The sequence below is a fragment of the Microbacterium sp. JC 701 genome (assembly GCF_021026215.1).
Lineage (GTDB): Bacteria > Actinomycetota > Actinomycetes > Actinomycetales > Microbacteriaceae > Microbacterium > Microbacterium algihabitans.
Genome location: NZ_JAJNCV010000001.1, coordinates 1,129,252 through 1,186,922 on the forward strand (window position 1 = coordinate 1,129,252; position 57,671 = coordinate 1,186,922).

The 57,671-nt window shown below is 71.3% G+C and carries 51 protein-coding genes (1 of these 51 running past the window's edge); 35 read left to right on the plus strand and 16 right to left on the minus strand.

The genetic code is table 11. The annotated features are described in order from the left end of the window. Positions 1-242 precede the first annotated feature (242 nt). Together LPW41_RS05390 and LPW41_RS05395 are read right to left on the minus strand one after the other, a co-directional pair. Positions 243-2,009, minus strand: a complete 1,767-nt coding sequence (locus LPW41_RS05390) for a biotin carboxylase N-terminal domain-containing protein (RefSeq protein ID WP_230704296.1) — start codon at positions 2,007-2,009, stop codon at positions 243-245. Between the two features lie 77 nt (positions 2,010-2,086). Then, positions 2,087-2,734 (minus strand): nucleoside triphosphate pyrophosphatase, encoded by a 648-nt coding sequence (locus LPW41_RS05395; protein ID WP_230704297.1) that lies wholly within the window; start codon positions 2,732-2,734, stop codon positions 2,087-2,089. A 423-nt stretch (positions 2,735-3,157) separates the two neighbouring features. Between LPW41_RS05395 and LPW41_RS05400 the strand changes: the two genes are divergently transcribed. The 4 genes from LPW41_RS05400 to LPW41_RS05415 are packed head-to-tail and all read left to right on the plus strand — an operon-like array spanning position 3,158 to position 7,421. Continuing rightward, positions 3,158-4,414: a class I SAM-dependent RNA methyltransferase gene (locus LPW41_RS05400; RefSeq protein ID WP_230704298.1), complete on the plus strand. Its 1,257-nt coding sequence runs from the start codon at positions 3,158-3,160 to the stop codon at positions 4,412-4,414. A 58-nt stretch (positions 4,415-4,472) separates the two neighbouring features. Further along, positions 4,473-5,141: a response regulator transcription factor gene (locus LPW41_RS05405; protein WP_144828952.1), complete on the plus strand. Its 669-nt coding sequence runs from the start codon at positions 4,473-4,475 to the stop codon at positions 5,139-5,141. Continuing rightward, a complete protein-coding gene (locus LPW41_RS05410; protein ID WP_230704299.1) occupies positions 5,134-6,390 on the plus strand; it encodes an ATP-binding protein in 1,257 nt (418 codons plus the stop codon). The genes LPW41_RS05405 and LPW41_RS05410 overlap by 8 nt, the downstream gene beginning before the upstream one ends. Further along, on the plus strand, positions 6,387-7,421 hold the full coding sequence (locus tag LPW41_RS05415; RefSeq protein ID WP_154096047.1) for a hypothetical protein: 1,035 nt from the start codon (positions 6,387-6,389) through the stop codon (positions 7,419-7,421). Before LPW41_RS05410 ends, LPW41_RS05415 begins: the two co-directional genes overlap by 4 nt. Positions 7,422-7,763: 342 nt before the next feature. Here the strand turns inward: LPW41_RS05415 and LPW41_RS05420 are convergent, their stop codons facing one another. Beyond that, a complete protein-coding gene (locus tag LPW41_RS05420) occupies positions 7,764-8,000 on the minus strand; it encodes an acyl-CoA carboxylase epsilon subunit (RefSeq protein WP_144828946.1) in 237 nt (78 codons plus the stop codon). Next, entirely contained in the window at positions 7,997-9,613 is a 1,617-nt protein-coding gene (locus LPW41_RS05425; RefSeq protein WP_144828943.1) for an acyl-CoA carboxylase subunit beta, read from the minus strand. The genes LPW41_RS05420 and LPW41_RS05425 overlap by 4 nt, the downstream gene beginning before the upstream one ends. Positions 9,614-9,761: 148 nt before the next feature. Between LPW41_RS05425 and LPW41_RS05430 the strand changes: the two genes are divergently transcribed. From LPW41_RS05430 to LPW41_RS05465, 8 genes are all read left to right on the plus strand, one after another. Further along, the gene (locus tag LPW41_RS05430; protein WP_144828940.1) at positions 9,762-10,544 is read left to right on the plus strand and encodes a biotin--[acetyl-CoA-carboxylase] ligase; all 783 of its coding nucleotides are present in this window, start codon (positions 9,762-9,764) and stop codon (positions 10,542-10,544) included. 50 nt (positions 10,545-10,594) lie between these two features. Further along, the gene (locus LPW41_RS05435; protein ID WP_154096045.1) at positions 10,595-11,146 is read left to right on the plus strand and encodes an RNA polymerase sigma factor; all 552 of its coding nucleotides are present in this window, start codon (positions 10,595-10,597) and stop codon (positions 11,144-11,146) included. Beyond that, complete coding sequence (locus tag LPW41_RS05440; RefSeq protein ID WP_230704300.1) at positions 11,143-11,904, plus strand: hypothetical protein; 762 nt, start codon at positions 11,143-11,145, stop codon at positions 11,902-11,904. The genes LPW41_RS05435 and LPW41_RS05440 overlap by 4 nt, the downstream gene beginning before the upstream one ends. Positions 11,905-11,954: 50 nt before the next feature. After that, positions 11,955-12,509 (plus strand): PH domain-containing protein, encoded by a 555-nt coding sequence (locus LPW41_RS05445; RefSeq protein ID WP_144828930.1) that lies wholly within the window; start codon positions 11,955-11,957, stop codon positions 12,507-12,509. A gap of 481 nt (positions 12,510-12,990) precedes the next feature. Next, a complete protein-coding gene (locus LPW41_RS05450; protein ID WP_154096043.1) occupies positions 12,991-14,124 on the plus strand; it encodes a 5-(carboxyamino)imidazole ribonucleotide synthase in 1,134 nt (377 codons plus the stop codon). 94 nt (positions 14,125-14,218) lie between these two features. Then, positions 14,219-14,686, plus strand: coding sequence for a 5-(carboxyamino)imidazole ribonucleotide mutase (gene purE, locus LPW41_RS05455; RefSeq protein ID WP_154096300.1), 468 nt, complete (start codon positions 14,219-14,221; stop codon positions 14,684-14,686). Continuing rightward, positions 14,683-16,146, plus strand: coding sequence for an LCP family protein (locus tag LPW41_RS05460; RefSeq protein WP_230704301.1), 1,464 nt, complete (start codon positions 14,683-14,685; stop codon positions 16,144-16,146). Before purE ends, LPW41_RS05460 begins: the two co-directional genes overlap by 4 nt. Further along, positions 16,143-17,246 (plus strand): glycosyltransferase, encoded by a 1,104-nt coding sequence (locus LPW41_RS05465; RefSeq protein WP_154096042.1) that lies wholly within the window; start codon positions 16,143-16,145, stop codon positions 17,244-17,246. The genes LPW41_RS05460 and LPW41_RS05465 overlap by 4 nt, the downstream gene beginning before the upstream one ends. A gap of 80 nt (positions 17,247-17,326) precedes the next feature. On the opposite strand, the gene LPW41_RS05470 is transcribed toward LPW41_RS05465, so the two are convergent. Together LPW41_RS05470 and LPW41_RS05475 are read right to left on the minus strand one after the other, a co-directional pair. Further along, a complete protein-coding gene (locus LPW41_RS05470) occupies positions 17,327-18,049 on the minus strand; it encodes an ABC transporter ATP-binding protein (protein ID WP_154096041.1) in 723 nt (240 codons plus the stop codon). Between the two features lie 7 nt (positions 18,050-18,056). Then, entirely contained in the window at positions 18,057-18,923 is an 867-nt protein-coding gene (locus LPW41_RS05475) for an ABC transporter permease (RefSeq protein WP_144828917.1), read from the minus strand. A gap of 160 nt (positions 18,924-19,083) precedes the next feature. Between LPW41_RS05475 and LPW41_RS17025 the strand changes: the two genes are divergently transcribed. From LPW41_RS17025 to LPW41_RS05510, 7 genes are read left to right on the plus strand one after another with little or no spacing between them, the layout of a single operon-like run. Then, the gene (locus LPW41_RS17025) at positions 19,084-20,772 is read left to right on the plus strand and encodes a glycosyltransferase (RefSeq protein WP_144828914.1); all 1,689 of its coding nucleotides are present in this window, start codon (positions 19,084-19,086) and stop codon (positions 20,770-20,772) included. Continuing rightward, positions 20,766-21,695, plus strand: a complete 930-nt coding sequence (locus LPW41_RS05485) for a glycosyltransferase family 2 protein (protein WP_230704302.1) — start codon at positions 20,766-20,768, stop codon at positions 21,693-21,695. Before LPW41_RS17025 ends, LPW41_RS05485 begins: the two co-directional genes overlap by 7 nt. Further along, on the plus strand, positions 21,692-23,638 hold the full coding sequence (locus LPW41_RS05490; RefSeq protein ID WP_230704303.1) for a DUF6541 family protein: 1,947 nt from the start codon (positions 21,692-21,694) through the stop codon (positions 23,636-23,638). The genes LPW41_RS05485 and LPW41_RS05490 overlap by 4 nt, the downstream gene beginning before the upstream one ends. Then, entirely contained in the window at positions 23,628-24,542 is a 915-nt protein-coding gene (locus LPW41_RS05495; RefSeq protein WP_230704304.1) for a glycosyltransferase family 2 protein, read from the plus strand. The genes LPW41_RS05490 and LPW41_RS05495 overlap by 11 nt, the downstream gene beginning before the upstream one ends. A 41-nt stretch (positions 24,543-24,583) precedes the next feature. Further along, on the plus strand, positions 24,584-25,720 hold the full coding sequence (locus LPW41_RS05500; RefSeq protein ID WP_144828905.1) for an NAD(P)-dependent oxidoreductase: 1,137 nt from the start codon (positions 24,584-24,586) through the stop codon (positions 25,718-25,720). After that, entirely contained in the window at positions 25,717-26,817 is a 1,101-nt protein-coding gene (locus LPW41_RS05505; RefSeq protein ID WP_144828902.1) for an acyltransferase, read from the plus strand. Before LPW41_RS05500 ends, LPW41_RS05505 begins: the two co-directional genes overlap by 4 nt. A gap of 16 nt (positions 26,818-26,833) precedes the next feature. Continuing rightward, entirely contained in the window at positions 26,834-27,934 is a 1,101-nt protein-coding gene (locus tag LPW41_RS05510) for a glycosyltransferase family 1 protein (protein ID WP_144828899.1), read from the plus strand. Here the strand turns inward: LPW41_RS05510 and LPW41_RS05515 are convergent. Genes LPW41_RS05515 through LPW41_RS05530 form a run of 4 tightly spaced genes read right to left on the minus strand, consistent with a single transcriptional unit; the run spans position 27,924 to position 33,081 of the window. Continuing rightward, entirely contained in the window at positions 27,924-29,165 is a 1,242-nt protein-coding gene (locus LPW41_RS05515; protein ID WP_230704305.1) for a hypothetical protein, read from the minus strand. The genes LPW41_RS05510 and LPW41_RS05515 overlap by 11 nt on opposite strands. Then, a complete protein-coding gene (locus tag LPW41_RS05520) occupies positions 29,158-29,589 on the minus strand; it encodes a DUF2304 domain-containing protein (protein WP_144828893.1) in 432 nt (143 codons plus the stop codon). The genes LPW41_RS05515 and LPW41_RS05520 overlap by 8 nt, the downstream gene beginning before the upstream one ends. After that, the gene (locus tag LPW41_RS05525; RefSeq protein ID WP_144828890.1) at positions 29,586-30,317 is read right to left on the minus strand and encodes a glycosyltransferase family 2 protein; all 732 of its coding nucleotides are present in this window, start codon (positions 30,315-30,317) and stop codon (positions 29,586-29,588) included. The genes LPW41_RS05520 and LPW41_RS05525 overlap by 4 nt, the downstream gene beginning before the upstream one ends. 40 nt (positions 30,318-30,357) lie before the next feature. Then, a complete protein-coding gene (locus tag LPW41_RS05530) occupies positions 30,358-33,081 on the minus strand; it encodes an LGFP repeat-containing protein (protein WP_230704306.1) in 2,724 nt (907 codons plus the stop codon). 131 nt (positions 33,082-33,212) lie between these two features. Between LPW41_RS05530 and rfbA the strand changes: the two genes are divergently transcribed. From rfbA to LPW41_RS05575, 9 genes are read left to right on the plus strand one after another with little or no spacing between them, the layout of a single operon-like run. Then, entirely contained in the window at positions 33,213-34,082 is an 870-nt protein-coding gene (gene rfbA / locus LPW41_RS05535; RefSeq protein WP_144828884.1) for a glucose-1-phosphate thymidylyltransferase RfbA, read from the plus strand. Further along, a complete protein-coding gene (gene rfbB / locus LPW41_RS05540; protein ID WP_230704307.1) occupies positions 34,082-35,080 on the plus strand; it encodes a dTDP-glucose 4,6-dehydratase in 999 nt (332 codons plus the stop codon). The genes rfbA and rfbB overlap by 1 nt, the downstream gene beginning before the upstream one ends. A gap of 2 nt (positions 35,081-35,082) precedes the next feature. Beyond that, positions 35,083-36,507 (plus strand): bifunctional dTDP-4-dehydrorhamnose 3,5-epimerase family protein/NAD(P)-dependent oxidoreductase, encoded by a 1,425-nt coding sequence (locus tag LPW41_RS05545; RefSeq protein WP_230704524.1) that lies wholly within the window; start codon positions 35,083-35,085, stop codon positions 36,505-36,507. A 1-nt stretch (position 36,508) separates the two neighbouring features. Further along, positions 36,509-38,638, plus strand: coding sequence for an acyltransferase family protein (locus LPW41_RS05550; RefSeq protein ID WP_230704308.1), 2,130 nt, complete (start codon positions 36,509-36,511; stop codon positions 38,636-38,638). Between the two features lie 56 nt (positions 38,639-38,694). Beyond that, a complete protein-coding gene (glf, locus tag LPW41_RS05555) occupies positions 38,695-39,831 on the plus strand; it encodes a UDP-galactopyranose mutase (protein ID WP_154096032.1) in 1,137 nt (378 codons plus the stop codon). 32 nt (positions 39,832-39,863) lie between these two features. Next, positions 39,864-40,490 carry an SGNH/GDSL hydrolase family protein gene (locus tag LPW41_RS05560; RefSeq protein WP_230704309.1) on the plus strand — a complete coding sequence of 209 codons (627 nt, stop codon included), beginning with the start codon at positions 39,864-39,866 and terminating at the stop codon, positions 40,488-40,490. Further along, on the plus strand, positions 40,487-42,511 hold the full coding sequence (locus LPW41_RS17030; protein ID WP_230704310.1) for an acyltransferase family protein: 2,025 nt from the start codon (positions 40,487-40,489) through the stop codon (positions 42,509-42,511). The genes LPW41_RS05560 and LPW41_RS17030 overlap by 4 nt, the downstream gene beginning before the upstream one ends. 26 nt (positions 42,512-42,537) lie before the next feature. Beyond that, positions 42,538-43,329 (plus strand): ABC transporter permease, encoded by a 792-nt coding sequence (locus tag LPW41_RS05570; RefSeq protein WP_144828871.1) that lies wholly within the window; start codon positions 42,538-42,540, stop codon positions 43,327-43,329. Continuing rightward, positions 43,329-44,069 (plus strand): ABC transporter ATP-binding protein, encoded by a 741-nt coding sequence (locus tag LPW41_RS05575; RefSeq protein WP_144828869.1) that lies wholly within the window; start codon positions 43,329-43,331, stop codon positions 44,067-44,069. Before LPW41_RS05570 ends, LPW41_RS05575 begins: the two co-directional genes overlap by 1 nt. On the opposite strand, the gene LPW41_RS05580 is transcribed toward LPW41_RS05575, so the two are convergent. Genes LPW41_RS05580 through LPW41_RS05590 form a run of 3 tightly spaced genes read right to left on the minus strand, consistent with a single transcriptional unit; the run spans position 44,054 to position 47,774 of the window. Then, complete coding sequence (locus LPW41_RS05580; protein ID WP_230704311.1) at positions 44,054-45,067, minus strand: glycosyltransferase family 2 protein; 1,014 nt, start codon at positions 45,065-45,067, stop codon at positions 44,054-44,056. The genes LPW41_RS05575 and LPW41_RS05580 overlap by 16 nt on opposite strands. Next, positions 45,064-46,377, minus strand: a complete 1,314-nt coding sequence (locus LPW41_RS05585; protein WP_230704312.1) for an O-antigen ligase — start codon at positions 46,375-46,377, stop codon at positions 45,064-45,066. Before LPW41_RS05585 ends, LPW41_RS05580 begins: the two co-directional genes overlap by 4 nt. Further along, on the minus strand, positions 46,374-47,774 hold the full coding sequence (locus LPW41_RS05590) for an O-antigen ligase (protein ID WP_230704313.1): 1,401 nt from the start codon (positions 47,772-47,774) through the stop codon (positions 46,374-46,376). Before LPW41_RS05590 ends, LPW41_RS05585 begins: the two co-directional genes overlap by 4 nt. 62 nt (positions 47,775-47,836) lie before the next feature. Between LPW41_RS05590 and manA the strand changes: the two genes are divergently transcribed. The 4 genes from manA to LPW41_RS05610 all read left to right on the plus strand — a co-directional run bounded on the left by manA (position 47,837) and on the right by LPW41_RS05610 (position 53,794). After that, a complete protein-coding gene (manA, locus tag LPW41_RS05595) occupies positions 47,837-48,997 on the plus strand; it encodes a mannose-6-phosphate isomerase, class I (RefSeq protein ID WP_230704314.1) in 1,161 nt (386 codons plus the stop codon). 155 nt (positions 48,998-49,152) lie between these two features. Beyond that, entirely contained in the window at positions 49,153-49,476 is a 324-nt protein-coding gene (locus LPW41_RS05600; protein ID WP_144828863.1) for a WhiB family transcriptional regulator, read from the plus strand. Between the two features lie 86 nt (positions 49,477-49,562). Then, entirely contained in the window at positions 49,563-52,406 is a 2,844-nt protein-coding gene (locus LPW41_RS05605) for a glycosyltransferase (protein WP_230704315.1), read from the plus strand. Beyond that, a complete protein-coding gene (locus tag LPW41_RS05610) occupies positions 52,403-53,794 on the plus strand; it encodes a DUF5719 family protein (protein ID WP_154096026.1) in 1,392 nt (463 codons plus the stop codon). The genes LPW41_RS05605 and LPW41_RS05610 overlap by 4 nt, the downstream gene beginning before the upstream one ends. 15 nt (positions 53,795-53,809) lie before the next feature. Here LPW41_RS05610 and LPW41_RS05615 read toward each other — a convergent pair whose 3' ends face one another. Beyond that, a complete protein-coding gene (locus LPW41_RS05615; protein WP_230704316.1) occupies positions 53,810-54,244 on the minus strand; it encodes a hypothetical protein in 435 nt (144 codons plus the stop codon). A 105-nt stretch (positions 54,245-54,349) separates the two neighbouring features. After that, complete coding sequence (locus LPW41_RS05620) at positions 54,350-55,279, minus strand: NADP-dependent oxidoreductase (protein ID WP_230704317.1); 930 nt, start codon at positions 55,277-55,279, stop codon at positions 54,350-54,352. Between the two features lie 87 nt (positions 55,280-55,366). On the opposite strand from LPW41_RS05620, the gene LPW41_RS05625 reads away from it, so the two are divergent. Both LPW41_RS05625 and LPW41_RS05630 read left to right on the plus strand, forming a co-directional pair. Then, positions 55,367-55,864: a MarR family winged helix-turn-helix transcriptional regulator gene (locus LPW41_RS05625; protein WP_154096025.1), complete on the plus strand. Its 498-nt coding sequence runs from the start codon at positions 55,367-55,369 to the stop codon at positions 55,862-55,864. 64 nt (positions 55,865-55,928) lie between these two features. Continuing rightward, positions 55,929-56,135 (plus strand): DUF3499 family protein, encoded by a 207-nt coding sequence (locus LPW41_RS05630; protein WP_136587001.1) that lies wholly within the window; start codon positions 55,929-55,931, stop codon positions 56,133-56,135. 71 nt (positions 56,136-56,206) lie between these two features. On the opposite strand, the gene LPW41_RS05635 is transcribed toward LPW41_RS05630, so the two are convergent. Continuing rightward, a complete protein-coding gene (locus LPW41_RS05635) occupies positions 56,207-57,037 on the minus strand; it encodes an RDD family protein (RefSeq protein WP_230704318.1) in 831 nt (276 codons plus the stop codon). Positions 57,038-57,053: 16 nt separating this feature from the next. On the opposite strand from LPW41_RS05635, the gene LPW41_RS05640 reads away from it, so the two are divergent. Next, positions 57,054-57,671 carry the 5' portion of a stage II sporulation protein M gene (locus LPW41_RS05640; protein ID WP_154096023.1) on the plus strand. The gene runs 378 nt beyond the window's last position, so only the first 618 of its 996 coding nucleotides appear in the window; its start codon is at positions 57,054-57,056; the stop codon falls past the right edge of the window.

Below are 57,671 nucleotides of genomic sequence, written 5' to 3' on the forward strand. Positions count from 1 at the left end.
GCGGTGGCTTCGACAGGCTCAGCCACCTGTGTGGCGCAGGTCCCTGAGCTTGTCGAAGGGTCCGGTCTTCGCGGCGGGTTGCGGTGGCTTCGACAGGCTCAGCCACCTGTGTGGCGCAGGTCCCTGAGCTTGTCGAAGGGTCCGGTCTTCGTCGCGGGTTGCGGTGGCTTCGACAGGCTCAGCCACCTGTGACGGCGCCGCGCCCCCGAGGGAGCGCGGCGCCGTGCGAATGAAAGGGCCCGTCAGCTGATCAGCAGCAGCTGGTGGCCCGCGGCGACCGTGGTGCCGGCCGAGGCGTCGATGCCGGCGACCGTGCCGTCTTTGTGGGCCTGGATGGGCTGCTCCATCTTCATCGCCTCGAGCACGACGACCAGGTCGCCCTTGACGACCTGCTGGCCCTCTTCGACGGCGACCTTGACGACGGTGGCCTGCATCGGCGACTTCACCGCGTCGCCGGTGGCGCCGGCCGTGGGAGAGGCGGCGTGCGCGCGGCGGGACGGGGGAGCGGCCGCGGGTCGACCGACCTGCGGTGCCGCCGCGGTGATGCGGTCGGGCAGGCTCACCTCGAGGCGCTTGCCGCCGACCTCGACGACCACCGTGTGGCGGCCGGGGGCCGCGGCGGGGGCTTCGAGCTCGCCGTCCCACGCGGGGATGTCGTTGACGAACTCCGTCTCGATCCAGCGCGTGAAGACGCCGAACTCGCCGTTCTCGGCGGTGAAGGCGGGGTCGCGCACGACCTTGCGGTGGAAGGGGATGACGGTCGGCATGCCCGCGACCTCGAACTCGTCGAGGGCGCGGCGCGAACGCTCGAGCGCCTCGGCGCGGTCGCGGCCGGTCACGATGATCTTCGCGAGCAGCGAGTCGAAGGCGCCCGAGACGCTGTCGCCCGCGGTCACGCCGGAGTCGAGGCGGATGCCGGGGCCACCGAACGTCTTGAAGACGTGGATCGGGCCGGGCTGGGGGAGGAACCCGCGACCGGGGTCCTCTCCGTTGATGCGGAACTCGATCGAGTGGCCGGTGGGCGCGGGGTCGTCGTAGCCGAGTTCCTCGCCCTCGGCGACGCGGAACTGCTCGCGCACCAGGTCGATGCCGGTGACCTCTTCGGAGACCGGGTGCTCCACCTGCAGACGGGTGTTCACCTCGAGGAACGAGATCGTGCCGTCGGCGCCGATGAGGAACTCGCAGGTGCCGGCACCGACGTAGCCGACCTCTCTGAGGATGGCCTTCGACGCCGAGTACAGGATGGCGTTCTGCTCGTCGGTCAGGAACGGCGCGGGCGCCTCTTCGACGAGCTTCTGGTGGCGGCGCTGCAGCGAGCAGTCGCGCGTGGAGACGACCACGACGTTGCCGGCCGAGTCGGCGAGGCACTGCGTCTCGACGTGGCGCGGCTTGTCGAGGTATTTCTCGACGAAGCACTCGCCGCGACCGAACGCGGCGACGGCCTCGCGCGTGGCCGACTCGAACATCTCGGCGACTTCGTCGAGCTCGCGCGCGACCTTCAGGCCGCGTCCACCGCCGCCGTACGCGGCCTTGATGGCGATCGGCAGGCCGACCTCGTTCGCGAAGGCGATGACCTCGTCGGCGCCCGAGACGGGGCCGGGGGTTCCGGGGGCCAGCGGCGCCCCGACCTTCTCGGCGACGTGGCGCGCGGTGACCTTGTCGCCGAGCGCCTCGATGGCGTCGGGCGAGGGACCGATCCAGATGAGGCCGGCGCCGATGACGGCGCGGGCGAAGTCGGCGTTCTCGGCGAGGAAGCCGTAGCCGGGGTGCACGGCGTCGGCGCCGGAGCGGCGGGCGACCGAGAGGATCTTCTCGATCGAGAGGTAGGAGTCAGCGCTGGTCGCGCCGTCGAGGGCGTAGGCCTCGTCGGCGAGGCGGGTGTGCAGGGCGTCGCGGTCCTGATCGGCGTAGACCGCGACGGAGGCCTTCCCCGAATCACGGGCGGCGCGGATGACTCGGACGGCGATCTCGCCGCGGTTGGCGACAAGGACCTTGGCGATCTTCGGCATCCTCCCAGCCTAGCGAGGGGGCACCCCGGCCTTTTGACCCTCCTCGATAAGAAACGCCGAAAAACGTGTGAGGGAGTCTACGAACGGTTCCACAGGTCGGTCCACGAGCCGCCCAGTTCGCGCACCAGACGTCGGACCGTCGAGAGCGACATGCCCACCACCGTCGACGGGTCTCCGTCGACGCGCTCGATGAACGCCCCGCCGAGGCTGTCGACGGTGAAGGCCCCCGCCACGAGCAGCGGCTCACCGGTGGCGACGTAGGCGGCGATCTCGTCGTCGTCGACGTCGGCGGCGAAGGTCACCGAGGCCTCGGCGACGGCGTGGGCCTCCTGCGGCTCCGCGCCGGGGGAGAGGCGGAAGACACTGTGTCCGGAGTGCAGCACCCCGGTGCGGCCCCTCATCCCGCGCCAGCGGGCGGTCGCGGCATCCGGGGTGTACGGCTTTCCGAGGATTTCGTCGCCCAGGGCGAACATCGAGTCGCCGCCGATGACGAAACCGTCGAAGTCGGGCTCCTCCGCGCGCAGGCGGTGCGCGACGTCGGCCGCCTTGCGGCGCGCGAGGAGCAGCACGTGCTCGGGGGCGGGCAGGCGCCGCGCCTCGGCCGCCTCGACCTCCGCGATGACCGCCTCCTCGTCGACCCGGGGCGACCGCGCCTCGGGCTCAATGCCCGCCTGACGCAGCAGCATGAGACGAGCGGGGGAAGTGGATGCCAAGCACACGCGCATGCGCCCACGCTACCCACGCTCCGGAGGCGTCCGGACCCTTCGACAGGCTCAGGGACCCCCTTCGACGGGCTCAGGGACCGCCCTTCGACGGGCTCAGGGACCTCGGATCGCGAGGTGGCTGAGCTTGTCGAAGCCACCGGCCGTGCGCGGGTCCCGGACCCTTCGACAGGCTCAGGGACCTCGGATCGCGAGGTGGCTGAGCTTGTCGAAGCCACCGGCCGTGCGCGGGTCCCGGACCCTTCGACGGGCTCAGGGATCTCCCTTCGACGGGCTCAGGGACCCCCTTCGACGGGCTCAGGGACCTCGGATCGCGAGGTGGCTGAGCTTGTCGAAGCCACCGGCCGTGCGCGGGTCCCGGACCCTTCGACAGGCTCAGGGACCCCGGCCCGGCGCTCTCCCGGCCGCGTGTGACAGGCTCGGAGGATGCACGACGGCGACCTCATCGAACTCGACATCACCGGCATCGCCCATGGCGGTGTCTTCGTCGGACGGCACGAGGGGCGCGTCGTCTTCGTGGCGGACACGCTGCCGGGCGAGCGCATCCGCGCCCGCCTCACCGACACGCGCAAGAAGTCGTTCTGGCGCGCCGACGCCGTGGAGGTGCTCGACGCCGCTCCCGAGCGCCGGCCGCACGTGTGGAGCGCCGCGGGTATCGACGTCGACCCGTCCGACCGGGTGGGCGGTGCGGAGTTCGGCCACATCGAGCTCGCCCACCAGCGGGCCCTCAAGCAGCGCGTCATCCGCGAGGCCGTCGAGCGCGTCGGCAAGCTCGAGCTGCCGGTCGACGTCCGCGCCGCGGGAGACGCCGAGCACCCCGAATCGGCTGACGGCACGGGCTGGCGCACGCGCGTGAGCCTGCACGTCGACGAGGCGGGCCGCGTCGGCGCCTACGCCGCCCGGTCGCACCACGTGGTGGAGACCCCCGATCTCCCCTTGGCGACGGATGCCGTGGCCCGCGCGGCCGCCGAAGTCCGGCACGCGGCGGCTCCGGGGCGTATCGACCTCGTCCAGCCGTCCGACGGTCGCGTGCGGGTCCTGCCGCGTCCCGAGGGCACGCGGGCGCACCCGGCACCGGAGGTCGTCGAGGAGCGCGTGGGCGACCGGGTATTCCGCGTCGACGCGGGCGGCTTCTGGCAGGTGCACCGCCTCGCGGCGCACACCCTCACCTCCCTCGTCGCGGCGGAACTGGCCGAACAGGTCGGCGATCTCGATCCGGATGCCACCCACCTCGACCTCTACGGGGGTGTGGGCCTGTTCGCGGCGACCCTGGCCGAGGCGGGCGGCCCCGCCACCCGCGTGATGAGCATCGAGTCGGACGCCCGGGCCACCGAGCACGCCGGCGAGAACCTCGCGGAGTGGATCGGCGCCCGCGCCGAGACCGCGCGGGTCGACCGCTTCGTCACCGCGCTCGCCGCCGACGCCTCCGCACGCGAGCGCGAGCGCCTGTCGCGCGGAGTGGTGCTGCTCGACCCCCCGCGCGCCGGGGCTGGACGACCGGCCGTCGAGGGGATCGCGGCTCTGTCGCCGGCCGCCGTCGTCTACGTCGCCTGCGATCCGGTGGCCCTGGCCCGCGACCTCGCGATCTTCGGCGAGCACGGGTACCGGACCGACGGCATCCGGGGCGTCGACCTGTTCCCGAACTCGCACCATGTCGAGGCCGTGACGGTGCTGCGCCGCTGACGCGCCCGCCGCGGGAGCGCTTCTGCGCGGCGAGGGTCCGCGCCGATACGATGTGGGGATGACGCGCGTCGCCCTCATCGATGACCACGAGTCGGTCCGGCTCGGGCTGGAGGCCGCCCTCGCGCGCACCGAAGCGACCGAGGTGGTCTTCTCGGGCGCCAACGTCGCCGCGTACCTCGACTGGCGCCGCGCCACCGTCACCACTCCGGCCGACGTCGTGGTGCTCGATCTCACGCTCGGCGACGGCACCACGGTGTCGGAGAACGTCGACCGCGTCGTACGCGACGGCTCGAGCGTCATCATCCACAGCGTTGCCGACCGCGCCGCCGCGGTACGCGAAGCGCTCGCCGCCGGCGCCGCCGGCATCGTCAGCAAGTCCTCTCCCACCCACGAGGTGCTCGGCGCCATCCGCACCGTCGCCCGTGGCGAGCTGCTCGACAACGTCGAGTGGGCCAGCGCCGTCGAGGGCGACCGCGCCTTCGCCGATGCGCAACTGTCGACGCGCGAGCGCGAGGTGCTGCGGCTGTACGCCGCGGGCCTTCCGCTCAAGGCGGTCGCCGACCGGCTGGGCGTGGCCTACTCGACGGCCAAAGAGAACATCACCCGCGTCCGTGTGAAATACGTCGAGGTGGGGCGCCCGGCCCCCACCAAGGTCGACCTCCTGCGTCGGGCCATGGAAGACGGCATCCTGCATGACGCGCCCGATGACGCTCCCACCCATGGCTGAAACCGATCGATCCGTGCTCGACGACGCGTGGGGGCGCATCCCCCACACCCGAGAGGGGCAGGCGGAGCAGGGATCGTTCACGCAGACGCGCATCGAACGCGTCATCACCCTCATCGTCGGCCCGGGTTCGCTCGTGCTCGGCGCCCAGGCCTTCGCCGCGGCCTTCGGCCCCGGAGACGAGGCCGAGGGGTGGCACGTGCCGCTGGTGCTGGCGGTGTTCCTGCCGCTGCTCGCCATGATCGTCGCGTGCACGATCGGGCGTTTCGCGCGCGTGTTCTCGGGCATCTTCGCCGTGGTCTTCGTGCTCGCCCTCGCCCTGTGGCCGATCGCGACGGCGGGTGGACCGCCGCCCGCGCCCACCGAGAATCCCTGGATCTTCTACCTCATCAACGTCGCGACGGTGGCCACGGTGGTGGCCTTCCCGATCTCGCTGCAGATCACCTGGACGGTGGCGGCCCCTCTGCTGTTCGGCGTGGTGCGTCTCGTGCAGGCGGGCGGGCGCAGCGAGTTCATCCTGCCGATCGCGCTCGATGTGACCTTCGCCCTCATCCTCGGCAGCGTGCTGCTGACGCTGGGCTGGATGTACCGCTCGATCGCCGCCAACGTGGACCAGGCCCGCGCCTCCGCGGTGTCGAGCTACGCGTCGGCGGCGGCCACGGCTGCCACCGAGCACGAGCGCGTGGCGGTCGCCGCCCTCATGCACGACAGCGTGCTGGGTGCACTGCTGGCCGCGGAGCGCGCTTCGACCCCCCGCGAACGCACGCTCGCGGTGAGCATGGCGCGCGAGGCGCTGACCCGCCTCGCCAACGCCGAGAAGGACCCCCTCGAGGGCAGCGACGAGCCCGTCGCCGCGCTGCGGTTGGCCGACGACATCGAGGCGGCTGCCCGCGAGCTGGGCGTCGAGCTGACCGTCGCCCGCGCCGTCGAGGAGGGCACCCCGCGCGTGCCCGGCCGCGTCGCCCGCGCCCTGGTGCTGGCCGCGCTGCAGGCCGTCGCGAACGCCGTGCAGCACGCCGACGCGCAGGGGCTCACCGTGTTGTTGACCGGCTCCACGACCCCGGGCGGAGTGGCGGTGCGCGTCCGCGACACCGGACCCGGTTTCGACGTCGCGGCGATCCCGGCCGATCGTCTCGGCATCCGCGGCTCGATCGACGCCCGCCTCGCCGCGGTCGGTGGGCGCAGCGAGATCGACTCCCACGCCGGGGGCACCACCGTCACCCTCGAGTGGGAGAGCGGTGACCGCTGGTGACCGTCCGCTCCATCCTCTCCGTCATCGGGCTCGCGTTCACGGCCTACCTCGCCGCTCGCGGCCTCATCTGGACCTCGCCCGACACCGTGGTGCGCGGATGGCTGCTGGTGGGCGCCCTGTTCCTCTACCTGCCGGTGACCTGGCTGTGGATCTTCGCGATCGGTGCACGCGACCCGCGCGCCGACGACTCGTCGAACACTCCCGCGCGGCTCCCCGGGTGGGGCGTCGCCCTCGCCCTCATCGTGGCGGTCCTCGTCTCGAACGCGCCGTTCCTCGCCGTCACGGCCGAAGGACGCGCCCAGCCGTTCGTCACCTGGGTGATCGGGGGGATCGGCGCGCTCATGACCATCGTCATGGTGCGTCGCCGCCCCGTGGTCGCGTGGACCGGCATGGCGATCCTCGCGGTGTCGACCTCGCTGTGGCTCGGACCTCTCGAGGCGCTGAGCCTCGGTCTCGTGGGGTCGATCGTCTGGGTGTCGGCGGCGCAGCTGGTCATGATCGCCCTCGACCGGGCGGCGCGCGACGCCGAGCATCTCGCCGAGCTGCAGCAGGCGGCATCCGCGTGGCAAGCCTCGCAGAGCGGCCGCCAGCGCGAGCGCCGCATCCACGTGCAGCGGGCGCTGCAGGCGGCGGGGCCGATCCTCGCGCGCACGATCGAGAACGGCGGCAACCTCCGTTCCGCCGACAAGGAGGCCGCGCGTCGCGCCGAGGCGAGCCTGCGCGACGAGCTGCGCGGCAATCGCCTCCTCGACGACGTCGTGCGCTCGGAGATCGACGCCGCGCGGCGCCGCGGAGCGATCGTCAACCTCTTCGACGAGGGCGGGCTCGAGGGGATCCCCTCGGTCGATCTCGATGCGATCCGCGCCGAGTTGGCCGGGGTGCTGCGCGAGGCGGTGTCCGACCGCGTCATTATCCGCACCTCGCCGCACCACGAGATCGCCGTCACGGTGGTCGGACGCTCCAACGCCGACCAGGCCGGCGGCGACGACGACCACGTCGACCTCTGGCACGAGATCCGCCGCCCGCGCTGACCCCGCACCGACGGCGAGGCACGAGCGCCGACTCCGTCAGCGGACGTTTCCGGATGCCGAGGTGCCCGCGCCCGCGCGACGGGGGTTTCCGGCAGCGCGCCCAGCCCACGGAGCAGACCCGGGGGGAGGCCGTCGACGCAGCGGGGGAGAGGATGGGGTGAGGGGCGGCGATGCGCCGACCCCTCACCCGGGCGAACGGTTACCCGAAAACCGTCCGCACGGCCGAATCCGGCTCGAAGGAGCGGTCCGGCCGAACGCGTGATGCGTTCCAGCTCCTCCAGTATTCGCGACGGTCAACGCGGCGTCTGTAGGTATTTCGGGGGACACTTCCCGTCCGAGCGGTCAGCCCGTGAAACCGTGCCACCCCGCGGCGCGGTTCAGCGGTGCACGCAGACCGCGCGCCGAGAGCTCCCACCGCGAGCGGGGCGCGTCGTCGGGCGCCGTGGCATCCGCCACCTCGCGCAGGTACGCCTCGCTGACCACGACGATCGCCGCGGCCAGCTCCTCTTCGGTCGGGGTTCCGCGCACGACCTCCGCCACGGCGGGCGGCAGGTCGGCGGCGGATGCGGCGTCGGTCACAGCGGGATGTTCCCGTGCTTCTTGGCGGGCAGGCTCGCGCGCTTGTTGCGCAGCGCCCGCAGAGCCTTGGCGATCGAGACGCGCGTCTGCGCTGGCTCGATGATCCCGTCGAGCTCACCGCGCTCGGCCGCCAGGAACGGCGACGCCACGTTGTAGGTGTACTCGTTCGCCAGGCGCGTGCGCACGGCCGCGACGTCTTCGCCGGCCTCTTCTGCGCGCTTGATCTCGCCGCGGTAGAGGATGTTGACCGCGCCCTGTCCGCCCATGACGGCGATCTCGGCGGTGGGCCACGCGAGGTTGATGTCGGCGCCCAGCTGCTTGGAGCCCATGACGATGTAGGCGCCGCCGTAGGCCTTGCGCAGGATCACGGTCACCAGCGGCACGGTGGCCTCGGCGTAGGCGTACAGCAGCTTCGCGCCGCGGCGGATGACGCCGGTCCACTCCTGGTCTGTGCCGGGGAGGTAGCCGGGAACGTCGACGAGGGTGACGATCGGCACCGAGAACGCGTCGCAGAAGCGCACGAAGCGGCTGGCCTTCTCGCCCGCGTCGATGTTGAGGGTTCCGGCCATCTGCGAGGGCTGGTTGGCGATGATGCCGACCGTGCGGCCCTCGATGCGGCCGAAGCCGATCACGATGTTGGGTGCGAACAGCGGCTGCACCTCCAGAAATTCTCCGGTCCCTGAGCCTGTCGAAGGGTCCACGATGCCGTCGATCACGGTGTGGATGTCGTACGGCTGGTTCGGCGAGTCGGGGATGACGGTGTTCAGCGAGCGATCGGCATCCGTCGTCTCGAACTCGAACGGCGTCTCGTACACCGGGATCTCGGCGAGGTTGTTGTCGGGCAGATAGCCGATGAGGCCGCGCGCGTAGTCGATCGCGTCGTCTTCGTCGTCGGCGAGGTAGTGCGCCACGCCCGAGCGGGTGTTGTGGGTGTGGGCTCCGCCGAGCTCCTCCATGCCGACGTCCTCGCCGGTGACGGTCTTGATGACGTCGGGGCCGGTGACGAACATCTGGCTGGTCTTGTCGACCATGATGACGAAGTCGGTGAGGGCGGGGGAGTACACCGCTCCACCGGCGGCGGGTCCCATGATGATGGAGATCTGGGGGATGACTCCGGATGCCGCGGTGTTCAGGCGGAAGATCTCGCCGTACTTGCCGAGGGCGACGACGCCCTCCTGGATGCGGGCTCCGCCGGAGTCGAGGATGCCGATGATCGGGATGCCGCTGCGCAGCGCCAGCTCCATCACCTTGATGATCTTGTCGCCGGCGACCTCGCCGAGCGAGCCGCCGAAGGTCGAGAAGTCCTGCGCGTACACCGCGACGGTGCGGCCGTGGATCGTGCCGGTGCCGGTGACGACCGAGTCGCCGTAGGGGCGCGACTTGTCCATGCCGAACGCGGTGGTGCGGTGGCGCACGTACTCGTCGAGCTCGACGAAGGAGCCGGGATCGACCAGCATCTCGAGCCGCTCGCGGGCGGTGAGCTTGCCCTTCGCGTGCTGCTTGTCGCGGGCGGCGGCTTCGGCGTCGACGACCGCCTCCTGGAACCTGCTGCGCAGGTCGGCGATCTTGCCGGCGGTGGTGAAGAGATCGGGCTGGTCGGTCACGCTTTCCACCCTAGCGACAGCGTCGGCGCGCACGTTGGAGGGTGCGCACAAGCGAACCGGCGAGGCGCTGTGGCATCCGGCCATCGCGACACGAAGAGGCCGATGCCGTCGGCGCAACCGGATGCCGCGCACCGGGCCGGTTGCCTAGGGTGTGGTCATGCCGATCCCCGCAGCCGGATACCCGCTCGCCGCCGCCCACAGCCCCCGCCTCCAGGTCGTCGAGACCACCGACTCCACGAACGCCGACGTCGTCGCCGCCGTCGCCGCCGACCCCGAGGGGTGGCCGCACCTGTCGCTGCTCGTCACCGACGACCAGCGCGCCGGCCGCGGCCGCCTCGACCGGTCGTGGACGGCCCCCGCCGGAACGGCGCTCGCCGTGTCGGTGGTCGTCGACGCGACGATGGTCCCGCCCGCATTGCGAGGCTGGATCCCCCTGGCGGCGGGAGCTGCGATGACGCGCGCGATCGGCCACCAGCTGACCGGTCACGGCGGCACCGCCGAGCTGAAGTGGCCGAACGACGTGCTCGTGGACGGCGGCAAGATCTGCGGCATCCTCGCCGAGGTCGTGCCCGGCGACCCCGACATGGTCGTGGTGGGCGCGGGAGTGAACACGCGCATGACCCGCGCCGATCTGCCCGTGACCACGGCGACCTCGTTCGCCGCGATCGGTGCCGAGTGCGACGACGACCAGCTCCTCGCCGACTACCTCGACGACCTGTCGAAGACGCTCGCGCGCCTGACCCACGACGACATCGACCGCGTCAACCGCGAGATCGAGAAGCTGTGCGTCACGGTGGGGCGCGAGGTCGCGGTGGCGATGCCCGACGGGACGACCCTGGCCGGCACCGCGGTGCGCATCGATCCCGACGGACGCCTGGTCGTGGCATCCGGAACCATCGAGACCATCGTCTCGGCCGGCGACGTCGTGCACGTGCGCTGACGCCTTCGATCGATCGGGAACCATCCGCGCCCCTGCGGACATCCCCGGGTATGAACGATCCCGACCTCCTCCTGTGGCCGCGTGCGCGGGACGGCGATCGCGCCGCCTTCCGGGCGCTGTTCGACCGGCACGAGCAACGCCTGTTCCGCCACGCGGTGCGGCTGCTGAGCGTGCGCGAGGACGCGAAGGACGCCGTGGCGATCGCGTTCCTCGAACTGTGGCGCAAGCGGCGCACCGTGCGCCTCGTCGACGGTTCGCCCCTGCCCTGGCTGTTGAACACCGTGACGAACACGGTGCGCAACCTCGAGCGGTCGGGTCGCCGCCACCGCCTCGCGCTCAGCCGGATCGATCACGATCCGCGTCACGCGGAGATCGCTGCGCGCGACGAGTCGGGCATCCTCGGCGTGCTGGCGACCATGCCGGTGCGCGATCAGCAGGTGCTCGTGCTCTCGGTGATGCAGGGCTACACCGAGGCCGAGATCGCCGCGGCGCTCGGCGTCGCGCCGGGCACCGTCAAATCCCGCCTCTCGCGGGCGAAGGCGCGCCTGCGCGTCGCCGCGGACGGCCTCCACCCCCTCTCCGCCGAAGGAGCAGTGCGATGACGAACGACGACCACCTCACCCCTCGCGAGCGCGCGTCGCTCTCGGACGCCATCGACGCCGGCATCGACAACCTCGAGCACCGCCGGCGTCGCCGCACCCTCGCCCTCGCGGGCGGCGCGGCGGCCGTGCTGGTCGCGGCCGTCGTGGGCACGTCGGTCTTCGCGAGCGGAGCGCTCTCCGGGGGCACGGTGGCGGCGACGCCCACCGTCGTCGCCAGCCCGACGCCGACGCCGACTTCCGCTCCGACGACTCCTGCGTCCACGCCACCGGCCACCACGCCACCGGCCACCACCGTCCCGCCGACCGCGACCGCCGACCCCGCCGATCCCGCGCAGTGGCGGGTCACCGACGAGGGCATCGGACCGGTGAAGCTGGGCGAGGGCATCCTCGACGCGGTGGCGGGCTTCCCCGACGCCGCGACGTGCCGACCCGACGGAGACCCCGCCTGGATCGCCGAGAACGGCTCGCTGTGGCTCGTGCGCGATTACGAGGGCGATCCCGACACCGTCGGCGTCGTCTCGTGGGACCGCTACGACAACGACGCTCCCGACTTCACGGTGGGGCCGCGCACCGATCGCGGCATCGGCATCGGGGCGACCGAAGCCGAGGTGCGCGCGGCCTACCCCGACGCGCAGTACACCGTCACCGACGAGGGCCGGCTCATCGCCCGGGACGGACTGGTGACGATGCGCACCCGCGACGGAGTGGTGGTGCAGCTGGCGGTCTCGCGAACGCTGCCCGGTGAGTACTGCGGGTGAGGTCCGCGTGGCATCGGGATCGCACAGGCTCGACCACGCACAATGAGAGCGTGACTCAGCCGTCGAGCTCGATCGGACGCCCGCGTACGCCGGCGCCGGGGGTCGCCGCGCCTGAACTGCGCATCGCGCGCCTGCGCTCGCACGCGCGGCGCCTGTCGCTCTCGGCCCTCGTGCTGATCGGCGTCGCGGGGGCCACCGCCTACTTCTACGACAACCTGCCCGAACCCTATGAGAACTGGATGCTGCTGACCGCGGCGGGTGCTCTCGTGCTGCTGCTCGTGGTGGTGCCCTACCTCGTCTGGCTCTCGCACACGTGGACCATCACCACGCGGCGGGTGATCGAGCGTTCGGGACTGTTCGGAACGAGCCAGCGCGAGATCTCGCACGTGCGCGGCTACGCGATCCAGATGCGGCGCGGCATCCTCCAGCGCCTGTGGGGAGCCGGCACCCTCAGCCTGTCGAACGGCGTCGAACCGCCGCTCCGGATGAAGAACGTGCCGAACGCCGTGCTCGTGCACGAGACGCTCGTCGACCAGGTCGAGGTGAACCAGATCCTCGCGCACCGCGACTCGCAGACGTTCGGTTCGGGCTCGATCGACACCTGAGGCGCGCCGGGGCGTTGCGGTCTGCGGGTTGCGGTCCCTTCGACAGGCTCAGGGACCTGGGTGGCGCCGGGGCGTCGCGGTCTGCGGGTTGCGGTCCCTTCGACAGGCTCAGGGACCTGACGGGTCGCGGGGGTGCGCGGGTTGCGGTCCCTTCGACGGGCTCAGGGACCTGACGGGTCGCGGGGGTGCGCGGGTCGCGGTCCCTTCGACAGGCTCAGGGACCTCGGTGGCGCCGGGGCGTCGCGGTCTGCGGGTCGCGGTCCCTTCGACAGGCTCAGGGACCTGGGCGCCGGGGCGTCGCGGTCTGCGGGTTGCGGTCCCTTCGACAGGCTCAGGGACCTGACGGTCGCGGGGGTGCGCGGGTCGCGGTCCCTTCGACAGGCTCAGGGACCTGGGCTGGGCTCAGGGACCTGAGGGCGCCGGGGCCGGGTCGCATCGCCGCGCGCGGCCCGTCAGAATGGGAATTGACGGAAGGAGCGGCATGGCGCTGCGAGTCGGAGTGGTCGGTGGCGGACAGCTGGCGCGGATGATGATCGCGCCCGCCGTCGAGCTGGGTGTCGAGATCCGCGTGCTCGCGGAGACCGAGGGCATGTCGGCGGCGCTGGCCGCGACGGCCGTCGGCGACTACCGCGACGCCGAGACGGTGCTCGCCTTCGCCCGTGACGTCGACGTCATCACCTTCGACCACGAGCATGTGCCGCAGGACGTGCTCGCCGCGCTCGTCGCCGCCGGCGTCGCCGTGCACCCCGGTCCGGCGCCGCTGGGCGTCGCGCAGGACAAGCTCGTCATGCGCGCCAAGATGGCCGAGCTCGGCCTGCCCCAACCCGACTGGGCCGCCGTGTCCTCGGCATCCGATCTGCAGGACTTCCTCGACGCCCACGGCGGTCGTGCGGTCGTGAAAACCCCGCGCGGCGGGTACGACGGCAAGGGCGTCCGCGTCGTCTCGGCCGCGACCGAGGCCGACGACTGGTTCGCCGCTCTCGCCGAAGACGCAGGCGGCGGCTCGCTCCTGGTCGAAGAACTCGTCGACTTCACACGCGAGCTCGCGCAGCAGGTCGCGCGTCGCCCGTCCGGCGAGGTGCGCGCGTACCCCGTGGTCGAGACCGTGCAGCGCGGGGGCGTGTGCGCCGAGGTCGTCGCTCCGGCGCCCCGAGCGGACGCCCGCGTGCAGCGCGTGGCGGCCGAGATCGGCGTCGCGGTCGCCGAGGGGCTGGGGGTGACGGGCATGCTCGCCGTCGAGCTGTTCGAGACCACTGACGAGCGCATCCTCATCAACGAACTGGCCATGCGGCCGCACAACAGCGGTCACTGGACCCAGGACGGCGCCGTCACGAGCCAGTTCGAGCAGCACCTGCGTGCGGTGCTCGACCTCCCCCTGGGGGCGACGGATGCCGTGGCCCCGTGGACCGTCATGATCAACGTGCTGGGCGGCCCGGCCGAGGGCACCCTCGACGAGCGGTTCGCCGGTGCCATGGCTGCGCACCCCTCCGCCAAGATCCACACCTACGGCAAGGACCCGCGCCCGGGCCGCAAGGTCGGCCACGTCAACGTCGTCGGCGACGACCTCGACGACGTCGTCTACGAGGGTCGAGCGGCGGCCGCGTTCTTCGACTGAGCGCGCCGCTCCGCGATCTTTCAGCGGGCGCGCCTAGCCTGGACCGGTGACCCGGCCGCTGCATTCCTCCGAGACGCCCGTGGTCGGCGTCGTCATGGGCTCCGACTCCGATTGGCGCGTCATGGACGCCGCCAGTCAGGTGCTGACCGAGTTCGGCATCCCCCACGAGGTCGAGGTCGTCTCGGCCCACCGCACTCCTGACAAACTCGTGCGCTACGGCCGCGAGGCCCGGGGCCGCGGACTGCGCGCGATCATCGCCGGGGCCGGGGGAGCGGCGCACCTGCCCGGCATGCTGGCCTCGGTCACCTCGGTGCCCGTGATCGGCGTGCCCGTACAGCTGGCCACCCTCGACGGGCTCGACTCGCTGCTGAGCATCGTGCAGATGCCCGCGGGGATCCCGGTCGCCACCGTCTCGATCAACGGGGCGAAGAACGCCGGTCTGCTGGCGGCGCGGATCCTCGGCAGTGCCGACGCCGACATCGCGGACCGCGTCGAGGCTTACGCCCGCGACCTCGAACAGCAGGTGGGGGAGAAGAACCGCCGCCTGAAGGACTCCCTGTGACCCTCGCGGCTCCGCGCCCGCGCGCGCAGGAGCGACTCGTCGACGCACAGCCGCTGCGACACCCCGACGCCACCTCGACCGAGGTCATGACGCGCCGCGGATGGTGGCTCGTCGTGCTGAACTTCGTTCTCCCCGGGTCGGCGCAGGTGGTGGCAGGCAATCGCCGACTCGGCCGATTCGGGCTCGGTGCCACGCTGCTGATGTGGACCGTGCTCGTGCTGACCGGCCTGTTCGCGCTGCTGTCGCCGAGCGTGCTGTTCGCCCTCGCGACCGGGTCGTTCATCCCCGATTTCCTGTCGTGGTTCCGTCCGCTTCCGCTGACGATCGTGCAGATCGTGCTCCTCGCGTACGCGGCCCTGTGGGTCGTTCTCACCATCGACACCCTGCGGCTCGTGCGGCTCGTGCGGGTCGGGCCGATCGCGCGCATCGCCATGACGATCGTCTCGGTCGGTCTGCTCGTGCTGTCGGGCTCGGGCGCCGCCTGGGCCGCGCAGGCGGCCGGCACCACGAGAGACGCGTTCTCCCAGCTGTTCGCACAGTCGGCGGCGGTGGTCCCGCCCTCCGATGGGTACTACAACATCCTGCTGCTCGGCGCGGACTCGGGCGAGGGCCGCGACTCCATGCGCTTCGACAGCATCTCGGTCGTCTCCATCAACGCCGACACCGGGGCGACGACGATCACCGGCATCCCGCGCGACATGCCGCACTTCCCCTTCGCGCCGGGGCCGATGCAGGACGAGTACCCGAACGGGCACACCGGTTACGCCAACGCGACGTGCGGGTGGGGCAGCGGCATCAACCAGCTGCGCACCGAGGTCGAGATCTGCCAGGACGGCAACAAGCTGTACCCCGGCACGAAGGAGCGGGGCAGCGAGCCGGGCATCGAGGCGACGAAGGATGCGGCCGAGGGGATCCTCGGCATCCAGATTCCTTATTACGTCCTGATCGACATGAAGAGCTTCGCCGACGTCATCGACGCGCTCGGCGGGGTCGACATCAACGTGCAGGAGCGCCTGCCCAAGGGGGGACCCGCCTACGACGGCCAGCCCGTCGACGACTGGGCGTTCGGCTGGATCGAACCCGGCCCGCAGCACATGGACGGCGATACGGCCCAGTGGTACGCCCGTTCGCGTTACACCACGAGCGACTTCGACCGCATGCGCCGTCAGCGCGAGCTGCAGGAGGCGGTCCTCTCGCAGTTCACCCCGCAGAACGTGCTGACGCACTTCCAAGAGGTCGCGAACAGCACCACCAGCCTCGTCGAGACCGACCTGCCGCAGGGCCTCATCGCCCCCACGCTCGTCAACCTCGCGCTCAAGGCGAAGGACCAGCCGGTCGGCACGCTCGAGCTCACCCCCGCGGGCGGTGTCGACGAGTTCGACCCCGACTACGCCCAGGTGCAGCAGATGGTGCACGACAAGCTGCACCCCCCGACCGAAACGGAGAGCCCCGCGCCGTGACCGTCACCCTCCGCGTCGTCCTCGATCAACTCGTCGCTCCGACCTCGCGCGATCTCGCCGAGGCGTCCGCGTCGCTGACCGAGGCGCTCGTCGCCACCGCCCCACGCGGCTGCGACGTCGCCGCGATCACGCCCGCACCGGGTCTCGGCGACGACCAGCCCATCGCCGGGCTCAGCTCCGAGACCCGTCTGGCCGTGCGTCGACGCGAGCTCGCGGCGTCGTGGCAGCTCGGGGTGGCGCCGGGGATCGGCAAGGGACTCATCCACTCGCCCACGGCCCTCGCCCCGCTCGTGCGCCACGACCGCGTCAACGAGACGCACCAGATCGTCGTGACCCTCTGGGAGCTGCGTGCGTGGGAGACGCCCGATGAGCTGCCGAAGTCCGAGGTCCTCGCCGCGCGCGCCCTGCTCTCGCGGATCGGTAAGCACGCCGACGCCGTGATCGTCCCGACGCACGCGATGGCCGAGCGCCTCACCGAGATGGCCAAGCCGAAGCTCGCGAAGAAGGTGCGCGTGCTGGGGGGAGCCCCCGCCGCCGGCCTGCGCGTGCCGACCGACGCCGTGGGGCGCTTGCGCCACCTCGATCTGCCGTCGTCGTTCATCGCCGCGGCCGGGGCCACCGCGGCATCCGACGATCTCTCCTCCGTCTTCGCCGCGATCGCCGAGGCGGGCGCCGACCTCGACGTCGTGGTCCTCGACGTGCCCGAGGGCGAGGAGGCCGCGGTGAGCGATCTCGCCGTCGCCGCCGGCCTCACGGCAGCGCGCGTGCATGCGCGGGGCTCGCTCGACGTTCTCGACCGCGCCGCGGTGCTCTCGCACGCGAAAGCCTTCGTCACCGCGAGCTCCCGCACCGACTGGCCGTGGCGGGCCGTCGACGCCCTCGCGCTGGGCGTGCCCATCGTCGCGCTCGACACCCCCGTGCATCGGGAAGTGCTGGCGGATGCCGCGGCCTTCGCCACCTCCGACGCACTCGGCCCCGCCCTCGCGCGCGCCCTGGGCGACGACGCCGACCGGCTGCGCGTGCTCGCGGGCGACCGTGCGAAGGGCTTCGCCTGGCCGGCGTTGGCCGAGCGCGTATGGGCCCTGCACGCCGAGCTCTGAGTCACGGCATCCGGATCAGTCCCCACCGGGGTGAAACGCGTGCCGTCTCCGCGTGACGCTCGCCGCGCGATCGGGTGAGATTACTGGCGCATGAGCTCGACGGCGCGCTTGCTGTCGCCGTCGAAGGCCACGTTCCCCTCGCGCAGCAGGATGCCGCGACCGCACAGGTTCGACACCATGTCGAGGTCGTGGCTGACCACCACGAGCGTCTTGCCCGCGTCGTGCAGCTGACGGATGCGGGCCAGGCACTTCTGCTGGAACGGCTCGTCACCGACCGACAGGATCTCGTCGATCAGCAGCACGTCGACCTCGGTGTGGATCGCCACCGAGAACGCCAGGCGCAGGAACATGCCCGAGGAGTAGTGCTTGACCTCGGTGTCGATGAACTTCTCGATCTCGCTGAACGCGACGATGTCGTCGAAGCGCTCCTCGGTCTCGCGCTTGGTCATGCCCAGGATCGCGGCGTTGAGGAAGATGTTCTCGCGACCCGACAGGTCGGGGTGGAAGCCGGCGCCGACCTCGATGAGACCCGCGACCCGCCCGCGGGTGCGCACCGCACCGCTGTCGGGGCTGAGCACGCCCGAGATGAGCTTGAGCATGGTCGACTTGCCCGAGCCGTTGAAGCCCAGCAACGCCACCGCCTCGCCCTGCGCGATCGAGAACGAGACGCCGTCGAGCGCGTGGAAGTCGGTGGTGAGGGGCTTGCGGCGCACGGCCGCGAGGAAGGTCTCTTTGATGCTGTGCGTGTGGCGCAGCTTGAAGTCCTTGTGCACCTCGTCGACCACGACGCTCGGCTCGGTCATGGTGTGATCAGAGGTCCTGGGCAAAGCGACCCTCCAGACGGCGGAAGACGAGCTGGCCCACGAGCAGGAAGGTCAGCGAGACCACGACGGCGACGCCCGAGTACGCGAGCAGGCCGGGGAGGACCTGTCCGCCCTGCGGGTCGAGGGGGTACCAGACGCCGTAGTGGAACAGTTCGACGGCGACGGTGAGCGGGTTCAGCCGGTAGAGCACGAACAACCAGTGCGGAACCTGGTTGGCGACCATCTCCCACTGGTACATCACAGGCGAGGCCCACACGGCGCACATGACGATGATCTCGACGAAGCTCTGCGCGTCGCGGAAGGTGACGTTGATGGCTCCGAACAGCAGCCCCAGTCCGGTCGCCAGCAGCGCGATGATCACGAGGGCGAGCAGCAGGGCCCCGATGTGCAGCAGAGTGGGCGCCCAGCCGAAGATCATCGCGATGATGAGCACCACGACGATCTGCGGCAGCGTGTTGACCGCGGCGATGAGCATGCTCGACACCGGGAACATCTCGCGCGGCAGGTAGATCTTCTTGATCAGGGCGGCGTTGTCGATGAGCGAGCGGGTGCCGTTCGAGAACGCCTCGTTGAAGAAGGTGATGATCGTGTTGCCGGCGAGCAGGTAGATCGGGAAGAACTCGACGCGGCCGTTCATGCCGAGGAAGACGCCGATGGCCAGGAAGAACACGACGAACTGCACGAGCGGCTTGACGTACGACCACAGCCAGCCCAGGACCGACCCGCGGTAGCGGATCTGGATCTCCTTGCGGACGATCAGCGACAGGAGGTACCGCCGTCGGAAGACGTCGAGGAGTCCGACGCTTCCGCCCGGTTGCGTGAGCACGGAGGGCTCGGGCGATCTGCGGGACATTGCCCTCCTTGAGGCAGTGGATGGGGGAGGGGCGGCGGGAAGCCCCGGCGCGGAACGGGCCGCCCTCGATCCTAACCGGTCGCCCACAGGGAGCCCCCCATGTGGGTTGCTAGGATCACCGGGTCGCCCCCCGCCCGACGAAGAAAGAACTCTCCCCGCTGTGAAACTCGAAAGCGTCCTGGGCCAACCGGCTCTCTTCCAGTTGACGGCGGAGGCGGACGTCCCCACCGAGCTGTCGGAGCGAGAGCGTCGACTGCTGGTCGGAGCGCTGAACTTCCACGCTCTCACCGCCCCGGGTCGCGAGATCGACGCGCACGTCTACGACGGCACGTGGGAGCTCGAGCCGCGCACGACCGACGACGCCACCTTCGACGGGTTGTCGCGCATCTTCCGCAAGCGCCTCTACAGCCTGCGCTTCCGCAGCACCGTCGAGCCCGAAGACCGCCGCCACATCCGCGCCGAGGCCGTCGCCGACGCGATGATCGATCTGCCGCAGCGCCACCTCTACGTCTCGAGCGACGCCGCCCTCGACTTCGACCCGCCCCGCCACCTCGCCCGCGATCCGCTGCGTCGCGTTCTGCGCGCGGTGCGCGCCCGCACTCCTCTGCTCTACGACGAGGCGCGCGACCTCGAGCTGCTGCGCCATCGCCGCAGCTACGCCAAGCCGGCGGCCCGTCGTCAGTACGACAAGGAGTTCACCGGCAAGGGGCATCACGCCACGAGCGAGATCGTGCCGGTCGGGCCCGCCGAAGAGGGGGCCATCCCCGCCGTCCTGATCGGCATCCACTGGTTCGAACTCGGCGGCGCCGAGCGCTGGGCGTTCGAGACCATTCGACTGGTGCGCGAAGCGGGCTTCCTCCCCATCGTGATCAGCGGCCGCGACTCCCACCAGCCGTGGATCACGCGCGCCGAGCTCGACGGCGCCGTCATCATCCCCTTCTCGGAGCACATCGCCCGCTCGCAGACGCCCGGCGTCGAGCAGCTGCTGCGCGGTCTGCTGCGCTCGTTCGACATCCGCGGCGTCGTGGTGCACCACAACCAGTGGCTGTACGACCGCCTGCACTGGATCCGGCGCTCGCGCCCCGACATCCCCATCGTCGACTCGACGCACGTGATCGAGTACCGCGGTGGCGGCTTCCCCGTCTCGAGCGTGATGGTCGACGGCGTGATCACCGCGCACCACGTCATCTCCCCGTCGCTGAAGCGGTGGATGACGCAGGTGCAGGGCGTGCCCGCCTCGAAGGTCGTCATGGCGCCCCTCGGCGGCCTCACCGTCGCCCCCCGCGACGCGCAGTTCCGCCCGCGCCGCGACGGCACTCCCTTCACGGTGGCCTTCGTGGGACGCACGGCGCGGCAGAAGGCCCCCGAGGTCTTCGTCGAGATGGTCAACCGCCTCGGCGACGCCGCTGCCGAGATGCGCTTCATCCTGCACGGAGACGGCGACATGTCGGCCTGGATCGACGACATCATCCGCAACGAGGGACTGGTCGACCGCATCGAGCGGCGCTCCTCGCGCGTGCCCGTCGACGACACCCTCGCCGAGAGCGACCTGCTCGTGGTCACCTCCCACAACGAGGGACTGACCCTCACCACGCTCGAGGCGATCTCGCACGGTGTGCCGGTGGTGTCCACCGACGTGGGCGCGCAGTCCGACCTGGTCCCCGCGCGCGCCCTCGTGCCGCGCAACGTCCACCGCGCCGTGGCGGGTCTCGCCGACAAGGTGCGCTGGCTCGCCGCCGACGAAGACGCGCGCCGCCAGCTGTGGACAGACGAACGAGAAGCAGAGAAGCGGCTCCTGGCCGCCCAGACGGCGAGCAGCTGGTTCGCACAGGAGGTGGGCTCATGGTGACGGTCGCCGCAGTCGTGGTCACGTTCAACCGACTCGAGAAGCTGAAGACGGTGCTCGCCTCGCTCGAGGCGCAGACGCACGCACCCGCGAAGGTGTTCATCATCGACAACGCCTCGACCGACGGCACCGCGGCGTACTTACTCGAGCGCGAGTGGACGCTGCCCTACGAGGTCGTGACGATGGCGACGAACTCCGGCGGCGCCGGTGGCTTCGCCGAGGGCATGGTGCACGGGTACGCCTCGGGTGCCGACCACGTGTGGATCATGGACGACGATTGCTACCCCCGCCCGCAGGCGCTGGAGGCGCTCGTTCGCGGGTTCGAGCAGTCGGTGGCGGAGCTCGGCGGCGACGTTCCGTTCGCGTGCTCGGTCGTCGAGTACATCGACGGCAACATCTGCGAGATGAACAACCCCGTCCCCACGTGGGACTGGGCGCGTCTGCTCGTCAAGGGGCAGTCCAACGTCATGGTCACGGCCTGCTCGTTCGTCAGCGTGCTGATCCCGCGCTGGGCGATCGCCGAGTACGGCCTGCCGTACCGCGACTACTTCATCTGGTTCGACGACCGCGAGTACACCCTGCGCCTGACGCGGCGGTGCCCGGGCGTGCAGGTGATGGACAGCGTCGTCGTGCACGACATGGGTGAGAACCGCGGTGTGAACTTCAGCATGGTGGATGCCAAGAGCGTGTGGAAGTTCGCGTACGGCGTGCGCAACGAGGCGTCGTACCAGCTGCACCACCGCGGCCTGCTCTACTTCCTCGAGTTCGGTGCGCGCCTGTTCGTCAGCCTGCACCGCGGACGCGTCTCGCTGCCGCTGCGGGCCAAGCTCCTCGGCCGCCTGTTCGCGGGCATCGGGTTCAACCCGAAGATCGAGTACCCCGAGCGTCGCCCGCAGCGCGAGCTCGCGGAGGAAGCGGCCGCGTGATCGGGGAGTGGTTCGCGGCCGTCCCCGCCCTGCTGGTGGCGGCCGCCCTCTTGATCGTGCCGGGCTACGCCGCCGCGCGCGCCGCGCGTCTGGTCGGACTGCTCGCGTGGGCGGTCGCCGCCCCCGCGTCGCTGACCGTCACCGGTCTGGCCTCCGTGGTGGCACCGCTCATCGGCATGCCGTGGTCGAGCGTGCCGGTGCTGATCGTGGCGGTCCTGGTGATCGCGATCGCGGCCGTGGTGGGCTTCTTCTTCCGCGCCGGGCGCTCGGCATCCGCCGTCTCCGTTCCGTGGGCGTCGGTCGCGACGATCGGCGGACTCGTCGTGGGCGCGGTGCTGCTCACCGCGCAGCTCGTGTACGTCGTCGGCGCTCCCAGCGACTTCTCGCAGAGCTTCGACAACGTCTTCCACCTCAACGCGACGCGCTTCATCCTCGACACCCAGAACGCCTCGCCGCTGCACGTGGGCCAGATGACGAGCCCCTCGGGCGGCGTGCCGTTCTACCCGGCCGGGTGGCACGCGAGCGTCGCTCTCGTCGTGCAGCTCGTCGGCTGCTCCATCCCCGTCGCCTCCAACGCGGTGATGATCGCCGGCGCCGCCCTCGTCTGGCCCGCCGGCGTGGTACTGCTCTCGGCCGCCCTGTTCGGTCGTCGCCCCGTCGTGCTGGCGGCCGCGGGCGTGCTGGCGGCCGGGGTTCCGGCCTTCCCGCTGCTGATGATCGACTACGGCGTGCTGTACCCGTTCTTCCTCGCGGTGTGCGCCCTCCCCGCGGTTCTCGCCGTGACCCTGTCGGCACTCGGCCTGCGCGCGCCCGAGAACGGCGCGTCGCGCGGTGTCGTCGTTCTCTTCCTCGTCGGCTCGCTGCCGGGCCTGGCGCTGTTCCACCCCGGCGCGTTCGTGGGCTGGCTGTTCGCGGGCACGCTCGCGCTGCTCTTCGCCGTCTTCGCGTACCTGCGCACCCGGCCCGCGCGACGCGCGGCGATCCTCGTGCTGTCGGGCTCGGCGGTCTGGCTCGTCGTCGCGTTCGTCGCCTGGCGCATCCTGCGCCCGCCGCTCGAGGCGCGCGGGTGGCCCATCACCGAGACGCTCGGTCAGGCCATGGGCGAGGTCGCCACGCTCGGCCTGTCGGGCGGAGCCGTGCCCATCGTGCTCGCCGTGCTGATGTGGATCGGCGTCATCGCCGCGGTCCGCTCGCGCCGGCTGATCGAGGTGTACGCCCTGGTGACGCTGGTGGTGTTCGCGGTGCTGTACATCGCGGCATCCGCGTTCCCCTGGGGAAACTTCCGCGATCTGCTGACGGCGGCCTGGTACAACAACGCCCCGCGTCTGGCCGCGTTGATCCCGCTCATCGCGATCCCGCTCGCGGCCTACGGCGTCGCTGTCGTCGCCGCCGTGCTGGCGCGTCTGGTGCAGCGCACCTCGATGACTCCGCGCGCCGCCGTCGCCGCCCTGGTCGCCGTCGCGGTGGTCGTGGTCGGTGCCAGCCAGCTCGTGGCCGTGCGCGACGCGGTCGTGGGCGCGTCGGGAGGCTACCGCGTCACCCCCGACTCGGCCTTGGTGTCGACGGACGAGCTCGCCCTCATCGACAAGCTCCCCGAGCTGGTGCCCGAAGACGCCGTGATCGCGGGCAACCCGTGGACGGGAACGGGGCTGGCCTACGCCCTCGCCGACCGGCGCGTGCTCATGCCCCACCTGCTCATGGACGTCTCGCCCGACATGCAGGTCGTCAACGACGACCTGGTCGACGCCGACGACGACCCGAGCGTGTGCCCGGCGGTGGAGGCCACCGACGTCGACTATCTGCTCGATTTCGGTACGCACGAGGTGCACGGTGCGACCCATTCGTTCCCCGGCTTCGCGGGCGCCGCGAAATCGCCGTCCCTGCGGTTGGTCGACTCCGTCGGCACCGCCCGTCTCTACGAGGTGACCGCCTGTGGCCGCTGACGCCGTCGAGCCGATCGACATCATCGTGCCCTTCTGGGGCGACCCGCAGCTGCTGTTCGACACGGTGGAGTCGGTCTTCGCGCAGACGGATCCGTCGTGGCGGCTGACCGTCATCGACGACTGCTATCCCGATGAGTCGGTGCCCGCGCACTTCGCCGCGATCGTCGATCCCCGCGTCACCTACGTGCGCAACGAGCACAACCTCGGCATCACCGAGAACTACCGCGAGGCGATCCGTCGGGCCGAGTCGGAGCACCTCGTGATCCTCGGATGCGATGACCTTCTGCACCCGACCTACCTCGAGGTGATCCGCTCGACCGTGCGGGCGGTTCCGGATGCCGATGTCATCCAGCCCGGCGCGCAGGTGATCGACGAGCACGGCACGGTCGTGCGTCCGCTGGTCGATCGCGTCAAGACGGGGCTGCTCGCGCCGCGCCGACGAGGCGACGGAGCGATCGCGGTGCTGCGCGGTGAGGCGATGGCGACGAGCCTGATCCGCGGGGACTGGCTGTACTGGCCCTCGCTCGCGTTCCGCACCGAGACCCTGCGACGCATCGACTTCCGCGAGGGACTGCCGATCATCCAGGACCTCGCCCTGCTCATGGACATCGCGTTCGACGGGGGAGTGCTCGCCTACAACCCCAAGCTGGTGTTCTCGTACCGGCGTCACGGCGCCAGCGCGTCGCAGAAGACGCTGCTCGACGGTCGACGCTTCCGCGACGAGCGCGCGTACTACCGCACCGCCCGCGAGCTCGCCGCCGCGAAGGGCTGGTCGCGCACCGCGAACACGGCGCGCGTGCGCGTGATGTCGCGTCTGCACGGCCTCGCCGAGCTGCCCGGGGTCATCCGGCACGGAACGAGTGCCGGGATACAATCGACCGTCGCGCACATCTTCGCGCTCTGAGCGGCGTCGGCCTCCCGTCGCACCGAACTCCAGGAGAACTCTTGCCCGATCACGTGCTCATCACCGGCGGCGCCGGGTTCATCGGCTCACGACTCGCGCGGCGCTTCGTCGACGCGGGGCACACCGTGACCGTCCTCGACGCGCTCATCCCGCAGGTGCACGGCGACGACCCCGCGACCACGTCGCCGATGCTCCGCTCCATCGCCGACGACGTCGAGGTCATCCAGGGCACCGTCACTTCGACCGACGACCTGCGTCGCTCGCTGGCGCGCGCGACCGTCGTGGTGCACCTGGCCGCCGAGACCGGCACCGGCCAGTCGATGTACGAGATCGACCGCTACGTCGAGACCAACGTCGGCGGCACCGCGAAGCTGCTCGACCTGCTGACGAACGAAGAGAACGACGTTCACCGCCTCGTCATCGCGTCGTCGCGGTCGATCTACGGCGAGGGCGCGTACCGCACCGCCGACGGCCGCACCGTCTACCCCTCGCACCGGGCCGACGCCGACATGGCCGCCGGAGACTTCGAGGTGCACGTCGAGGGCGAGGACGCCCTCGAGCTCATCCCCACGGGGGAGGACGCCCGCCTGCACCCCTCGTCGGTCTACGGCATCACGAAGCAGATGCAGGAGTCGCTGATCATGACGGTCGCGCCCACGATCGGCATCCAGCCGGTCGCCCTGCGCTACCAGAACGTGTACGGCCCCGGCCAGTCGCTGAAGAACCCGTACACGGGCATCCTCTCGATCTTCTCGACCCTCATCCGCCAGGGCAAAGAGATCAACATCTTCGAAGACGGCCTCGAGAGCCGCGACTTCGTCTACATCGACGACGTCGTCGAGGCCACCTTCCTCGCCGCGACCCACGACGCGGCCGGCGGGCACGTGCTCAACGTGGGCTCGGGTGTGGCCACCACCGTCCACGACGTGGTCTCGGCGTTGTTCGCGGCGTTCGGCACCGAGGTGCCCACGCGCGTCTCGGGCAACTACCGCCTCGGCGACATCCGTCACAACTTCGCCGACACCACCGCCCTGCAGCAGCACCTCGGTTTCACGCCGTCGGTGTCGTTCCGCGACGGCGTCGAGCAGTTCGTGCAGTGGGTCCTCACCCAGCCGGTCGAGGGTGACAGCTACCAGCGTTCGCTCGACGAGATGGCCTCGCGAAACCTCCTGAAGTGAGCGTCGCCACCGCCCTGCGCGGGACGCCGTACCCCTATCGTGCGAACAGCCTGAACCTGTTCCGGCTGATCCTGGCCGCGCTCGTGCTCGTCGCCCACGCGTTCTACATCGCGGGGCGCGGCGAGGGCCCGCACCTGCACGGCGAGAACCTGGGCGGGTGGGCGGTCGCGGGCTTCTTCGTGCTCTCGGGCTTCCTGATCACGCGCAGCCGCCTGCGCACGCCGCCGGGGGAGTACCTCCTGCACCGCATCGCCCGCATCTTCCCGGGTTTCGTGGTGTGCCTGGTCGTCACCGCTTTCGTCTTCGCGCCGGTCGCCGCCGTCATCGAGCACGGCACCCTCGCCGGGTTCCTCAGCACGCCCCTCACACCGCTGCAGTACATCTGGGGCAACATCACGCTCTACATCGACCACTACTCGATCGGCACGACGCTGCAGTCGGTGCCCTATCCGGGAGCGTGGAACGGGTCGCTGTGGACGCTGTTCTACGAGTTCTGCTGCTACGTGCTCGTCTGGCTGCTGGGTGGTCTCGCCGTGTTCCGCCGGTCGCCGTGGCTCGCGGGCGTCGCGTTCGTGGTGAGCCTGCTGATCTGGATCGGTGTGGAGTTCGCGCAGCGGTGGGGGCTCGACGAGAGCTTCTTCCTCCTCGCCAAGCTCGCGCCGTTCTTCCTCGGCGGGGCGTTCGTCTTCTTCATCGTCGAGCGCGCCGGTATCAACGCGTGGGTCGCGATCGGGGCTCTGGCCGTCGCGCTGGCCCTGATCTTCCTCGTGCCGCGCTGGGGCGGACAGGCGGCGGCGCCCTTCCTCGCGTACGGACTGCTCTGGCTGTCGTCGGTCATCCCGCAGCCGCGGTGGATCGCGCGCAACGACGTGTCGTACGGCTTCTACATCTACGCGTGGCCGGTGCAGCAGCTCGTCGTCCTGGTGGCCGGGGCGTCGATGTTCTTCCCGCTCTACATCCTGATCACCGTCGTGCTCACCTTCGCGCTGGCGTACCTGAGCTGGATCCTGGTCGAGCGCCGGGCCATGCGGTGGGTGCGCCCCGCCGCCGTGCCGGGGGCTGCCGCGGGAGCCGCCCGCGACGCGCAGCGCTCCTGACGTAGGCTGGCTGATCGTGCCCCGCGTGCTCGTCGACCTGCTGTCCTACTCCGGTACCAAGGGCGGGATGGAGACCTACACCCGCGACCTGTACCGCGCCCTCGGTGAACTCGACGACGATTACGAGTACATCGGCTATCTGAGCCGCGAGGGGGCGACGCTGGACCGCTCGTGGTTCCCCGGTCGCATCATCGAATCGGGCATCAGCGGAGAGAACCGATTCCAGTGGGCGTGGGGCGAGCTGACCCAGGTGGCCCGCGCCGCCCGCGCCGAGGGCGTCGACCTCGTGCACGCCCCCGCGACCCTCGGCCCGCGTCGAACCGCGATGCCGACCGTCGTGACGATGCACGACATGCTCTACTGGTCGCACCCCGAGTACATGTCGACCCCGCTGTACACGGCACCGGTGAAGTGGATGGAGAAGGTCGCCGCCCGCAACGCGGCGCGCATCGTCACCATCAGCCCGACCTCGGCCGACGAGATCGTGCGCTTCCTCGGGGTGCCCCGCGACACCCTCGACGTGGTGCCGCTCGCGGGGAGCTCACCGACCGGCGTCGATCGATCGCGCGCGGGCGAGGCGGGGCCGTTCATCCTGGCGATGGGCAATCGTCGCCCCCACAAGAACTGGGGCGCGCTGATCCGTGCCATCGCGCTGATCCCGGCGGAGCGCCGGCCCCGCGTGATCATCACCGGAGGGCGCGGTGACGACCCGCTGACGGCGGAGGTCGACGCAACCGGCATGCACGACTGGGTGCAGCTGCGCGGATGGGTCGACGATGCCGAGGTGGTGGAGCTCTACTCGACCGCGACCGCCCTCGCGATCCCGTCGCTCGCCGAGGGGTTCTCGCTGCCGACGCTCGAGGCGATGGGCGCGGGCGTGCCGGTGCTGCTCAGCGACATCGACGTGCACCGCTTCGTCGGCGGGCCCGCAGCGCGCTACTTCGACGCCCGCGACGACCGCGCCGTCGCCGCCGCCATCGACGAGGTCTGCTCGGACGCCGACCTGCGTCAGCGGCTCAGCGTCGACGGTCTCGCTCGCGCGGCGGAGTTCACCTGGGAGCGCACGGCGCGCGAGACCCGGGCGAGCTTCGACGCCGCCCTCGGCCTCACGCGGTAGCAGTCGGGCGCCGTCGGGCGATGGTGACGGCGTGCACGACGACGCCGACGATCGGTCCGGCCACGAGAGCGACGAGAACGCGGGTCAGACCGTCGATCGGCACGAACAGCATCGCCACGGTGACCACGGATGCCGTCGCCCAGCCCGCCAGGTAGGCGGTGTGCCGCTGCGCCGAGAGCACGGCGGGTCCGGTGATGCAGAGCAGCCCGGTCAGGCCCGCGCTGCCGACGATCGCGGCGTACGCGCCGGAGGGGAGCTCGTACCGGTCGCCGTAGAGCAGGCCGACGACCCACGGACCCACGAACACCGCGAGCCCGGCCAGCACCGCGGTCAGGGCGAGCAGGCCCGCCCCCCACGTGAGCACGCGTCGACGCGCCTGCGCCGGGTGGTCGCGGAGCGTCACGACGAGATAGCTCTGCAGCGCGAGCAGGGGGATGACCAGCGGGGCGCGCGTCAGCGTGATGACGAGGATCAGCGAGGCCAGCAGAGCGGCGTCGACGCCCAGCGGAGCGAGACCGAGCAGGAACGGCAGTCCCGAGATCATCACGCCCGTGGCGATCGAGGCCCCCACCGTCTGCAGGCTCTGGCGCAGCAGCACGCGAAGCGTCGCGTCGACCTCGACGCGGTTCCGGATGCCGCGCCCCGTGACGATCCACAGGATCGCGGCCGCGGCGGCGAAGGGCAGGGCGACGGCCCATCCGGTCACGGCGACGCCGAGGCCCAGTACGACGGCGACACCGACCGTGATCGCGCGGAGCACGGCATCCGTCACCGTCATGCCGGCCACGCCGCGCCAATCGCGTACGCCGTACAGCGCCCCGCTGATGACGGCGACGAAGGTGTAGCCGACCGTGGCTGCCGCGAGCGCGGCGACGAGGGCGACGGCGTGGTCGCCGAACACGCGCGGCGCCCAGAAGAACGCGGACGCGGCGATGACCAGCGCCGCCCCGACCGCGTAGATCGACGCGAAGCGCCGGAGGATGGGCCACCCCCGACCCGTGTCGCTCGAGCGCGACGCGCGCGTGGTCTCCTGCTGCACGCCGGCCAGACCCGAGACGACCAGATACACGACCGACCAGAAGACGCTGAAGACGACGTACTGCTCACCCGTGAGGAACGCCGGGACCGCGGCCTGGATCAAGTACCCGAGGCCGCCGGCGACCACCGTCGCACCGAGGATCCAGGTGAGTCCGCCGCCGTTCGCGGGAGCCTGCGTGGGGGAGTCAGACACCCGTCTGCTCGATACCCGGCGTCGGACGCTCCGGCGTCGTCGGCTCGGGTGCGCGCGGCGACGAGGGTGCGTCGAGCGCGTCGACGCGCGCGGTGAGGTGCTCGAGCTGCGTGCGCAGGATCGTCACCTCTTCGGCGGTGCGCCGGATCTCGTCCTCGGCCTGGGAGAGCTCCCACGACAGGTGCAGGGCGACGGCGAGGAGCAGCACGATCGCGATCGCGAAGAGGAGGTTGGCGGGCAGCTCCACCCCGAGCACGCGGGTGAGTCCCTGCAGCAGCTGCGGGAAGATGCCGAGCACCAGAACGCCGAGGCCGATGACCAGCCACAGCGCCGCGTACTTCTCGCGCAGGCGGCGCGTGAGCAGGAGCGCCAGCACCACGACGATGAGGACGAGTGCCAGCACGATGCCGAAGAACACGATCACACCGGCCCCCGTTCCCGACCGGTGGGTCGTCGCATGATGGCCAGGCTCAGCGCGAACGCGGAACGCAGCAGGTAGACCGTGGATCCCCAGGCGCCCTGGCTGGGGCGTCCGAAGGCGCGCGGGCGCATCGCGACCGCGACCTGGGTGACGGTGAGGCCGGAGTGGCAGGCGGCGACGAGCGAGTCGAGCGTGTCGCCCAGGTACTCAGCGGGGTAGTACCGCACGTACTGCTCGATCGCGCGCGGACCGGCGGCGCGGAAACCGCTCGTGACGTCGGTCAGGCGCGTCTTGGCGACGCGCGACACGATGGCCGCGAGCAGCTTCATCGCCCACTTGCGGGGTCCGCGCACCTGGTAGTCGCCGACGTCGCTGAAGCGCGCACCGATGGAGATGTCGGCGGTCTCGAGGCCCGCCAGCACGCGGTCGATGTCGGCCGGGTTGTGCTGACCGTCGGCATCCACCTGAATGGCGCGCTCGTAGCCCATGCGCTTGGCATAGGTGAAGCCGGTGCGCATCGCGCCGCCGACGCCGAGATTGAACGGGAGCGACAGCACGATCGCGCCGGCCTCGCGGGCGACGGCGGCCGTGGCATCCATCGATCCGTCGTCGACGACGGCCACGTCGTAGTCGCGACCCGTGGCGAGGATCTCGCGCACGGTCGTGCCGACGTTCTGCTCCTCATTCCATGCGGGAACGATGACGAGCACGGAGGAAGCGGGACGGGTCATGGTGCCTGAAGCCTATCAACCGGGCCCGTGCGCTCCCGCGTCACTGCACGCGGAACGAACCGTCGGCGCTGAGCACGAGCGTGCCCTTCTCGAACCGCTGCGACCACTGACCGTCACCCGAGCGTTCGTTCTCGATCGGCCATCCGAGCGAGCCCTTCTCACCCCCGCGACGCAGCCATTCTGCCCGGATCGCCCCGCGGGTGACGAAGCCGCCCTTGGCGGACACGAGGATGCTGCCGCCCGTGAAGTCCTGGCGGAAGCCGCCGGCCGTCGCGTACTCGTTCTTGACCGGAATGCCCAGGACGCCGCCCGCGCCGCCCTGCTGGAGGTGCACCGTGCGGATGTAGCCGCGGGTGACGTACGTGGCGGAGGAGCCGACGTAGACCGTGACCTTCTCGAACGGCTGCGCCTTCCACCCCGTCGCGACGGTGGCGAGCGGACCCGTCGCGAAGCCGTAGGCGTCGACCTTGCCGTTGTCGCGATAGTTCTTCCACACCGCGCCCGTGACGGCGGTGGCGAAGCCGGTGCGCGCGACGGTGACCACGCCCGACTCGAACGGCTGGATCCAGCCGGACGCCTCTTCACGCTCGGCAGAGGTGGGGGCGCCGAGAGCGGCGAAGCCGCCCGCTGCGCGAGCCGTGTTCAAGATGGCCCCCACGATCGCTCCGGAGGCCGAGCGGTCCGCGTTGACCCAGACCTCGCCGCCCTGGAAGCTCTGGCTCTTGCCGCGCTCGGTGGTCTGGAAGGCGCCCGTCGGCATGCCCAGGCGACCCTGCACGCCACCCGCGGCATCGAGCGGCGTCACGATCGAGGCCGGCACGTCGACGGTCGTCGACGTGCTGCAGTAGATGCGACCGCCCTGGAACTGCTGCATCACCCCGCCGGCCACCTTCTTCTCGGGCCCCACCGCGGCGCCGAGGTAGCTGTTCGCCGCACCCAGCGAACGGTACTGGCGCCCGATGACCCCGGCCACGGCGTAGTTGCCGCTCTTCGAGGTGGTGAGGGTGGTCGCGCCGAAGTCCTGCGAGTACGACCCGTTCGAGCCGACCTGCGGACCGGTCGGGGGACCGACCGTGGAACTGGTCCCGGCGGCCGTGAGCGCCTTCGACAGCGCCGTCACGGCGAAGGTGCCGCTGGTCGTGGCGAAGACCGAGCCGCCCTCGAAGCGCTGCATGAAGCCGCCCGTGGTGGCCTTCTCGTTGTTGATGGGGGCGCCGAGCGCGCCGGAGATGCCGCCGGCCGCCGCGTAGCCGCGGTAGATCTCGCCGCGGACCGTGAAGCGGTCGTTGGCGCTGGTGCGCAGCATCAGCCCGGCGGTGAACTGCACGTACTGACCGGCGTCGACCTTGGCCACGGCCGTGGGCCAGCCCACGCTCGCGACTCCACCCGCCTTGGTGTACACCGTCGTCCACGCCGCGCTGAGGGCGGTGGTGGCGGTGGGGCCCTGGAAGATGCTGCCGCCGGCGAAGTCCTGCCGCGCGCCTCCCGAGAAGGAGTAGGCCCGGGTCGACGGCCACCCGAGGGTGCCCGTGACATTTCCGGCCTTCTCGTACGTGTCGCTGATCGGGGGCGCCACGGCGAACCCGCGCCCGTCCGAGGGGCGGACGTAGATGCGACCCGAGTCGAAGTCCTGGTACCAACCGCCGAAGGCGCGCGAGACCACGCCCGCGGGCCAACCCAGGCCGCTGTTCGCCTCGCCGACGGCGCGGTATTCGGTGCGCGTGCCGCCGACGGTCGCCTGCACGGCGGTGGTGCCGTTCTTCAGGTAGAGGTCGGCGTTCTCGAAGCGCTGCGACCACCCGCGACCGGGCCATTCCGTCATCGCACCGGTCGAACCGCCGATCCAGCCGCTCGCGCCGCCGGAGTCCTGCCAGAAGCGGGTGATGGCCGCGCCGCGCTGGGTGGTGGTGCTGCCGAACCAGTCGGTGAAGAAGCGGAAGAAGTTGCGGTTGCCGTACGCCGAGCACGAGTCGCCCTCCCCGGCCCCGGCCCGCAGCGCCGCGGCGTTGGGCTGGTACGGCGTGTAGTAGTAGAGGTTCGCCGTGGCCTGGTTCTGGATGTACACCGGCGACGAGCCGCACGAGGCGTTCGGGTTGTACCGGATGTTCCACGTCTTGCCGGGGGCGTAGTAGGTGAAGTACTTGTTCTGCGAGTAGATCTTCAGCTGGCGGGCCGCACCGTAGACCTGGTTGAAGAAGCCGTAGTAGCGCGTGTCGCACGCCGCGGTGTCGGGGCAGCCCTGCCCCATGGCGATCGTGTAGCGCCAGTCGGACGGCCACGTGTGGGTGATGAGGCCCTGCTCCTTCTCGAGCATGACGATGAGCACCTGGGGGTTGAGACCGCACGCGGCGGCGACCTTCGACAGGATCCGCGCGGCGGATTCCGACGACGCCCCGGTGTAGGTGTCGCAATAGGTGTCGGCCGTGCGGGTCGCCGTGTTCTGCCGGAAGTCGCGCAGGCAGGTGTAGCCCGACTGGCACTTCGACACCTTGCCCTTGAGGAAGGAGTCGATCTGTCCCTCGGTCATCGTCGTGGAGTCGAAGAAGACCTCGTCCGAGATGATGTTGCCCGGTCGGAAGAGCGACATGTCGGCGGCGGGGCGCAGGTCGATGGCCGAGACGGCCGCCTGGGGGGCCGCGACCGCGGCGTCGGCCGCGGACGCCGAGGTGGGCGCGCCGGCGAGGGCGAGAGACGCCACGAGCGCGATCGTGGCCAGCGAGGCCGTGAAGATGCGCGCGGCCAGGCCGGAGATGCGTTCGGTCACCCGCCTTATTGTGACGGACGTGACGGGTGAATACCACCGTGAACCGAGGGACTGGTGATATATGAGCACTCGGCGGGTCGTCACGTGCCCCGCTGCCGGGGCGGCTGCGACCGCTGTGGCACGATTGACGCGTGAAGGGCATCATTCTCGCCGGGGGTTCCGGCACGCGTCTGCATCCGATCACTTTGGGCGTGTCGAAGCAGTTGATCCCGGTGTACGACAAGCCGATGGTCTACTACCCGTTGTCGACGTTGATGCTCGCCGGCATCCGCGAGATTCTGGTGATCACGACCCCGCATGATGCGCCGTTCTTCGAGCGGTTGCTGGGGGATGGGTCGCAGTTCGGGGTGAACCTGCAGTTCGCTCAGCAGCCGTCGCCCGATGGGTTGGCGCAGGCGTTCACGATCGGTGCCGATTTCATCGGCGATGACAAGGTCGCCCTCGTCCTGGGCGACAACCTGCTTTACGGTCCCGGTCTGGGTACGCAGCTCAAGCGGTACGCCGACGTCGACGGTGGCGCGGTGTTCGCGTACTGGGTGGCGGAGCCTTCGGCGTACGGGGTGGTCGAGTTCGACGACGACGGCAAGGCGGTTTCTCTGGAGGAGAAGCCCGCGTCCCCGAAGTCGAATTACGCCGTCCCGGGGTTGTACTTCTACGACAACGACGTCATCGACATCGCCCGCAACCTCGCTCCTTCTCCTCGGGGGGAGTACGAGATCACCGACATCAACGCCGAGTACCTGCGTCGCGGCAAGCTGCAGGTGGAGGTCCTCCCGCGGGGGACGGCGTGGCTGGACACCGGCACGTTCGATCAGATGACGGATGCCGCGGATTATGTCCGCACGATGGAGCGGCGCACGGGCCTGCGCATCGGGGTGCCCGAGGAGGTCGCGTGGCGGCAGGGGTTCCTCACCGATGACGAGGTCGCGGAGCGTGCGCACAAGTTGGTGAAGTCCGGGTACGGGTCGTACCTGCTGGAGATTTTGGAAAGAGGCCGCTGATGGCGCACCTTCTCGTCACCGGCGGTGCCGGGTTCATCGGATCCAACTTCGTCCACCACGTCGTTGCGCACACCGATCACACCGTGACGGTGCTGGACAAGCTCACCTACGCCGGCAACGAGGCCTCCCTCGCCGGTCTCCCGGAGGAGCGGGTGCGCCTGGTGGTGGGCGACATCGCCGACCCGGGCGTCGTGGACCCCCTCGTCGCGGAGGCCGATGCGGTGGTGCACTACGCCGCCGAGTCGCACAACGACAACTCCCTGCACGATCCGCGTCCGTTCCTGGACACCAACATCATCGGCACCTACACCCTGCTGGAGGCTGCGCGCCGTCACGAGACGCGGTTCCACCACATCTCCACCGATGAGGTGTACGGCGACCTCGAACTCGATGACCCGGCCCGGTTCACCGAGAACACCCCCTACAACCCCTCCTCCCCGTACTCCTCCACCAAGGCGGGGTCGGATCTGTTGGTGCGGGCGTGGGTGCGTTCCTTCGGGGTGCAGGCCACCATCAGCAACTGCTCCAACAACTACGGCCCCTACCAGCACGTCGAGAAGTTCATCCCCCGCCAGATCACCAACGTGCTGCGCGGCATCCGCCCCAAGCTGTATGGGAAGGGCGAGAACGTGCGCGACTGGATCCACGCCGACGACCACTCCTCCGCCGTGCTCACCATCCTCGGCAAAGGCCAGATCGGTGAGACCTACCTCATCGGCGCCGACGGGGAGAAAGACAACAAGAGCGTCGTGGAGATGATCCTGCAGATCACCGGACACCCGACCGACGCGTACGACCTGGTCACCGACCGCCCCGGCCACGACATGCGCTACGCGATCGACTCCACCAAACTCCGCACCGAACTCGGCTGGACCCCCACCTACGGCGACTTCGCCGCAGGCCTTGCCGCGACCATCGACTGGTACCGCGAGAACGAAGCCTGGTGGGCGCCCGCCAAAGACGGCGTCGAAGCGTTCTACGCCAGCAAGGGACAGTGACAGTGGCGACCGCGTTCGGTAAGGCCCTCACCGTCACCCGGACCCCCATTCCGGGGTTGATCGTGCTGGATCTGCCGGTGCACGGCGATTCCCGCGGCTGGTTCAAAGAGAACTGGCAACGCGAGAAGATGACCGCCGACACCATCGGGCTGCCCGATTTCGCTCCCGTGCAGAACAACATCTCCTTCAACGACGCCGTCGGCACCACCCGCGGCATCCACGCCGAACCCTGGGACAAATACGTCTCCGTCGCCACCGGCCGCATCTTCGGCGCCTGGGTCGACCTGCGCGAAGGCGACACCTTCGGCGCGGTGTTCACCACCGAACTCGATGCCTCCAAAGCGATCTTCGTCCCCCGCGGCATCGGCAACTCCTACCAGACCCTCGAACCGGACACCGCGTACACCTACCTCGTCAACGACCACTGGTCACCCGAGGCGACCTACACCTTCCTCAACCTCGCCGACGAGACCGCCGCCATCGAGTGGCCCATCCCCCTCGATGAGGTCGAGATCAGCGCGAAAGACAAGAACCACCCCCGTCTGGGGGAGGTGGTGCCGATGCCGCCGAAGAAGACCCTCATCACCGGCGCCAGCGGTCAGCTCGGCCGGGCCCTGCGGGCGGAGTTCGGCGAGCACCCCTGGATCGAATACGCCACCCGAGAGGACCTCGACCTCACCTCACCCGAGCTGGGCACCGCACGCCGCTGGCGCGAATACGACACCATCATCAACGCCGCCGCGCACACCAAAGTCGACGCCGCCGAAACCCCCGACGGCCGCGAAGACGCCTGGGCCGCCAACGTCACCGCCGTCGCCGCCCTCGCCCGCATCGCCACCACCCACGGCCTCACCCTCGTCCACGTCTCCAGCGACTACGTCTTCGACGGCACCAAAACCGGCCCCTACACAGAGACCGACCCGGTACGCCCCCTCGGCGTCTACGGACAGACCAAAGCCGCCGGCGACGCCCTCGCCGCGACCGTCCCGCGCCACTACATCCTCCGCACCAGCTGGGTCATCGGCGACGGCAACAACTTCGTGCGCACCATGGCCTCCCTCGCCGCCCGCGGCATCGACCCCCGCGTCGTCGACGACCAGATCGGGCGCCTCACCTTCACCGACGACCTCGCCCGCGGCATCCGCCACCTCCTGCACACCCACGCCCCCCACGGCACCTACAACCTCACCGGCACCGGCGAACCCCGCTCCTGGGCACACATCGCCGCACAGGTCTTCGCCCTCACAGGCCACGACCCCGCCCGCGTCACCGGCGTCAGCACCGACGACTACTACGCCACCGCCACCGGCCCCATCGCCCCCCGCCCCCGCAACAGCACCCTCGACACCACCACCCTCGAAAACACCGGCTACACCCCCGCACCCGCAGACACCTCCCTCGAGACCTACGTGAGCGGGTTGTCCTGAGATGAGCGGCGGTCCGACCCCCGCGGTCACGCCGCAACAGACGCCCACGCGGCGCAGTCGAGGCAGGTCCTCGTTCCGCCCCGACATCCAGGCGTTGCGCGCGCTCGCGATCGGGTTGGTCGTCGTCAATCACCTGCGGCCGCACGGGCTGACCGGGGGATACGTCGGCGTCGACGTCTTCTTCGTCATCTCCGGCTTCCTCATCACGAGCCACCTCGTCGATCAGCTGACGAAGACGGGGCGCATCGCTCTGGGGCAGTTCTACGCCCGGCGCATCCGCCGCCTCCTCCCGGCGGCCCTGCTGGTGCTCGCCGCCACCGCCGCGCTCGTGGCCGTGTTCCTGCCGTACCCGCGGTGGCAGCGCAACGCGATCGAGATCCTCGCGAGTGCGGGGTACGTCGAGAACTGGGCCCTCGCGGGCTTCTCGGTGAACTACTCCGCGCTGAACGACTCCGCCAGCGCCGTGCAGCACTACTGGTCGCTGTCGGTCGAGGAGCAGTTCTACCTGCTCTGGCCGCTGGTTCTGCTGGGAGCCGCTGCGCTGACGGCGCGCTTCGCCGCGACCACGCTGCGGCGGGCGGTGATCGTCGCGGTGGTCGCCGTCGGCGTCCTCTCGCTCGGCGCGAGCGTCTGGTTCACGATGGTCATGCCCAGTCAGGCGTACTTCGTCACCTTCACGCGGGCGTGGGAGTTCGCGGCCGGAGCGGTGGTGGCCCTCACCGCCCACCGGCTGACACTCGGTCGCCGCACGCGCGGGGCGATCGTGGCGGTCGGGGCGATCGCCGTGGCCGTGTCGGCGGTCGTCTACAACGAGACGACCCCCTTCCCGGGGATCGCCGCCGTCGTCCCGGTCGTGGGCACCGCGCTGATCATCGCCGCCGGAGGGCGCGAGCGCGCGTGGCACTCGATCGTGTCGGGCTCGCGTCCCGTGCAGTGGCTCGGCGGGGTCTCGTACTCGCTCTACCTGTGGCACTGGCCGCTCATCGTGATCGCCCCGTTCGCCCTGTCGATGCCGCGCACGTGGATCGTCGACCTGGGGATCCTCGCCGTCGCGCTCGTGCTGAGTTGGGCGACGAAGGCGCTCGTCGAGGACCCGGGGCAGAAGTGGCGCTTCTGGGCGCAGAGCGTGCGGCGCAGCATGCTGCTCATGGTGACGGGGATCGTCGTCGTCGCGCTGGCGGCGGGTGGACTGCTCGTCGGGTACACCGTCTCGGCGGCGCGCGACTCGCCCGAGGCCGAGATCGAGGTCGGAACCTGCACCGGTCCCGCAGCGCTCGCGACCGCCGGATGCGATCCGTTCGCGGCGCCCGAAGACACGACCATGACCGCGGCGAACGAGTACTTCTACACCCCGGCCGAGTGCGGCGAGCTGCTGCCCAAGCTCAGCTACGACGGACTGCTCACCACCCGCGAGTGCGACTTCACCCCGTCGGGTGAGGCGACGGAGGACGTGTGGCTCGTCGGCGACTCGCACGCGCAGCAGTGGCAGGGGGCGATCTTCGACCTCGCCCGCGAGCGCGGCTGGGACGTGACGATCAGCTTCTACGGCGGATGCCCCGTCGCCGACGTCGATTTCGTCGGATTCCGCGGGCCCTGGGCGCCTCAGGACGCGCAGCGCTGCCGCGATTGGTCGCGCGGCGTGTCCGACGCGATCGTCGCGGAGCGCCCGGCGCGCGTGTTCACCTCGATGGCGGCCCGCGCCGACACGCTCGACGACGGGTCCGGCCGGTCGGTCGAGGAGCAGTTCACCGAGGGGCTCATCGCGGACTGGTCGGCCTGGCGCGCGGCGGGCTCCGACGTCGAGGTGCTCGCGGATCCGCCGTTGAACGGGGCCGTGCGGGATCCGGACTGCCTCGCGATCAACGGATCCGACCCCGCCGCCTGCGCGGTGCCGCGCGCGCAGGCCCAGCCCACCGATCCGCTCGTCGTCGCGGCGAACGCGATGGGCGTCGACCAGGTGGGGCTGATCGACCTCACCGACCGCTTCTGCACCAACACCCAGTGCCTCGCCAGCGTGGGCGGGGTGCCGGTGTACTACGACGCCGACCACCTCAACCTCGTCTACGTGCGTCTGCTGGCCGCCGACATCGCCCGGGCGATCGACGACGGGTCTCCGACGCCCCCCGGGTAGAATCCTCATGCCGCTCCCGCGGCCCCACCGCCACGTCTTCGGAGCTCATTCTTCTCATGGATCTACTCATCGTCGGCTCCGGCTTCTACGGCCTGACCATCGCCGAGCGCGCCGCCGCCGCGGGCCGCAAGGTGACCGTCATCGACCGTCGCCACCACATCGGCGGCAACGCCTACTCGGCGGACGAGCCCGAGACGGGCATCGAGGTGCACCAGTACGGCGCCCACCTGTTCCACACGTCGAACCCGACGGTGTGGGAGTACGTCAACCGCTTCACCGACTTCACCAGCTACGTGCACCGCGTGTACACGACGCACAAGGGCGTGGTCTTCCCGCTGCCGATCAACCTCGGCACGATCAACCAGTTCTTCCAGGCGGCGTACACGCCCGACCAGGCGCGCGCCCTCGTGCATGAACTCGCGGGTGAATTCGACGCGAAGGACGCCGCGAACCTCGAGGAGAAGGGCATCGCCCTCATCGGCCGCCCCCTGTACGAGGCGTTCATCCGCGACTACACCGCGAAGCAGTGGCAGACCGACCCGAAAGACCTGCCCGCCGAGGTCATCTCGCGCCTGCCCGTGCGCTACACGTACGACAACCGCTACTTCAACGACACGTGGGAGGGTCTGCCCGTCGACGGGTACACCGCGTGGATCGAGCGCATGGCCGATCACCCGAACATCGAGGTCAAGCTGTCGACCGACTACTTCGACGAGTCGCAGCCGCTGAACAAGAAGGCGACCGTGGGTCAGGTGCCGATCGTCTACACCGGACCCGTCGACCGCTACTTCGACTACGCCGAGGGCGAGCTGTCGTGGCGCACGCTCGACTTCGAGCAGGAGGTGCTGCCGATCGGCGACTTCCAGGGCACGAGCGTGATGAATTACGCGGATGCCGATGTGCCCTACACGCGCATCCACGAGTTCAAGCACTTCCACCCCGAGCGCGCCGACCGGTACCCGACCGACAAGACGGTCGTGGTGCGCGAGTACTCGCGCTTCGCCACGCGCGAAGACGAGCCGTACTACCCGGTCAACACGGCCGACGACCGCAGCGGCCTGCTGGCCTACCGCGAGCTGGCCAAGGGCGAGAGTGACGTGTACTTCGGCGGCCGTCTCGGCACGTACCAGTACCTCGACATGCACATGGCGATCGGTTCGGCCCTGTCGATGTGGAACAACCAGCTGGCGTGAGGAGGGTTCTCGCGTCCGTCGGACTGCTGCTGATGGCAGCGGTCACGGCCGGCTGCGCCGCGACGGCGGGTCCGACGGCATCCGCAACCGCGGAATCGGGAGCCTCGGTGTCGCCCGCTCCTCGCAGCGTCTTCGTGGTGGGGGACTCGAACTCGACGGGCTTCCGCGGCACGTTCGCCACCGGGCGGCAGTCCGGCGACGCCTGGGCCTCCCGGTTGCCGGCGGGCGCGTTCGCCCCGGTCGAGGGGTGGGCCGTCGACGGGGCGACCACGGGCGCGATGCGCGCGGGCGTCGAGGCGCTCGACCCGCACGTCGACCAGCTCATCGTCATGGCGGGCACCAACGACCTCGCCACCGGGGTCGCGACCGACACCGTGCGCGAGAACCTCGCGGCCATCGCCGCGCACGTGGACGCACCCGAGGTGCTGGTGCTGGCCATCGCCCCCTTCGACGCCCTTGCCACCGAAGCGACCGCGCTGAACGCCGAGCTGCGCGCCGAGGCGACCGCTCGCGGCTGGGACTTCTTCGACCCCTGGACGGGTTCGCGCACGGCCGAGGGCACCTGGGTGCCCGCGTCGACGGTCGACGGCGTGCACGCCACACGTGAGGGCTACGCCGCGGCGGGCGACGCCGTCGCCGCGCATCTGGGTGCCCCGTGACCACGCCCTCCGTCGACACGACCTCCCGCCGCACCGAGCGTGCGCGCCCGACGGTGGACGGTCGACGCGCCGACCTCGACGGCCTGCGGGCCTTCGCGATCCTGCTCGTGGTCGTGTACCACGTCTGGCTCGGCCGGGTCTCGGGCGGGGTCGACGTCTTCCTGCTGCTGTCGGCGTACTTCTTGACCGGGTCGTTCCTGCGGCGGGCCGACACCCTGTCGCTCGCGACGCTGCCCGCCTTCTGGGCGCGGCGCTTCGCCCAACTGCTTCCCGCGGCCGCGCTGACGATCGCCGCCGTGCTCTCTTTCGCCGCCCTCGCCCTGCCCAGCTCGCAATGGCGAGCCGTCTGGGAGCAGGCGTGGGCGTCGTTGACGTACTGGCAGAACTGGGCGCTCACCGAGGCGGCCGTCGACTACTACGCGCGCACCGAGACCTTCCCGAGCATGCTCCAGCACTTCTGGTCGCTGTCGGTGCAGGGTCAGGTCTTCGTGCTGTGGCCCCTGCTGCTGGTCGCGGGTGCGGTGCTCGCCCGCAGGATGCAGTGGTCCGTCCGCCGCGTCCTCGCGATCCTCTTCGGCGCCGTGTTCGCGGTCTCGTTCGCCTACTCCGTCGTCGTGACGACGGTGGCGCAGCAGGCCGCCTACTTCGACACCTGGGCCCGACTGTGGGAGTTCGCCCTCGGCTCGCTCGCCGCGCTGATCGTGCCGCGACTTCACGTCGGTCGCGTGCTCGGCCTGGTGCTGGGGTGGGTCGGCGTCGTCGCCCTGGTCACCTGCGGACTCGTGCTCGACGTGGGCGCGGGCTTCCCCGGCGTGGCGGCGCTGTGGCCCACCCTCGCCGCCGTCGCCCTCATCGTCGCGGGTCGCGCCGAGCGTCCGGCCGGGGCGTCCGCGCTGCTCGCCTCGCGCCCCGTCACGGCGGTGGGCGGCATCGCCTACGCCCTCTACCTCGTGCACTGGCCGATCCTCGTCGCCACGATGGTGCTCGTCGACTCCACGCGCGTGTCGATCGCGGAGGGGCTGGTCGTGATCGCGCTGTCGCTCGTCGCCGCATGGCTGCTCACGCGCGGCGTCCGCGCGGTCGCGCGCGGCATCGGCACCTCCACGGCTCGCGACGCACGGCTCGTCGTGGTCTCGCTGCTCGTGGTCGCCCTTCCACTGGCGTCGTGGCAGGCGGCATCCGCTGTGCAGGCCGCCGGCGTCAGCCCCCAGGCCAACCCGGGCGCACAGGTGCTGATGCCCTGGACCGACGCCCGGGCCGACGACGACGCCCCCCTCGCGCCGTTGGGCACGCAGCTCGAACACGAGTGGATCGCCCTCGACGGCCCGTGCGACGACGCGTTCGCGCCGGACGACGATCGTCTCGACGGGTCGTGCGTGCAGACGGTCGTCGACCCGGCGGCCCCGACCTTCATCGCGGTGGGCGACTCGCACGCGCAGCAGTGGTTGGGCGCCCTTCTGCCGGTGCTGCAGGACGACGGCTGGAACGTCGTCGCCCTGCTCAAGGGCGGGTGCTCGCTCGCCCCCGACGAGGACGCCGACGACGAGTGCCGCGAGTGGCGCACCGCAGCCGCGGCGTACACGGTGGCCCTCCCCGCGGCCGTCGCGATGTTCATCGGCACCAAGGCCGTGCCCGAGTCCGATCAGGAGCGCGTCCCGGCGGGGCTGGGTCGCGTGATCGACGGGGTCGTCGCCTCGGGCACCGAGGTGCTGCTCATGCGCGACAACCCGCGGTTCCACGAAGACATGTACACCTGCCTGGAGCAGACCCCCGACGAGTGCGGCCGCGACCTCGCGACGGTTCAGGCACCCGCGAACCCCGCCATCGCGCTCGCGGACGATCCGCACGTCTCACTGCTCGATCTCACCGAGTACCTCTGCCCCGAGGGGCGCTGCCGGGCCGCGATCGGCAACGTGGCGGTCTACCTCGACGACAACCACCTCAGCGGCACCTACGCCCGCAGTCTCGCCCCCGCCGTCCGCGCGGCTCTCGCCGAGATCCCGGGCATCCCGATCGGCTGAGGGAGCGCTCGCGTAGAATCGTGCGGATGACCCCCGCCGCCGTCGGCGCCCCCGGATCGGTGCGGCGCTCCCTCCACTCGCTGTGGTTGCTGTCGGCGCGCGATCTGCGCGTGCGCTATTCCACGAGTGCGCTGGGGTACCTCTGGTCGGTGCTCGATCCGCTCGTGATGAGCGCGATCTACTGGTTCGTCTTCACCCAGGTGTTCCACCGCACCGTGGGGGAGGAGCCCTACATCGTGTTCCTCATCACGGCGCTGCTGCCGTGGGTGTGGTTCAACTCCGCGGTGAGCGACTTCACGAAGGCGTTCAAGAAGGACGCCCGGCTCGTGCGCTCGACCTCGATCCCGCGCTGGATCTGGGTCGACAGGATCGTCGTGAGCAAGGGCGTCGAGTTCTTCTTCTCGCTCCCGGTGCTCGTGCTGTTCGCGGTGTTCGGCGGCGCGCAGGTGTCGTGGGCCCTGCTGGCTTTCCCCCTCGCCGTGGTGCTGCAGACCGCGCTGCTGGTGGGGCTCGGCCTGATCATCGCGCCGCTGTGCGTGATGTTCGGCGATCTCGAGCGCACCACGCGCCTCGTGCTGCGGGCGCTGTTCTACGCCTCGCCGATCATCTACGGCGTGCACAACCTGCCCGGGGTCTTCGCCGACATCGCGGCGTTCAACCCGCTGTCGGGCATCTTCACCCTGTACCGTGTCGGGTTCTTCCCCGACCAGTGGGACACGCTGACCGTCGTCGTGGGCGCGGCCGTGAGCCTCGGCATCCTGGGTCTCGGTCTTCTCGTCTTCCCCCGGCTCGAGCGTCCCGTGCTGAAGGAGCTGTGATGTCCGGTCCCGCCATAGAGGTGGACGGCCTCGGCGTGCGCTTCCGGCGCAACCGCCGCGGGGGCCGCTCGTTCAAAGACCTGTTCGGTGGCGCCGAGCGACGCTCGCGCCCCGACGAGTTCTGGGCCCTGCGCGACGTGTCGTTCCGCGTCGAGCCGGGGGAGTCGATCGGCGTGGTCGGGCGCAACGGCCAGGGCAAGTCGACGCTGCTCAAGCTCGTCGCCGGGGTGCTGCTGCCCGACGAGGGGCAGGTGACGGTCGAGGGGGGAGTGGCCCCGCTCATCGAGATCACCGGCGGTTTCGTCGGCGACCTCACGGTGCGCGAGAACGTGCGCCTGACGGCGGGACTGCACGGGATGCCGCGTGCCGAGGTGTCGCGCCGCTTCGACGACATGATCGGCTTCGCCGAGATCGGCGACTTCGTCGACACCCCCTACAAGCACCTGTCGAACGGCATGAAGGTGCGCCTGGCGTTCTCCGTGGTGTCGCAGCTGGACGAGCCGATCCTGCTCGTCGACGAGGTGCTCGCCGTCGGCGACCGCGCGTTCCGCGAGAAGTGCTATCGACGCATCGACGAGCTGCTCGCCGCGGGGCGCACGCTGTTCTTCGTCAGCCACAACGAACGCGACCTGCGCCGCTTCTGCACGCGCGGGCTGTACCTCGACAAGGGCGCCCTCGTGCTCGACGCCCCGATCGCCGAGGTGCTCGAGCGCTACAACGTCGACTACGCGACGGGCTGAGGCGCGAGCGGCGGCATGGGCTTCCACGACGCGTCGCGCGAGATGCGGCGTCCGTCGCGGAGTCCACGGAACAGGTGGCTCGTGCCCTTGGCCTTGCGCTCCACCACGACCAGGCGGATGAGCTCCTTGACGAAGGTCAGCGCCGTGCCCGCGGCGAAGGGCAGCGGCCGGTAGACGCCGAGCTCGCGGTAGTACTTCTGCAGGTACGCGCGGTTGCGCATGATGTAGTACCGGTACGCGTCGCTCGAGGCGTTCATGTGGCGGATGCCCATGTCCCACTGCTTGATCTCGCGCGTGCGCCGCAGCACGAATTCGTTCACGATGACCGACGGGGTCTGCCGCGAGGCGAGCCAGCCGTAGAGCTGGTCGTCCCAGTAGATGAAGAAGCGGGGGTCGGGCAGGCCGATCCGCGCGACGATGTCGCGGTGGATGAACATGCCCTCGAAGCATCCGGAGTTCATCGGCTTGTACCCCGACGAGTCGAAGCCGGCGGGCGCGAAGGGGATGGGGATCGCCATCGACTCGGCCACGCGGTACTGCCAGTAGAACTCGCTGCCGTCGTAGTCGTAGCGGCGCCCCTGGATGCTGCGGAAGCGCGGAGCCCAGTGCCCCATGCGCGCGAGGCCGTCGGAGACCACCTCGACGTCGTCGTCCATCAGCCAGATCCACTGGGAACCGAGCTCGTAGGCGACGCGCATGCCCTCGCTGAAGCCGCCGGAACCGCCCGTGTTGGTCTCGAGGCGGCGGTACACCAGCGTCGTGGGGAGCCGGTCGCGGTACGACTCGACCACCGCGGTGGTGTCGTCGGTGGACGCGTTGTCGATCACGACGAGGTGCCCGGGCGCGGGATCCATCCGCTCGATGCTGTCGAGCAGGCGGGTCAGCAGGTGCGTGCGGTTGTAGGTGACGACGACGATGGTCGCCGACGACGGGTCGAATGCGGAATCCGCAGGGATCGGGGTGGCGTCGGCGTGCGCGGTCATAGCACGCACGATCATAACCGGCCCTCCTCGGAGCCTCCCGTCGGTGAGGACGCCATGCGCTGTTCGAGGCGTTCGCGCCACGACCGCGACTGGCCCGCGCGCACCGCGCACAGCGCCAGCAGCAGCCAGCCGGCGCCGGTGAGGGTGAAGCTCTCGAACATCGACACCGTCAGCAGGGCGACCAGCGTCAGCGGCGCCCACGCGTGCACGACCGAGCGGCGATCGCTCGCGACGAGCCACCCGCGCGCGAGCCCGAGCCCGCCGAGGGCGACGAACAGCAGCAGGCCCACCGCGCCGAGCTGCAGGAGCACGTCGAGGTAGGCGTTCAGCGCGGAGGCGTGCGTCTCGCCGAGACCGAGGGGGACCAGGGCGAAGGGCACGACGTCGTTCACCCATTCGCCGAACCAGCCGAAGCCCTGCACGGGGCGCATCTCGCTCAGGTGCACCAGCCGCGCCCACAGGTCGGTGCGCAGCGTCAGATCGGCTCCGGCGCCGAGGGTGTCGACGAGAGGGGCGCGAAAGGCCCACGCGCCCGCGATCCCCACCACGACGACGGAGCCGAGCGCGGCCTGCGCTCGTCCCCTCCATGCGGCGGGCACGCGTCGCATCGTCCACAGGGCGAGGGCGGCGACCCCCGTCGCGGCGGCGACGACGATCACGGTGGGCGAGCCGCTCAGCGCCGCGAGGGTACCCGCGAGCACGACCGAGGCGATCGCCGTGGCCACGCTCACCGACTGGGTGCGGAACTCCACGAGGAAGGTGATGAGGGCGATCACCGTCACGAAGCCCAGCGCGTTGCGGGTGCCGAAGATCCCCTGCACCGGACCCAGCTCGGCGATGGCGCCCTGGATGCCGAGGAAGGGGATGGGCAGATCGAGCAGGATGCCGCTGAGCACCTCGAGCGCGAGCGAGATGCCCAGCAGCCAGCGCACCACGTCGCCGAGAGCCCGCACGGTCTGCAGGGCGTCGCGGACGTGGCCGAGGACGACCGCCAGGAACGCGAGCGCCGCGAAGGCCGACCAGCCGCCGAGGGAATGGGTCGCGCTCGGGCTCCAGAACACGCTCGCGCCGGCCCACGCGACCAGCAGGACGAGCGTCGTCGGGGCGAGACGAACGAGCTCGAGTTCGTCGCGACGGGCGTACAGCACGGCTGCTCCCACCGCGCACAGTCCGGCGACGATGGTGGCCCAGGTGACCTCTCCCGCGACCGCGACGATGGCGAAGCGGGCGAAGACGGCGGCGAACACCGCGAGGGCGAAGGCGCGCGCGAACGCGGGCGACGACAGCGGAGGAAGCGGGCGCCGCGCGTCCGGCGCGCCGGTCACGGTGCGGGTCTCGGCAGCTCGCCGCGCTCGATCGAGATGCTCTGCTCGCTCGGTCCCACCCCGACCAGCGAGGTCTGCTTGATCTTCGCACCGAACAGCACCACGAACATCCAGCCCCACAGCAGGAGCGGGCCGGACTCGGTGAGCCCCTGCACGACGAGCAGTGCACCGATCAGGGTGGGCAGCAGCGTCAGCGGGGAGTGCGGACGGTCGTCGCGCAGGTCCCAGCGCGGGCGGTCGACGGCGAAGAACCACGACCGCCACACGTACGCGAGGTACACGAGGCCGAGCAGGGCGACACCGATCCCGCCGAGCTGCAGGAAGACGTCGAGCCACATGCTGTGCGCCTGCACGACGGTCTGGCCGTGGTCGACGATCCATCCGTCGAAGAGGGGCTCGGTGGCGATCCAGGGGGTGGAGAAGCCCCAGCCGACGAACGGATGCTGCGAGGCGCGGGCGATCACGTCGGCCCAGATCCCCTCGCGGCCGGTGAGGTCGGCTCCGCGGCCCATCACGCCGAAGAGGGCGTCGCGGCCGAACCACAGCACCGCCCCGCCGCCGAGCCCGACCGCGGCGTAGAGCAGGTACCAGCGCGTGCGCTCGCCGGGGCGTCGTGCGGTGCGCATGACCAGCACCGTGCCCAGCACGAGGGCGACGAAGGCCGCGGCGATGAAGGCGGTGGCCGATCCCGCCCGCACGAAGAGGAAGGCGGCGATCGCGATCCACACCCACAGCAGGGCGCGGCGCGGCGCGCCCGCGGCGATGCGCACGGCGAAGACGATGATGGCGACGAGCATCACGGCGGCCAACAGGTTCGCGTTTCCGAACACGCCCTGGATGCGACCGCCGTCGAAGAGGTTGTCGCGCGACCAGTAGACGATGGGGTCCATGCGCTCGGAGGGCACCACGAATCCGGGCAGGAGCGGGCCGCGCACGATGAGCGAGACGGCGACCTCGAACAACAGCGAGAGACCGACGATCCACTTCGCCGCGGACGCGACAGCCCGCACGACGTCGCGCCACGTGAGCATGGCGCCGACGAAGAGCCCCTGGAACGTCGTGATGACCAGCAGGAGGAGCGTGAGGGCGGATGCCGCGGGCCAGGCGCTCCACGCGAGCGAGGCGATCGCCCACGCGACGTATCCGAACGCCAGCCAGGGCAGGCGCCGCACGGCGAAGGGCGGGCGCGTCACGAGCCAGACGACGGCCGAGACGACGGCCGAGGCCACGACCACCACCGCGGTGACGACCGGACCGACGGCGTTGACGAGCCCAACGCCGCCGAGCGCGAGCACGAGCACGAAGACGCACCAGGCGCGCAGCAGCAGGTGCCCCGTCGTCTCGCGCGGGGGCGCCGTCGGCAACGCCGACACCGGGTGATTCGTGTACATCGCCATGGTGATCTCAGGGTACCCGTCGGCATCCGGAGACGAGGGGGCCCGGCCGGTAGGCTGACGCCGTGCTGATCGCCCTCTCGAACACGCCCCGCGACTACGCCTGGGGGAGCCCGACGCTGCTCGCCGACCTCGAGGGCCGCGAGCCGTCGGGGGCGCCCGAGGCCGAGGTGTGGTTCGGCGACCACCCCGGTTCTCCCGCCGAGGTGCACGACGGGTCGGGGCTCACGCTGGACCGATGGCTGCCGGCGGCCGGCGACGGGCTCCCGGCGAAGCTGCCCTACCTGCTCAAACTGCTCGCGGCCGGAGCGCCGCTGTCGATCCAGGTGCACCCCTCGAAGCAGCAGGCGGTCGAGGGCTTCGCCCGTGAGGAGGGGGCGGGCGTCGCGCGCGACGCCGCCGAGCGCAACTACAAGGACGACAACCACAAGCCCGAGGTGATCGTCGCCCTGAGCGAGACGTTCACCGCCCTCGCGGGGCTCCGCGACCTCGAGCGCACTCGCGCGCTGATCGACGTGCTGGGCGACGCGCCCGCCGTCTCGACGCTGCGCGGCCACCTGTCCGCCGCCTCCGCCCCCGACGCGCTCCGCGCGGCGATCGGCTGGGTGCTCGGAGAGGCGGATGCCGCGGACGTGGCCCAGATCGTGGATGCCGCGGCCTCGGCCTCGTCCGACGACTTCGCCGCCGAGCTGGCCCTCGTGCGGTCGCTGCACACGGCCTACCCGGCCGACCCGGGCATCGTCGTCGCCTTGCTGATGAACCTCGTGCACCTGCGCCGCGGCGAGGCGATCTTCGTGCCCGCCGGCGTGCTGCACGCCTATGTCGACGGTCTCGGTGTGGAGATCATGGCCGCGAGCGACAACGTGCTGCGCGGCGGCCTGACGCCCAAGCACATCGACGTGGACGAGCTTCTGCACCTCGTCGACTTCGCGCCCGCCGACCCGCCGTTCCTGCGTCCCGCGCCGGCCGGTCCGCAGGCGGAGGTCTTCGCGCCGGGCATCGCGGACTTCGCCCTCGGGCATCTCATCGCCGGTGGCGACACGGCTGTGCTGGAACTCTCCGGTGTCGCGATCGCCCTCTGCGTCGGGGGAGAGGCACGCGTGAAGGGCTCGTCGGGCCGCAGCATCACGCTGGCCCCCGGTCAGGCCGCGCTCGTCACGCCCGACGAGACGCCGCTGACGACCGACGGCGGTGGCGAGGTCTTCGTCGCGATGCCCGGGAGCTGAGTGCGACACGCCGAGCGCTCGTCTAAAGGTTCACGTCGGCCTTGAGGGTTTACGATCCGCGACTTGACTCTCGCGAATCACACGGGTGTAATTATGACTGCGCGACACATCGTCAGAAGACGTGTCATGGGGGCGTGAACGAGGCGGAGGACGAGATGGCGACATCGCAGTACCGGTCCGGAGTCCCGGACAACTGGTTCGTTGATCCGGTCGATCTCGGCGTACCCGGCGTCCGTCGCGACATCGACGCCGTCGAAGAGAACACCCTCGCCTGGCAGACCGACGCGCTGTGCTCGCAGACCGACCCCGAGGCGTTCTTCCCCGAGAAGGGCGGCTCGACGCGCGACGCGAAGCGCATCTGCACCTCGTGCGACGTCAAGACCGAGTGCCTCGAGTACGCGCTGCAGAACGACGAGCGCTTCGGCATCTGGGGCGGCCTCAGCGAGCGCGAGCGCCGCAAGCTCAAGCGTCGCGCCTGAGCGGTCGATCACCCGCCTGAGCGATCCCGTCGGCGACGGCGCGGCGTCCGCGATCGTCCGCGACCGCGCTTAGGCTGATCCGCGTCATGCCCGCCCGTGTACACGCCCTCCTCGTCGTGCGCCCTGAAGGACGCACGCCCGCCGCGCAGCATCTGCAGAGAACCCTCGCTGCACTCGCGGCGCAGACCCGACCCGTCGACGCGCTGACGATCGTGCTGTGCGGCGCCGACTCGGCGCTGACGCGACTGGCGGCGGCATCCGGTGCCGAAGGCGTCATCACCGCCCCCGCCGGAACGCCTTTCGCCGTCGCGACGGCCCTCGCGACGCCCCGACTCACGGGAGATGCGGTGTGGCTGCTCGCGCAGGACACCGCCCCCGACCCCGACGCGCTCGTGCGCCTCGCCGGCGCGCTCGAGCTCTCGCCCTCGCTCGTGGTCGCCGCCCCCAAGCTCATCGCGTGGGACGACCGCGACGAGATCCTCTCTCTCGGCGTGAGCATGAACCGGTACGGGGGAGCCGTCGAGCTCGCCGCCGGAGAACTCGACCAGGGACAGCGCGACGGCGACGCCGACGTACTCGGCGCCGACGTGCGCGGCATGCTCGTGCGTCGCGACGCATGGCTGCAGCTCGGCGGTCTCGACCCCGCTCTCGGCGGAGCCGACGAGGGCCTCGATCTGGGCGTTCGCGCGCGCCTGGCCGGCCACCTCGTCTCTCTCGTGCCGACCGCCCGCGTGGCGGTCGCCGGTGACGGCGTGGCCGCGATGGCGCGAGGCCGGCGTCGTGCGCGGCGCCGCGCGTTCGCGACCCGCACCGCCCAGCTGCATCGCCGTCTCGTCTACGCCCCCGCGCCCACGGTGCTGCTGCACTGGCTGTCGTTCCTGCCGCTCGCGCTCTGGCGCACGATCCTGCACCTGGTGACGAAGGTGCCGTACCGGGTGCTCCCCGAGTGGGGCGCCACCTTGCTCGTGATGGCGCGGCCCGCGGCCGTCGCCCGCGCCCGCCGCCGCATCCGCACGTCGCGGGTCGTGGGGTGGTCGCGTCTCGCGCCGCTGCGCGTCACGCGTTCCGAGATGCGCTTGCGCTTCGAGGGCGACGTCGCCGACCCCGAGGCCCCCGTGCGGTCGGAGCTGCGGTTCTTCGTCGGCGGAGGGGCGTGGACCGTGCTCGGCACCCTCGCGGTGTCGGCGGCGCTGTTCTTCCCGCTCCTGGCCTGGCCGGTGCTCGGCGGGGGAGCTCTGGCGCCGCTGCGCGCTAACGTCACCCAGCTGTGGCAGGACGCCGCGTGGGGCGCCCGCCCCCTCGGCCTCGACGCGATCGGCCCCGCCGACCCGTTCTCGAGCCTCGTCGCCCTCATCGGCACCCTCTCGCCCGGCGAGCCCTCGCGCGCCTTCGTCGTGCTGTGGGTGCTCGCCCTGCCGCTCGCCGTGCTCGGCGGATGGTTCGCCGCCACGCGCGTGACCGAGTCGTCGCTGCTGCGCATCGTCGGCGGACTCGCCTGGGCCCTCGCGCCGACCTTCCTCGCCGCGATCGTCGAGGGTCGACCGGCGGGCGTGCTCGTTCACCTGCTGCTGCCCTGGCTGTTCTACGCCGCGAGCGTCGCGCACCGCTCGTGGGCCCCGGCCGGAGCGGCATCCGTTCTGCTCGTGGGCGTGCTGGCGTGCGCGCCCTCGCTGGCCCCCGCCGTGGTGGTGCTGTGGTCGGCCGCGCTCGTCGTCGTCGCCCTCGTGGCCGCACGCGGCATCGCCCGCGTGGTGTGGCTGCTCGTGCCCTCGGCCGTGATCTTCGCGCCCCTCGTGTGGACGCGCCTTCGCGCCGGCGACCCGTGGGCCCTCCTCGCCGACCCCGGCGTGCCGTACCGCGGCGCCGAGGCCACCGCCGACCCGCTCGGACGAGCGCTGCTCGCGGCGGGCTTCCCCACCTCCGACCCGGGCGGATGGGTGTCGCTCACCGGCGGCTCGGTGTGGTGGGTCGGCCTGCTCGTCGCCCCGCTGGCCGTGCTCGCCGTGTTGGCGGTGCTCACGCCGCGGTGGATCACGGCATCCGGCCTCATCCTGATCACGGCCACGGGCCTGGCGACCGCGTTCGCCGCCGTCGGGGTGGCCCTCTCGTTCGACCACTCGGTCGCCGTGCCGCTGTGGCCGGGCGCGGGGCTCAGTCTCGCGTGGATCGGGCTCGTGGGGGGCGCCCTGGTCGCCCTCGACGCGGGGGTTCCGGCGCGCGTCGCCGTGCTGCGACCGCTCGGCGCTCTGGTGGCCCTGGTCGCGCTCGCCGTCAGCGTGGCTCCCGCGCTGACCGCTCAGGTGGCGACCGAGGCATCGGGCCGATCGACGCTCGTCAACGGACCCGTGTCGACCCTGCCCGCCTTCGTCGCGGCCGAGGGGCGCGGGTCGCTGAATCTGGGCACGATCGTGCTCGACCCGCGCGCCGACGGCCTGCGCGTCGACGTCGTCTGGGGCGGCAGCGCGACGCTGTCGGGCCAGAGCACCCTGCAGGCCACCCGCACCTCGCCGACGCCCGAAGACCTCGAGCTGGCCGATCTCGCCGCCGACCTCGTCACCCCGTCGTCCGACGACGTGGTGTCGCGCCTGGCCGCCCACGGCATCGCCTTCGTGCTGCTCGAGTCGGCGCCCGCGGGCGAAGACGACGTCATCCGCGGCACGCGCCTCGGGGCGGCGACCTCTCTCGACCAGCGCGACTCGCTCGACCCGGTCGGCGAGACCTCGCGCGGCGACCTCTGGCGCGTGAACGCCGAGGTGACCCCGCGTCCCGAACTCGACGCGCACCGACTGGGTCTGCAGCGAGTGGTCGCCGCCGGCTCCCTGGGCGTGCTGCTGGTGGCTCTGCTGCTCGCCGTGCCCACGGCCGCCTCGCGGCGGACCGCGCGCCGCACGCCCCGCATCGTCGGTCCGAGCTCGGGAGGATCGCGATGAGCGAGAACCGCATGGCCCGCTTCGCCGCCACGAGCGCCCGCGTCGTCGCCGGCACCGCCGTGGCGACCGCGGCCGTCGTCGGCACAGTCGTCGGCATCGCCGCGCCGTGGCCCTCGTACACCGCCACCCCCGTGCGGGTCGAGTCGACCCCCGCCCCCGGTGACACGGTGCTCGCGTGCGACGGACCGCTGCTCGCCCTCGGGCGCAGCGCCGACTCTGCCGGAGGGCTGAGCGCCGCCGCCGCGCAGCAGCTCGTCAGCGGCCCCGCCGACGCCGACGCCCAGGCCGAGCAGCTCTCCGGAGCGACGGCGGATGCCGACGGCGACGCCCAGGCGCTGCGCGCGGCGCCCCAGGACCGCTCCGAGACGCCGTTGGCCGCCGCCGGATCGGCGACCGTGGCCTCCGACGACCTCGTCGGGTTCTCGGCATCCGCGTGCCGCCCGCCGGAGGCCGAGTCGTGGCTGGTCGGCGGAGCGTCGACGACCGGCGCGAACGACCTCGTCGTGCTGGCCAACCCCGGCGACGTGCCCGCCACCGTGCAGCTGTCGGTGTACGGCGCGCAGGGCGTGTCGACCCCACCCGGGGGCCAGAACCTCGTCGTCCCGGCGCGCGAGCGCAAGGTCGTGCCGCTCGCGGGCCTGCTTCTCGGCGAGGAGAGCCCCGTCGTGCGCGTCGTGTCGTCGGGAGCCCCGGTGCACGCCTCGCTGCAGGCGAGCCTGACGCGCCTGCTGCTGCCCGGCGGCATCGACCAGGTCGCCCCTCTCGCCCAGGCCGACACGCGTCTGGTCATGCCCGGCGTGCAGGTGCTCACCACCGGAGAGGGCCAGGCGGGCACGATCGTGCGTCTGCTGTCGCCCGGGTCCGATGCCACCGCCACCGTGCGCGTGATCCCCGTCGACGCCGCCGGGGCCGAGGCCGCTCCGACCGACGTTCCGCTCACCGCCGGCCTGCCGACCTCGCTCGACCTCTCGGGCCTCGCGGCCGGCGCATACACGGTCGAGGTCTCGGCGACCGCCCCGATCGTCGGGGCGACCTGGTCGACCACCGGGTTTGGCGAGGGGGCCGACTTCGCCTGGTACGTGCCCGCTCCGCGCATCACCGAACCCACCGTCGTCGCCGTCGCGCCCGGCGTGGGCTCGTCGATCGTGCTGGCGACCGAAGACGCCGACGCCTCCGTGACGCTCACTCCCGTCGACGGCGGCGAGGCGATCACCACCGCCGTTCCCGCGGGGGGCACGGCGGCCGTCGCCGTGGCATCCGGGATCTACCGGCTCGAGTCGGCGGAGCCGGTGCGCGCCGCGGTGTCGTACACCGGCACGGGGGCCCTGGCGGCCTACCCGCTGTGGCCCGCGGATGCCGCGGCCGGGGCGCTCACGATCCTGCCCTGACCGCGCGGGTCGGGCTCAGAAGAAGCGGAACCGCTCGGGACCGAGGTCCCACGGGTCGCGGTCGAGGTACTCGGCGGCGGCGCGGAACACGGCGCCCTCGATCATCATGCGGCGGTGCAGGTCGTCGTCGTGGTGCGGGTGACCGAGCCGCTCGATCGGCACGCGGTAGAGGATGATGCGCTTCTCGTCGCGCAGCACCGTCCAGCGCGGGATGCCGTCGGCTGCCGCGGGTGGCATGATGCCGATCTCGAACGACACCTCGCGCAGATCGGACCATGCGGAGCGCAGGAACTCGGCCGCCGCACCGACGGCGACGTCGAAGCGCTCGACGCGGGTGTCGATCGGGGGGAGGGGCGGCCGCACGATCGGGCTGCGGTTCTCGCGACCGTGCCGACCGTGACGCGAGGGGCGGGCCACGGGTCGCGCTTCGCGGGACCGACGACGCATCATGCGTTCATCCTACGTTCGCGGGCCGACCCGCGGTCATCCGGCGGACGCCGGACGGCCCGCGGGTCGGCATCGGCGCGGGAGACGCCGAGGCGGACCGCGATCGACTCACGGGACGACGACGACCTTGCCGGCGATGCGTCCCGCCATGGCCTCGGCGTGCAGAGCGGGCAGGTCGACGAGGTCGATGCGCCGGTCGACCTCGACGGTGAGCTCTCCCGCGTCGACGAGGGCGACGATCTCGGCGATCCGCGGGGTGTCGGCCCGGACGAAGACGGTCTTGGCGTCGACGCCACGGCGGTCGTCGCCCGGGGTCGCCATGAACGCCGTGGTGCTGACCACGACCCCGCCGTCGCGCACGAGGGCGACCAGGGCGGCGAAGTCGTCGGGGTCGAGAGGGGCAAGGTTCAGCAGCACGTCGACGGGTTCGGCGACGGAGTCGAGCAGTGAGGCGCGCGTGCGGTCGACGATCTGGTCGGCTCCCGCCGCACGCACGGCGTCGAGGCTGCGCGGGCTCGCCGTCGCGATGACGTGCGCCCCGGCGCGGTGGGCGAGGCGCACGGCGTGGACGCCGACGGCTCCTCCGGCGCCCACGATCAACAGCCGCTGGCCGGCGCGGAGCCCGCCGTCGTCGAACAGCGCCTGCCACGCGGTCAGTGCCACCGAAGGGAGGGCCGCTGCATCGACGAGATCGACGGCGCGGGGAGCAGCCGTGACGGCGTCGGCCGGGGCCACGACGAACTCCGCGGCGCCGCCGTCGGTCTGCATCGGGAGGAACCCGACCACCGGCTGGCCGATCTCGAGGTCGTCGACGCCGGCACCGATCGCATCGACCGTACCCGACACGTCATAGCCGGGCACGTGGGGGAGCTCGACGGGAATAGGGAGGAACCCGGCACGCATGCCGTTGTCGGCGGCGTTGAACGCGGATGCCGCGACCTTCAGTCGCACCTGCCCCGGGCCGGGGGCCGGCAGCTCGACGTCGTCGAGTCGCAGGACGTCGGGTCCGCCCACTTCGTGGAATCGCATGGCCTTCATGGGGTGTCCTCTCGTAAGTGCTTTGGATTCGAAGCAATACCGGAACGCTAACACTGCTACGAACTCGAAGCAAGATAGGATCTCGATATGACACGGAACACCGCGGAGGTCACCCCCACGCAGCTCCAGGCGTACTTCGCCTTCACCGAGGTGAGCAGCCTGCTTCGGCACGCGGTCGAGAAGCAGCTTCGCGATGCCGGCGATCTGAGCTACGTGCAGTTCCAGCTGCTGGCGACCCTGGGCGACAGTCCCGACGGGCGCCTGCGCATGACGGATCTGGCCGACCGCGTCGTCTACAGTCGCAGCGGACTGACCTACCAGGCGCAGGTGCTCGAGGGGCGGGGGCTGGTGACGAGGGCGCCGTCACCCGACGACGAGCGCAGCGTGGTGGTCGCCCTCACCTCGGCGGGGCGCGACGTGCTCGGCGCCGTCTTCCCCGGCCACATCGATGCGTTGCACCGCCTGCTGTTCTCGTCGCTCACCGACGCCGACATCGCCGACCTGGGGCGGATCCTGCAGCGCGCCGCCGATCACCTGCGGGCGGATCCGCCGCGCTCCGCCGCCCCGCGTCGACGCAAGGCATGACGCGCCGGGCGATGCGCGGCGCGGCGTCGTCGCGGTGTCGGAGGGGGTGGCTAAGCTGACCGCGATGCGCGACAGACTCTGCTCGAAGGTGGGATGTGCCCGCGAGGCGATGAGCACCCTCACCTACGACTACGGCGACCAGATGGCGGCCCTCGGCCCGCTGGGCCCCGCCGGTGATCCGCACGCCCACGATCTGTGCGCGATCCACGCCGACCGCCTCTCCGTTCCCAAGGGCTGGGTCGTCGTGCGGCACGAGACGCTGCGCGCCTGAGCGGCTGCCCGCCCTCCCGGGCGTGACACACGCGTCGCCGCCGCGGCGACGATCACCGCCGACTTACGCGGTCACGCCTTCTCGGTGAGGGCCGCGGCCCGCTCGTTCTCGAGCAGCAGGGCGCGGTACTCCCGGTCGCGGCGCACCGACGACACCGCCCGCACGAGCATCTCGGCATCCACCGGGGGGACGGGCGAGACGTACGGGCGCACGGACTCGGCCAGCGACGCGGCGACGCGCGCCCGTGCGGCGGGCTCGAGGGCGTCGGCGCCCCGCACGAACTGCGCCAGGCGCGCGGCGAGCCGGTCGGGCAGGCGTGAGACGTCGGCGAGGGCCGCCCACGCCTCCATACCCGGGGGCAACCCGGGAGCGGGCGGGGGCAGGCGGCGCGTGCGCGTGCGCTCGCTCGCGGTGCCGGCCAGCAGATCGCCCAGGCGCTGCGCGCGCGGGGTGAACATGCCCACCACGGCGGCGACCGCGCCGAAGGTGAACCAGATCTCGAGCACGCCGGTGAGCGCGCGGATGAGGGCCTGACGGAAGCCCGCGGCCCCGCCGTCGGTGCGCACGATGCGCGCGCCCACCACGAGCCGGCCGAGACTGCGGCCGCGGGAGAGGGTCTCGACCACGGTCGGAATGGCGACCATCACGAGAACGAACAGCGAGATGACGCCGATGCCGATCGCCGACTCGGGCAGCGCCCCGTTGGTCACCAGCGCCGTGAGCAGGATGGCCCCGCCGATGAGCACCACGACGCCGACGACGAAGTCGATGAGGCATCCGACCGCGCGCAGGAAGAAGCCGATCGGCTGCACGTCGAGCGCGACGGCCTCGCCCGTCAACGTCTCCTCGGCGCTCTCGTGCACGAGAGCGACCGCGGGAACAGGGGTCGACGACGAAGCCATGCGTACAGTTGACCACATGGACCTCGACGCCCTCACGGCCGCGCGGCGGGACGAGTGGGCGCGGCTCGACGAACTGGGCCGTCGCCGGCGTCTGCGCGGGGCCGAGGTCGACGAGCTCGTGACGCGCTACCGCGCGGCATCCGCCGATCTCGCCGACATCAAGACCTCCGCCGGTCGCACGCCCGAGGGCGACTACGTCTCGGTGCTGCTCGCCCGCACGCGCCTGCGACTCACCGGGGTTCGCGAGAACGTGCTGAAGCAGCTGCCGCGTTTCTTCGTGCTGCAGCTTCCGGCCGCGCTGTACCGCGTGCGCTGGACGACGCTCGGGGTGGCGGTCTTCTTCGTGATCGTAGCGACCCTCATGGCGCTGTGGATCTCGGGCGATCCCGCCGCCGTCGCCTCGCTCGGCGCCGAGAGCCAACTGCAGAACTACGCCGACGAGCAGTTCGTTAGCTATTACCGCGAGAACCCGAACGCGATCTTCGCCGGCACCGTCTGGACGAACAACGCGTGGATCGCGGCGCAGTGCGTGCTGTTCGGCGTCACCGGCATCTGGCCGGCGATGGTCATCATGCAGAACGCGGTCAACGTGGGGCAGTCGGCCGCCATCATGATCGCCTTCGACCGGGCCGAC

Excerpts from the sequence above, each read along its gene's own strand:
- LPW41_RS05390 (WP_230704296.1), bottom strand. The coding sequence starts at position 2,009 with ATGCCGAAGATCGCCAAGGTCCTTGTCGCCAACCGCGGCGAGATCGCC.
- LPW41_RS05395 (WP_230704297.1), bottom strand. The coding sequence starts at position 2,734 with ATGCGCGTGTGCTTGGCATCCACTTCCCCCGCTCGTCTCATGCTGCTG.
- LPW41_RS05400 (WP_230704298.1), top strand. The coding sequence starts at position 3,158 with ATGCACGACGGCGACCTCATCGAACTCGACATCACCGGCATCGCCCAT.
- LPW41_RS05405 (WP_144828952.1), top strand. The coding sequence starts at position 4,473 with ATGACGCGCGTCGCCCTCATCGATGACCACGAGTCGGTCCGGCTCGGG.
- LPW41_RS05410 (WP_230704299.1), top strand. The coding sequence starts at position 5,134 with ATGGCTGAAACCGATCGATCCGTGCTCGACGACGCGTGGGGGCGCATC.
- LPW41_RS05430 (WP_144828940.1), top strand. The coding sequence starts at position 9,762 with ATGCCGATCCCCGCAGCCGGATACCCGCTCGCCGCCGCCCACAGCCCC.
- LPW41_RS05435 (WP_154096045.1), top strand. The coding sequence starts at position 10,595 with ATGAACGATCCCGACCTCCTCCTGTGGCCGCGTGCGCGGGACGGCGAT.
- LPW41_RS05440 (WP_230704300.1), top strand. The coding sequence starts at position 11,143 with ATGACGAACGACGACCACCTCACCCCTCGCGAGCGCGCGTCGCTCTCG.
- LPW41_RS05450 (WP_154096043.1), top strand. The coding sequence starts at position 12,991 with ATGGCGCTGCGAGTCGGAGTGGTCGGTGGCGGACAGCTGGCGCGGATG.
- purE (WP_154096300.1), top strand. The coding sequence starts at position 14,219 with ATGGGCTCCGACTCCGATTGGCGCGTCATGGACGCCGCCAGTCAGGTG.
- LPW41_RS05470 (WP_154096041.1), bottom strand. The coding sequence starts at position 18,049 with ATGACCGAGCCGAGCGTCGTGGTCGACGAGGTGCACAAGGACTTCAAG.
- LPW41_RS05475 (WP_144828917.1), bottom strand. The coding sequence starts at position 18,923 with ATGTCCCGCAGATCGCCCGAGCCCTCCGTGCTCACGCAACCGGGCGGA.
- LPW41_RS05485 (WP_230704302.1), top strand. The coding sequence starts at position 20,766 with ATGGTGACGGTCGCCGCAGTCGTGGTCACGTTCAACCGACTCGAGAAG.
- LPW41_RS05525 (WP_144828890.1), bottom strand. The coding sequence starts at position 30,317 with ATGACCCGTCCCGCTTCCTCCGTGCTCGTCATCGTTCCCGCATGGAAT.
- rfbB (WP_230704307.1), top strand. The coding sequence starts at position 34,082 with ATGGCGCACCTTCTCGTCACCGGCGGTGCCGGGTTCATCGGATCCAAC.
- LPW41_RS05550 (WP_230704308.1), top strand. The coding sequence starts at position 36,509 with ATGAGCGGCGGTCCGACCCCCGCGGTCACGCCGCAACAGACGCCCACG.
- glf (WP_154096032.1), top strand. The coding sequence starts at position 38,695 with ATGGATCTACTCATCGTCGGCTCCGGCTTCTACGGCCTGACCATCGCC.
- LPW41_RS05560 (WP_230704309.1), top strand. The coding sequence starts at position 39,864 with ATGGCAGCGGTCACGGCCGGCTGCGCCGCGACGGCGGGTCCGACGGCA.
- LPW41_RS05570 (WP_144828871.1), top strand. The coding sequence starts at position 42,538 with ATGACCCCCGCCGCCGTCGGCGCCCCCGGATCGGTGCGGCGCTCCCTC.
- LPW41_RS05575 (WP_144828869.1), top strand. The coding sequence starts at position 43,329 with ATGTCCGGTCCCGCCATAGAGGTGGACGGCCTCGGCGTGCGCTTCCGG.
- LPW41_RS05580 (WP_230704311.1), bottom strand. The coding sequence starts at position 45,067 with ATGATCGTGCGTGCTATGACCGCGCACGCCGACGCCACCCCGATCCCT.
- LPW41_RS05590 (WP_230704313.1), bottom strand. The coding sequence starts at position 47,774 with ATGGCGATGTACACGAATCACCCGGTGTCGGCGTTGCCGACGGCGCCC.
- LPW41_RS05600 (WP_144828863.1), top strand. The coding sequence starts at position 49,153 with ATGGCGACATCGCAGTACCGGTCCGGAGTCCCGGACAACTGGTTCGTT.
- LPW41_RS05605 (WP_230704315.1), top strand. The coding sequence starts at position 49,563 with ATGCCCGCCCGTGTACACGCCCTCCTCGTCGTGCGCCCTGAAGGACGC.
- LPW41_RS05610 (WP_154096026.1), top strand. The coding sequence starts at position 52,403 with ATGAGCGAGAACCGCATGGCCCGCTTCGCCGCCACGAGCGCCCGCGTC.
- LPW41_RS05615 (WP_230704316.1), bottom strand. The coding sequence starts at position 54,244 with ATGATGCGTCGTCGGTCCCGCGAAGCGCGACCCGTGGCCCGCCCCTCG.
- LPW41_RS05620 (WP_230704317.1), bottom strand. The coding sequence starts at position 55,279 with ATGAAGGCCATGCGATTCCACGAAGTGGGCGGACCCGACGTCCTGCGA.
- LPW41_RS05625 (WP_154096025.1), top strand. The coding sequence starts at position 55,367 with ATGACACGGAACACCGCGGAGGTCACCCCCACGCAGCTCCAGGCGTAC.
- LPW41_RS05630 (WP_136587001.1), top strand. The coding sequence starts at position 55,929 with ATGCGCGACAGACTCTGCTCGAAGGTGGGATGTGCCCGCGAGGCGATG.
- LPW41_RS05635 (WP_230704318.1), bottom strand. The coding sequence starts at position 57,037 with ATGGCTTCGTCGTCGACCCCTGTTCCCGCGGTCGCTCTCGTGCACGAG.